We start from the raw sequence: 57671 nt of genomic DNA, 5'->3' as shown, positions 1-57671 counted from the left end.
TGGGCGGTGATGCTGCTGGCCTTGCTGGCCGCGTTCGCGCCGGGTTTATTCACCCATTACAGCCCAACGCAAGGATTGCCCGGCGCGCAACGTTTAGCGCCGCAATCCGCGTATTGGCTCGGGACCGATCAGCTCGGCCGCGATCTGTTTACCCGAATTGTATACGGTGCTTCACAGTCACTGGCCGCCGCCTTTGCCGCGGTGGCGATGGGCCTGATTGGCGGCACCACGCTGGGTGTATTGGCGGGCGCCATGGGCGGACGCACGGAAAACACCCTGATGCGCCTTGTCGATGTGCTGCTTTCCATTCCCTCATTGCTGCTGTCACTCAGCGTGCTGATTCTGCTGGGATTTGGCACAGTGCATGCCGCGCTGGCCGTGGGGATTGCCTCCATCGCCAGTTTTGCCCGGTTGGCGCGTGGTGAAGTGGTGCGTGTGCGTCGCAGCGAGTATGTCGAAGCGGCCTACGGCAGCGGCGGCAGTTTTTGGCAGGTGCTGTGGCGCCACATCTTACCCAACTCGCTGACGGCGGTGATCGCCTTCGCCGCGCTGCAGTTTGGTCAGGCGATTCTGGCGCTCTCTACACTGAGCTTCCTGGGTTACGGCACGCCACCTCCCACGCCGGAATGGGGATTACTGATTGCCGAAGGGCGTAACTACCTGGCCACCGCCTGGTGGCTCACCACCTTCCCCGGCATCGTGGTGGTGGCCGTGGTGCTGGCGGCGAATCGGATTAGCCAACAGATCGCCGGAGGTCACGCATGAGTGTATTACTCGCAATAGAAAACTTATCCCTCAGCTATCAACAGCACGGGCAGTGGCGTGAAGTGGTTCACAACGTGAGCTTCAGCTTGCAGGCCGGTGAAATGGTGGCACTGGTGGGCGAGTCCGGCTCCGGTAAAACCACCACCGCACAGGCGATTATTGGCCTGATGGCCGAAAATGGTCGCCGTGACAGCGGCAAGATCGTGTTAAACGGCACCGACATTGCCGACTGGTCGGCTAAACGCATGGACAGCCTGCGCGGCGTCAGTATCAGCCTGGTGCCGCAGGATCCCGGCAACTCACTCAACCCGGTGAAAACCATCGGCGATCAGGTGGGTGAGATGCTGCAACTGCACCAGAAAATCAGCAAGTCTGAGCGCCAGCAGCGCGTACTGGAACTGCTGGAAAAAGTCGGGTTAAGCCATCCGCAACAGCGACTGACGCAGTATCCGCATCAGCTTTCTGGCGGCATGAAGCAGCGGGTATTGATCGCGATCGCCCTCGCCTTGCGCCCGCAAATTATTATCGCGGATGAGCCGACCAGCGCACTGGATGTCACGGTGCAGAAACGCATTCTGGATCTGCTGGATGTACTGCGCCGTGAATCGGGCACCGCTGTGCTGTTTGTCACGCACGATCTGGCGCTGGCGGCAGAACGCGCCGATCGGCTGCTGGTATTCCGTCACGGCGAGATTCAGGAACAGGGGCCAGCCGCTCAGGTATTTAACGCTCCACAACACCCTTACACGCGCCAGCTGCTACAGGATGCTTCGCCGGACCACACGGCGCTGGCGATTTCACCTGAAGCAAAGTTTTCCACACCGGCGATACAGCTTTCAGCCATCAACAAGCAGTTCTCGCTCGGTAAACAGCAGCAGTTACAGGTCGCCAGACAGGTCAGCCTGACAGTGCCACGCGGCACCACGCACGCACTGGTCGGTGAATCCGGCTCCGGTAAAACCACGCTGGCGCGCATTCTGCTGGGATTTGAACAAGCCGACAGCGGACGCATTGTGATCGACGGCATTGATGCCAGTGCGCTGCACGGTGAAGCGCTTCGTCAGCTCCGACGCAAAATCCAGTTCGTGTATCAGAATCCGTTTGCATCACTGGATCCGCGCCAGACGCTGTTTGCCATTATCGAAGAACCGCTGCGTAATTTCGAAAAAGTCAGTGCCGATGTTCGACGCCAGCGGGTTGAAGCCGTAGCTCAGCGAGTGGCACTGCCGCTGGAATTGCTGACACGTAAACCGCGCGAACTCTCTGGGGGTCAACGTCAGCGCGTGGCGATTGCGCGCGCACTGATTCTGCAACCGGCGATACTGGTGCTGGATGAAGCCACCTCGGCACTGGATGTCACCGTACAGGCGCAAATCCTGCAGTTGCTGCAACAGCTGCAACAGGAGCTGGGGCTGACCTATCTGTTTATCACCCACGACCTCGCCACGGTGCGTCGTATCGCACACAGCGTAACGGTGTTGCGCGCGGGCGAAGTGGTTGAGCAAGGTGACACCGTCACATTATTTAACGCACCGCAGCATACTTATACCCGTGCACTGATTGACGCTATCCCCGCTTTCCGTCCGCTGATTAAGGAGTCTGCATGACGCGTAAACGCATTGGCTTTTTCACCCGCCTGCTGGATGAGGTGTCGGCGCAAGAGCGCTATCGGCTCGCCACCGAACAGATTCAGCACGCCGAACGCTTGGGTTTCGACAGCGCCTGGATCGCTCAGCATCATTTTCATGAGAAAGAAGGCGGATTACCTGCGCCGCTGGTTTTCCTCGCTCACGTCGCCGCGCACACCCGTACGATTCGTCTTGGCACTGGCATTATTACGCTGGCGATGGAAAACGCGCTGCGCGTGGCAGAGGATGCCGCCGTATTGGATCTGCTCAGCAACCAGCGGCTGGAGGTCGGATTAGGATCGGGCGGCACGAAAACTTCTTTCCTGCCCTTTGGTTTAACCATCGATCAGCGCGCCAGCGTGTTTGCCGAGCAGCTGCACACGCTGCTGAGCGCCTGGCGCGGCGATACACTGGCCCATCCGGATAATCATCTCTACCCGCCCGCGCCAACGCTGGCACAGCGCGTGTGGATCGCCACATTCTCGGTTGAAGGTGCTGCGCGAGCCGGCGCCGCTGGCCATGGCTTGATGTTGTCACGTACGCAGCCGCGTCCGCCAGGCCAGCCTGATTTGCCGCTGGAGGCGATACAAAATCCGATGATCGATGCCTATCTGAACGCGCTACCGGACGATATTGCCCCTCGCATACTCGCCTCGCGCACCGCGTTTGTTGCTGATTCAAATGACTATGCGCGTCGCCTCGCGGAGCCAGGATTGCAGCGTCAGGCTGAGCAGTTTCAGGCTGCTGGCCACGTCATCACTGGCCATACGCTGGAAAGCCATGCGCGCCAGCTTGATGCGCACTTTGGCGATGCGCCTGCGGTGTTGGCGTCATTGCGCGCCGACTCCACCTTGCAACGTGTCACCGATATCACCTTCCAGGTGCACTCGATCGATCCGCCACACGCCGACATTCTGCGTTCCATTGAATTAATTGCTGACCATATCGCCCCTGAGCTACGCGCTCAGGAACAGGCTTAACAGGAGAATATGATGTCTCAACCCGTTGATTTACTGGCCGCCCTGGCGGATATCGACCCCGCATCGGAACTCGCGTTAGCACGTAACGAGCGCCACGCTGCCACTCAGCACACGCAAGGGAGTTACAATGTGCTGTTTGGTGAAGATAATGCAGACCTCCCTCTTCAATGGCGGTTTGCCTTAGCCGCGCAGGTCGCCGACTGGCACGGCGCCACCCGTTTACAGGCGCATTTTCAGCAGCAGGTGACGAATAAGGCACATGACGCGCGTTTCGCAGCCGGTCACGCCTTTGCCGAACTGCTTAGCCTGCACCCAGTGGATGCAGCCCCCAAACACCTTCAAAACCTGCAAAGCGCTGGCTGGACGCCGCGTGGCATCGTCACCCTCGCACAGTTAATCGCCTTTGTGAGCTTCCAGAGTCGTTTACTGACCGGCTTACGCCTGCTCAATGGCGAGCAGAGTGATACACAAGCGCACGCCGTAGCAGGCAAGTGGCACGATGCCCCGTTGACGTTGAGCGGTCAAACCGCCCTTACCGCCTTTACCCAACAGGAATTGGGCTGGGAACCCTGGCTGGCAGCTAAACCGCTCAATGAATTCACCGCCGATGAACAGGCTACGCTGAAGAAAAACGGCCACAGCGACTCCGATTATTTCCGCCTGCTGGCACGTCATCTGCCGCTGCTGGAACAGCGCACGCTGACTGACAAAGGCATCTTTTATACCGCTGGCGGATTGCCGCGTGCCGAGCGTGAACTGGCGGCCACGGTGGTCAGTAAAGTGAATGGCTGCATCTTCTGCGCCTCTGTCCATGCACGTAAAGCCAGCCAGTTATCAAAAGACGATGCGGCAGTACAAAAGCTGCTGAACGTTGCGCCGGGCGCAGAGTTGGCACACGGCCAGTCACCACGCTGGGCCGCAATTATTGACCTGGTCGCCACGCTCTCCATTACCCCTGTTGCCTCTAGCCTGCAGCAGGTGCAGACATTACGCGATCACGGCTTAAGTACGCTGGAACTGCTTGATGTGATCCAGTCCGCCGCTTTCTTTGCCTGGGCAAACCGTTTGATGTTGACGCTGGGCGAGCCCTTTTTACCTGAACAAGCACAAGGATGACCATGACCGGGAAAACCCATTCCACGCAGCGTTTTCACATCACCCTGACCGGCAAAGGCGCGCATGCCGCGCGCCCGCATGAGGGCATCGATGTGATTGTGATCGGTAGCCATATTATTTCCGCGCTCTATGCACTGCCGGTCCGACATCGACAATGGGATCTTGGTATTACGCGCATTACTGCTGGTAACAGCTGGAATGTGCTGCCTCAGACGGCAGAAATCGAGGGCATCGTGCGCAGTCAGGATCAGCATACCGATACGCAAATCACCACCCTGATTGCCGGCATTGCCGCCGGTTTTGGCGCGGAAACGCACGTCAACTGGCAGCCACTGTCAGCATCCGAACCGGACGCGCCAGCATGGGCGCGGTGACCATGAGAGCAAGGAGGAAAGCGATGGCGATTTCAGTACCGATTCCCCGTCTGGATCACGTAGGGATCAACGTGGCCGATCAGTTAGATGATGCCAGTGCGCTGTTTCGCCGGTTGGGGTTTCAGCTCACCGAACGCGGCCATCATTCGCTCGGATCCAGTAACCATCTGGCCGTGTTTGGTGATAACTATCTTGAGCTGCTCGGCTTCGAGCCGGGGCGCGCCAGTTTACGTCAGGATGTGTGGCAGTCACCCATTGGCCTGAGCGGGTTGGTGTGGAAGACCGACGATGCCGATGCGGTATGGCGTTATCTTGAGAGCCAGGACATTGATGGCGCTCTGCCCGCCAGTTTTTTCCGTCCGGTACAGTTACCCGATGGCAAAGAGGATCAGGCACGTTTCCGCACGGTGCAGTTACGACCGGCGCTGGTGCCGAATGGGCGCAGTTTCTTTTGCCAGCACGAGACCCCACATGCGGTGTGGCAGGATGTATGGCGTCAGCATCCCAACGGCGTGACCGATATTGTCGAATTTGTGGTGGTGGCGCAGGATCCTGCGGCGGCGGCACAACCTTACAGTCGGCTGTTTGGGGCGAATGCGCTCACCGCCTGCCAGGAAGGTGCCTTCGTATTAAAAGCGGGCGTGGCAACCGTGCGCTTCGCGGCTGCAGGATATGTCACACAGCGTTTCGCCGGATTACCACCTGATTACAACGGCAGTGCACGCATGGCGGCGTTAAGCTTGCGTAGCACTGATCTGCGCAAGGTGAAAGCCAGCTTATTGCTGGGCGATATCCCGTTCCAGGAAGAGGAGTCCGCCCTAATCGTCAGCGCTGAAGTTGCCTTTGGCGTGGCGCTGCGGTTTCAGCAGTCAGCTTGAGTTTTGCGGGCGGCCCATGGGCCGCACCCTTTAAATAGCGCTCTTGAGCTGTGATCGCGGCTTACGTGGTGGCTAACCCTGGTATCAGAAGATCTTTACCCATTGCCCCTTTGTGCCATTTCATCACTTCCCTAAGGTTCTGTTAATCTTTAAACGTCAATATGCCCTCACTAACATGAGGGTATGAATGATATGAAATCGTTTTTGTTTTTCCAGTTTGATGAATGGATTGCCATATTGATGAGTGTTTTTACCATTACAGCCTTTTTTATTATTTGGTTTTTAACCTAACAACATCAATGAATTTTTTCATTGGGCATTTCAACATCCCTCATGCAATTAATCATTACATCGTAGATATTAATAACACCTTTTAAAAGCTTGCTTAATTTATAACGCCAATCAAGTAGCCCCCCATTTAAACGTCAGATTAATAACCTAACTAACTTCACAGATCCTGAAAAAAATTGACACTCTGATTGCATCGGAGTCGCAATGGGTTACTGTTAAATTCTTGTAACAAATGTAACCAAAAGGATCTGTATGAAAACCTCTCTGCGTTTTTTAACAACCTCAGTACTGGCAGGACTCTCCTTCTCTGCGCTTGCGGCTGTACCTGCTGGTTATCCCGCTGAGTATCAGAAAGTCATTGATGCAGCGACAAAAGAGGGAAAAGTGGTGGTGTATTCAACCACTGACACCAAAGCGGCGGGTCCGTTGATCAAAGGCTTTGAGTCACTGTATCCGGGCATCAAAGTTGAATATAACGACATGAACAGCACCGAACTCTATAACCGTTACATCAGTGAGCAGGCTTCGGGGAGCGGAAGTGGTGATGTGGTGTGGAGTTCATCCATGGATACCGCGCTGAAGCTGGCCACGGAATATGCGGCGGAATATGCCTCGCCCGAGCAGAGCAAAATACCAAAATGGGCAGTGTGGCAAAATAAAGCCTACGGCACGACCTACGAACCGGTGGTGTTTATTTACAACAATAAACTCATTCCAAAAGATACCGCGCCTGACTCTCACACCGCACTGGCTAAAATGATTGCAGCCGATCCGGCTAAATTCAAAAATAAAGTGACCACTTACGATATTGAAAAATCAGGATTAGGTTTCATGCTGACGGTTCAGGACAGCAAAGTGGATCCGCAATACAAAGAAAACCTGGCGGGGATGGCGAAAGGGGGTCTGACCGTACAATCTTCAACTGGCACCATGATGGAGCGCGTCTCTTCCGGCGAGAATTTAATTGGCTTTAATATTCTCGGTTCTTATGCCGAAGCCCGAGCGAAGAACGATCCGGCATTGGGCATCGCTTACCCGAAAGATTATATCCTGGTGCTGTCTCGCGTTTCGTTTATCACCGAAGAGGGTGAGCATGAGAACGCGGCTAAATTGTGGCTGGATTACGTGTTGTCAGAAAAGGGACAGAGTATCCTGGCGAATCAGGCGGACATCCCTTCCCTGCGCAATGATATTGAAGGCAAAAATGACATTGACGGTATGACCAAAATGCTGGGCGATGCTCTGAAGCCGATTCCGGTAGATGAATCACTGCTGGAATATCTGGAACCGGCAAAACGCCTGGAATTTATTAAACAGTGGCGTACCGCCGCCGGGAAATAATGCTCCCCACGTTATGCGCCCGTTGCGGCGCATAACATCTCCTTTCGCCTCCGGTGTTTGATAGGGTTGGCATATGAGCAGGTTACTGAAAAAGTGGCAGAGTTTGCCACGTGCATTGATTGTTCTGATCACGGCATTGGTTATTTACGTGCCGCTGATGTTTATTGTGGTGCAGAGTTTTCTCTCCGCGCCGTTCTTCGCCAAAAAGAAAGAGCTGACGCTCGGTTCCTTTGGATTTATTTTCTCCGACCCTGATTTTTACAAAGCGCTGGAGTCGGGCTTTATTCTGGCGTTTGGTCTGGTGATTATTGCTATTCCGCTCGGCGGTATTCTGGCCTTCCTGATGGTCAGAACCAACCTGCCTGGCCGCCGCCTGATTGAGCCATTGATTCTGGTACCGATCTTTGTTTCACCGATGGTGCTGGCCTTTGGCTATGTGGTTGCCGCAGGGCCGGTGGGCTTCTTGTCGCAATGGGCGAATCAACTGTTTGGCGTGGTGCCGTGGAACATCTACTCGATGACCAGCATCGTGGTGATCGCGGGACTCACACATGTGCCGCATGCCTATCTCTATATCTCGTCAGCACTGCGAAGCGTGAGCTCCGATGTGGAGGAAGCCGCGCGCACAGTCGGCGCTTCACCATTGCAGGTCATGACTTCCGTTAGCCTGCCGATGGTGCGCCCTTCGATCCTGTATGCCTGTGTGCTGCTGTTCTTCCTGGGATTAGAGGTGTTCGGCCTGATGCTGGTACTGGGCGATCCCGAAGGCAACATGGTGCTCGCCACCTACCTGTATAAGCTGACCAACAAGCTCGGCACGCCTTCCTACCACCTGATGGCCGCTGTCGCCGTGGTGCTGATCTGTTTTACCGTGCCACTGGTGATGCTACAGCGCTGGCTGATGCGCACCGCCAATCGTTTTGTCACCATGAAAGGCAAAGCATCTCAAGCTCGCGCCCTGCCGCTGGGGAAATGGCGCTGGATTGCCAGTGCGGTGGTGTTGGCCTGGCTGACAATCACCATCGGCGTGCCGCTTCTGGGCGTGGTGATGCGTGCGTTTATCTCGCACTGGGGTGTCGGCGTCTCCTTGTGGGATGAGATTTCCTTCGCGACCTTCCACAGTATCTGGGATCAACCCAATCTGTTGCGTGCCATCGTCAACTCGATGCTGATTGGTGTGATCGGCGGCGCGGTGGCGGTGATCTGTTATCTGTTTGTCGGCATTGCCATGCATCGCAAGCAGGATCAGGTTACGCGCTTCCTTGATTACAGCGTGCTGGTACCGCGCGCCGTGCCGGGTCTGTTAGCCGGTCTGGCGTTTCTTTGGGTGTTCCTGTTCATTCCGATGTGGCTCGATCAGTCACTGAAAAATGGCTGGCTCTCCAGTCTGCCGGTTGCTGACTGGCTGCGCGAAAACTTCATTGTTTGGCTCCGCTCGTTGCGTCAAACCATCTTTAGCGTCTGGCTGGCCTACACCGTGGTATGGATGGCTTATGGCTTGCGCCTGATCTCCTCAACGCTGTTACAGGTCGGCCCAGAACTGGAAGAAGCTGCACGCAGCGTGGGCGCCACCCCTGGGCAGACCACGCGTCACGTGACCGTGCCGCTGTCCCGCCACGGTCTGATTGGCTCCTGGTTGCTGATGTTCCTGATTTTTGAGCGCGAATACTCAACCGGTGTGTATCTGCTATCACCCGGCACCGAAACCATCGGTTCAATGCTGGTCTCACTGTGGTCAGCGGGCGCCATTGATATCGTGGCTGCGCTCTCCCTGATTAATATCGTGCTGGTGGTGATCGGCCTCGGCATCGCTTTACGCTTTGGAGTGAAATTACATGATTGAATTATCGGTAGATAACTTGCATCTGATGTACGGCGATAATCCTGTATTGAAAGGCGTATCGATGCAGTTGAAAAAAGGCGAAGTAGTTTCACTGCTGGGCCCATCAGGCAGCGGCAAAACCACCCTGCTGCGTGCCGTAGCCGGTCTGGAAAAACCGTCTCAGGGGCGTATCAATATCGGCAAGAATGTGGTGTTTGACGGCACGCCAAAAAGCGAGATTCCGGCTGAAGAGCGCAATCTCGGTCTGGTGTTCCAGTCCTACGCACTGTGGCCGCACAAAACCGTATTTGAGAACGTGGCCTACCCGCTAAAGTTGCGCAAAGTGGATAAGGCAGAAATCAATCAACGCGTGCAAGCGGTGCTGGATCAATTAGGGCTCGGGCATCTCGGCAAACGCCATCCGCATCAGCTTTCCGGCGGACAGCAACAGCGCGTGGCGATTGGTCGTGCGCTGGTCTACAACCCGCCGGTGATTCTGCTGGATGAACCGCTCTCTAACCTCGATGCCAAGCTACGTGAAGAGGCGCGCGTGTTCTTGCGCGAGCTGATTATTCGTCTCGGATTGTCTGCCTTAATGGTGACGCATGACCAGAACGAAGCCATGGCGATCTCTGACCGTATTCTGTTGCTGAATAACGGCGTGATTGAACAGCAAGGCACACCTCAAGAGATGTACAGCCAGCCCACAACGCTGTTTGCCGCTGAGTTTATGGGCAGCAACAATCGTCTGCATGGTAAAATCACCCATGTTGAAGGCGGCCGGGCGCGCATTGCTGGGGCAAAATGGGCGCTGTGGGGTAAACCAAGTGGCGATGTGCGGGTTGGACAGGAAGGCACAGCGGTGATTCGTGTCGAACGCATGAATATCGCTGACACCTCTGATGACAACGCACTTGAGCTGCCCTTGCTCACTAGCATGTATTTAGGCGATCGCTGGGAATATCTGTTCCGTACCGAGGGGGATGATTTCGCATTGAGGGCATATGGCAAAGAGTTCCGCGGCAATCAGCGTTTCCGCCTCTCGCTGCCGAAAGAGGATCTGTGGATTTTCGCTAAAGATTGATTGCCAGCAGGCAGGGGCGATTATGGTATAGGCGTCCTTTCGGCTAATGCCGATCAGTTATGCACTTTCGGCCGCCATAAATGGCGGCCCTACGATGTAAGTACATATTTACGTAGGGTGCGCATTCATGGGCACCAGCATAAATACGCATTTATTTGCTTAACTGACCAGCATTAGCATTTAGGTGGCTTTATTGAAATTTTTGGGCTTGTATTATCTATTGGCACGCTTTCGCAGCCGCAACCAAACCATCCAGCCAATCCTGATGACCGTTGATCATCGGATTGGGTTTCGCGCTTGCCAGCTCAACGGCCGGTTTACCGTTTTGCGTTTCCTGGGTCAGGATGCGCACGCGATTGTCAGAGAGATCTTCAATCAGCCAGGCGTGCAGAACATCTAATCGGTCGTCGCTGCCCACTTCACCCGCCCAGCCGTGCCAGGAAACACGGGCCGCTTCGCCGGCTACGGGCGCTACGTACTCGGTAACCTGCGCTTCCACCGGGAAGCCAAAGGTTTCGAAATAGAAGCGTACACCCTGCTCCAGTTCGGGACCTTTATTGTCATAGAAACGCGCATTCGCCGAGTTCTGGTAATAAGACGGCCAGAGTGACGGGGTATTCAGCAGCGGCCAGATATCCTGGGTACTCAAGCCCGCCACAATCACTTCGTTGGAACAGTAGTTGTCGCTAAAGCCCGGTACAAAACCTTCTGGCCAGTTAATCGCGTTCATTTTCATTTCATTCGTCTCAGCGTGGATAAATCGTGGCTGAAGTATCTGACCCTCAGTGAAATAAGACCAATCGCCATTATTTATTTTTAATATACGTTTTCGTGATATCTGGTGGCAGCGTATGATGAGGTATTGCCACGCCATCGCCGGAAGATGATGAAAACCGATATTCGCAACCTCGACCTCAATTTGCTCAAAGCGCTGGATGCCTTACTGGATGAGCGCAGCGTCACCCGCGCGGCGGAGCGTTTAGCCCTGACGCAACCCGCAGTCAGCGGCATGCTAATGCGTCTGAGAGAGTGTTTTGATGATCCGCTGTTCACGCGGGCGCAGCGCGGCGTTGTACCGACATTGCGGGCTTTGGAGTTGGCACAACCCGTGAAGTCGATTCTGGCGGAAGTGTCAGAGCTGTTGCAGCCCAAAGCCTTTGACGCTGCGACCGCCGAAATGACCATTAAAATCGCGGCCACCGATTATGCCCTGCGTGCGGTCATTGTGCCTTTTATGGCCGCGTTAAGGGTGCAGGCACCGGGTATCCGCGTGGCGGTATTGCCCGTTAATAACGAGCAGTTATCTGCGCAGTTTGAAAGGGGTGACATCGATATCGCGTTGATCACGCCAGACAGTGCCCCACCCGATCTGCACGCCCGCTCGCTGTACGATGAAGAGTATTTGTGTCTCATGCGCGAGGACCATCCGCTGTCTGCGCAGACAGGTTTAACGCTCGACAGTTTCTGCGCGCAGGACCACGCCTTAGTTTCCTACGTGGGAGGCAACTTCAAGGGTGTGACGGATGATGCGTTAGCCGCGGTTGGACGTTCGCGACGTGTGACACTTTCAGTGTGCAGTTTTTTAGTTTTACCTGAGATCTTACGCGTTAGTGATTTGATTAGCGTGGTGCCGCGTCGCTTAACGTACGATTTACCCGGTTTGAAGGTCTTGCCTCCTCCATTAGCTATCCAGGGGTTCAACAAAATCGTGGTCTGGCATGAGCGCACGCACCGCGATGCCGGGCACCGCTGGTTGCGTGAATTACTGTTCTCTACGGCGATTTAAGCGGCCGCCTGCTCATTCCCCAGCAGATTCAATATATGGCTGCGGAGTGCCACCAGCTTAGGGTCATCACGCCGACGCGGCCAGTGAAGATCCACCTCAATCACATCCACCACTTTCGCCGGTCGCGGGCTGAACACCACTACGCGATTGGCCATCACCAGCGCCTCTTCAACGTCATGCGTTACCATCAGCGTGGTGAACTGCTGCTCCTGCCAGAGATCAACAATCTCCTGCTGCATCCGCAATCGCGTCAATGAGTCAAGTTTGCCCAGCGGCTCATCCAGAATGAGCAGACGTGGCACATTCACTAACGCGCGAGCCAGTGCTGCTCGCTGGGCCATACCGCCAGACAGCTGATGCGGCCAGGCACGAGCAAAATCCTTCAAGCCGACACGATCCAACATTGCGTTAATCCGCTGCTCTTTAACTGCGCGGCTCTCGCCGCGAATCTGCAATCCCAGACCGACGTTGTCATACACCGTGCGCCACGGATAAAGCGTGGGATCCTGAAACACCACGACGCGCGATGGATCCGGAGCAGTAATGGCTTTCCCCTCTTCCGCCAGCAAGCCACTCGCCGGAGGTTCCAGTCCGGCAAGTAACCGCAGTAAAGTCGATTTTCCGCACCCTGAAGGCCCCAATAGCGCGACAAATTCGCCGGCTTTCACCTGTAAATTGATATTCTCCAGTACCGGTAAGTCACTGCCTTCAAGCGTAAAATGGTGATTCACTTTTTCAATGGCAATATTCACGCCTGACGAGGTCGTGGTCATATTTCGCTCCCGCTTAAATAATACTGAGCCGACAGTTATCAGCAAATAACCATAAGCTGCTCTCTCTCCTCATTGAAATAGCCTTTTCGGCAAACTTATCCGTCATTTTTCATAAAGAAAAACTGCATGACCTCATGCGGGATTGTTATTTGGTGGCGGGATATCGCTAAGCGATAGTGCCCGTGATCTTTAATGACAAGGAAAGCAGAATGGCAATGCAAAAATACTTTCTGAGCCGGCGCGCAATATTACGCGGTCTGGGTTTATTTAGCGCCGGTATAGCGGTGAATCCATTGTTAAGCAGCCATGTTTTCGCCGACGACAAACCGCTTAAAACTATCAAACTGGCGTGGGGACAAACGGCGGTGTGTCAGGCGCCGATTTCCGTTGCCCTGAAGCAGGGTTTCTTCAAGAAATATGGCCTCAACGTTGAACCGGTTAACTTCAGCGGCCCGACCGATGCGCTGCTGCAGGCGATCGCTACCGGGCAAGCCGATGGCGGCATTGGCATGGCGTTGCGCTGGCTGAAACCGCTGGAACAAGGATTTGATGTCGACCTGACCGTTGGCACCCATGGCGGCTGCATGCGCTTATTGACACCACAAAACAGCGGTATCCGCGATGTGAAAGATTTGGTGGGTAAATCTGTCGCGGTCAGCGATCAGGCCAGCCCGATTCGTAACTTCTTCGCTGTGCAGTTGGCGAAACAGGGCATCGATCCGGATAAACAGGTCAACTGGCTGCAATATCCGCCCGATCTGTTTGGCGAGGCGCTGCGCAAAGGCGAAGTACAGGCACTGGCCACCGATGATCCACAAGGTTGGTTGCTGAAGAAACAGCACAACCTGCTGGAAGTCGACAATAACCTGAAAGGTGAATACGCCAGCATGACCTGCTGTGTGCTGGGACTGCGCGGTTCACTGGTGCGCGACGATCCTGCCACCGCACGGGCCATTACTCAGGCGATTGTGGATGCACAGCAGTGGACTGCCGATCATCCCGCCGAAACCGCGAAAATCTTCCAGCCCTATGTGCCGGGATCGGTGCCGGTGGAGGACATCACCGCGATGCTCAAAGAGCACACCCACCACCACCACTCAACCGGTGCCCAACTGCGCAGTGAAGTCGCGACTTATGTTGAAGAGTTAAAGAAGATCAACGTGATTCGCCCGGATACCGATGCGAAGCAATTTGCCGAGCACTATGTGCCGCAACTGCTGCCTGCTGAATCCACCCATCAGCACGCCAGTAACATGGCGCACATGAGCAACATGTCGAGTTAAGGAGAGAGTCATGGCCAGTGAAACCCTCACGATTGCCCAACACCGGGCAGCACCGCGCCGCCTGCAACCTGCCATCTGGGGCGCGCTGTTGCTGTGGTGGGCGTTAGTGGCGCTGATGGTGGCGGTACCCGATAAGCCGCAGGGTTTTGCTGCCCCGCGCTTTGTCGATCAAACCCATGAACTATTTGCCGGGATTGCGTTGTTGCTTACCGTGTTGGCTATAGCATCTGGCGTGTTTCCGCGCCTGACGCTGCTGGCACCGTTGAAGCGCAGCGGGCCGTGGCTGATTGTGCTGGCGCTGCTGATTGGCGTGTGGGAAACCGTGACCGGCAAACTGGCGCTGTTGCCCGCGCCCTTCTTTGCACCGCCGCGCGCACTGGTGGAAGCCTATGCCACTGACTGGCCGCGCCTGCTGGATAGCGTGCTCAATTCTCTGCGTTTGCTGGCCTTTGGTTTTCTCTACGGCAGCGTGGTGGGCTTTATCACCGGCGTGGCGATAGGCTGGTCGCGTGGACTCGGCTATTGGGTGCATCCGATTTTGCGCTTCCTCGGTCCCGTGCCATCCACGGCGTTGTTGCCGCTGTCGCTTTACTTCTTCCCTTCGAGTTTCTCCGCTGCGGTATTTCTGATCGCCCTGGCCACCTGGTTCCCGGTGACCGTGCTGACCTGGTCCGGCGTTTCCAGCGTCGATACCCGTTATTACGATGTAGCGCGCACGCTGGGCGCCAATTCGATGTTCTTAGTCCTGCGAGTGGCGGTACCCGCCGCACTGCCGCATCTGTTTGTCGGCTTATTTATGGGGCTGGGCGCGTCATTTTCAGTGCTGGTAGCCGCGGAGATGATGGGGGTGAAATCGGGCCTGGGTTGGTATCTCCAGTGGGCACAGGGCTGGGCGGCCTACGCCAATATGTATGCCGCGCTGATCGTGATGGCGCTGCTGTTCTCTTCCCTGATCTCCCTGTTATTCCTGGTGCGTGACCGTTTGCTCTCGTGGCAGCGCAGCGCGGTGAAATGGTAACTGCATGGTGATGCGCGTGAAGGCGCACCTTTTAGCAACGTTGCCACATCTGAAGGGTCGCCAATCATGGCGACCCACGCAGGCTACTCCACCAAAGAGGTGAACTATGGTTGCAAAAATTTCCTCGTCAATCACCGAACTTATTGGCAATACGCCGCTGCTGCGGCTCTCGCGTTATGCTCAGCAACAAGAGATTCAGGCCGAACTGATCGCCAAACTGGAGCTGTTTAATCCTAATCACAGCGTCAAGGATCGCATCGCACTCAGCATGATCGAAGCCGCCGAGCGCAACGGCACCATTCAGCCTGGCGACACGCTGGTTGAAACCACCAGCGGCAATACCGGGATTGGATTAGCGGCGATTGCAGCGGCTAAGGGCTACAAATTCCGCGTCTATATCAATGATTTTGTCAGCATCGAACGCACACAGCTGATTCAGGCTTACGGTGCTGAAGTGGTGCCGTTCAGCACCATCGAGGGCTTCAGAGAGTTTTATGAAGCCAGTAACGGCGATTTTGTCGCGGCCACCAAATGGCTGGCGGAGAAGGTCACCGCCGCGGAGCCGGAAGTTCACTTCCTGTTGCAGCTGGAGAACCCTGCCAACCCGGCAGTGCATGTTCAGACCACCGGGCCTGAAATCTGGCGAGACAGCGGCGGCAAGCTGGATATCTTTATTGCGGCAGTGGGAACCGGCGGCACGCTATCCGGCACCGGTCGTTATCTGAAGCAGCAATATCCGAGCTTGCAAGTGATAGCCGTGGAACCCGGCGTGGGTTCACAGCCCAGCGAATTGCGCCCGGAACCGCTGGAGATCACCGGGGTACACGCCTTTAGCAATCAACCGCCCGAACGTATCCCGGCGAATTTAGATCATCGCGTGTATGACGAAGTGATCGCCGTGGAAACCTGGCAAGCCTATGCGGCAGCGCGTCAACTGGCGCTCAGCGAAGGTGTACTGGTGGGCGATTCGTCCGGTGCCGTGTTATGGGCAGCGGAACAGGTGGCAGCGCGACCGGAAAATCACGGTAAACGCATAGTGGTTTTGCTGGCGGATGGCGGCAGTAGTTACCTCAGCACTCAACTCTTTGCTCACCAGGAGCCGGCCGAAAACTTCAAACTGGCGAATGCAATTCAAACTTCGCAGAAGATTGCCTGATTCGCTGAGTTTCCTTGTCGCGATGTCATTTATTGCGCATTCCTGAGCAGCAACACTGCTCGATGAATGCGCGATAAATCATGCCGCTACATCAGTTTGCGCATTATAAAACCGCCCCCTCACACCAACACATTACTGGTGATACCCTTTGCAAACAGCAGCGGATCGGTTTCTGGTCTCAACACGTTTATTGCCTTCAAATCCCGCGCATAAACATCGATTTCTTTGACGAACGCATTGCCCACTGAATAGTGCCCATGGGTATGGGTTTTCAGCACGCTGGCAATTTCTTGTGGCGTGGTATTCAGCGCCTGACCGTTGAACTCGCTGCCAATCGCTTCAGGATGCTGCGCGGCATAAGCGTGCGCTTGCAGGATGGCGTGGGTAATCGCTGCGGCCACCTCTGGCTGTTCGCGAATCAAACTGCCACGCGTACCCACCACACAGCAGCTCAGATTGGCGTATTCATCCATCAAATTAGTGCCGACTTCGCGATAGCCAGGCTTCTGCGCCAGGCGCCACATTATAGGATCTGAGCCGCTGGCGGCCTGAATCTCCCCTTTCTCCAACACCATTGGCAGCAAATCTTGCGGGAATACGCGCCAGTTCACGTCGGTATTGGGATCGACGCCGTGCTTTTTCAGCATCAGTGAAAAGAAGTTCTTATCTGCGCCCGCCATATCGGTGACGCCGATGGTTTTGCCCTTCAACTGCTCCAGCGTAGCGGGACCGTCATTGCGCGCTAATAAGCGCATGCAACCACCGTGCGTACCAGCGGTGAGCTTCACATCAAAGCCCTGCTCCAGCGCTTTTAACCAGCGCAGCGCCATGCCAACTGCCGCTTCGGCTTTCCCAGTGGCAATCGACTCCAGCAATAATTCGGTGGAGTTGCCAAAGTTAACGAACTCCACTTCAAGGTTATGCGCCTTGAAGAAGTTATGCTGATGGGCCACCACAACCGGTGCCAGGCAGATGGCATTGAGGTTTACCGCGAGGCGAATATGCGTGGGTTTCGCCAATGCCCATTTGCCTGCACCGCCCTGCAACAGGTCGCCGGACATCGGCATATTGTGCATGGAATCGTCGGCAAAACTCCGTCCCGGCAACGTTGAAGCCATCATCGCCGCGGCGGAATATCCGAGAAAGCGACGACGCGAAAGTAAATAATTTTCTGGCATGGTTTTACTCCCAAAAATATATGCAGGTAAAAGATTGATCGTTGTAATCATTCATTTCAGGAGTTGGCAGGTTAATCGTTAATTAACAGCGCAACCAGACGCGTAATTATGCCGATTCCGCATGTGTTAAGCGGTTTTATTGCTTTTACAGTCTCGCGCTATCAGGAAACAATCGACCTTATGTTATTCAGAGATTAATAAGGTTTTCTCAATGGCAAATAACACGCCTTTTCTCGCTGAAATATTGCCAGCGCTCACCAAACTATTGGCTGAAGATGCTGAAGAAGTCGATTGCAGCGGTGAATTTCCACGCGCGGCTTTTGCTCATCTACAACAACTGGGATTGTTGCATTTCGCCCTGCCCCTCTCTTCAGGCGGCAGCGGTGGCGATTTAAGGGATTGTCAGACAATCATTCAGGCGGTAGCGCGTGGCGAACCCTCTACTGCGCTAATTCTGATCATGCAGTATCTCAACACGCGGCGGCTGAGTGAGGAATCTAATTGGCCTGTTGATGTACGCGCTACTGTGGCGAGCAGCGTGGTCTCTCAGGGCGCGTTGATCAATGCGCTGCGCGTCGAGCCTGAACTGGGCACGCCAGCGCGTGGCGGTTTGCCCGCAACCCGAGCACGGTGGACCGCCGAGGGCTGGCGCATCAGTGGCGAGAAGATTTACTCCACCGGCAGCCATGGGCTGAGCTGGTTTCTGGTTTGGGCCAGCAGTGATGATGTGGATCCGCTGGTCGGCGGTTATCTGGTGCCCGCCGATGCGCCAGGCATCCAAATCGTCGATGAGTGGGATCATCTGGGAATGCGCGGCACCTGTAGCCATCGTGTGGTGTTTAATGAGGTGCTGATTCCGCTGGATCACGCGGTCAACGTTGCGCCCTGGAGCACGCCGAAACCCGGGCTAAATGAAGAAGAGTCTGTGTGGTTAGCTGTGCTGCTTGGCTCGCTGTATGACGCGATTGCCCAGAGCGCTCGCGACTGGTTTATCGGCTTTTTACAGCAGCGTGTTCCCGCCAATCTCGGTGCTCCACTGGCTTCCTTGCCGCGTTTTCAAGAGTTGGTCGGACGCATTGATACGCTGCTGTTCACGAATAGCACGCTGCTTAATAGCGCCGCTCGCGATCAGATAGCCAGCAGCCATACGGCACAAATCAAACAGGTGGTGACCGAGAATGCGATTCGTGCTGTTGAACTTATGGTGGAGAGTATTGGTAATCATGCGCTAACGCGCCAACATCCGTTACAACGTCACTATCGTAATGTGCTTTGCGGTCGTATCCACACCCCGCAGAGCGACGCCATTTTCACTTCCGTGGGCAAAACCGCCCTGGCTGCTGAGAGAACTACGTAATGGCCGCGTCACTATGACATCCACCCTGCACCCTATAAAATCGCACTAAAATCCTGCATGCTGTCTGTTCTCAGGGCCGCGATATCTCATAGCTATGACTGCCACCAAAACCGGATTTACCCTTGTAGCGCTGGCGATTTTTGCCGCACTCGCTGTGCTGTTTTCACATTGGACAGCGTTTCTTGCGTGGTCATTGCAAACGCAGATCCAACTCCATCGCCTGCTGGTGACGCATCTGCTGCAAATCAATAGCGGGCAATATAGCGCTGGGTTGTGGTTGATCGGCGTGACCTTTATTTATGGCATCTTGCATGCGGTTGGCCCCGGCCATGGCAAATTTATCGTCACCACCTGGCTCACCACCCACCAACCGCCGCGTGGTGTCGCCCTTACCGTGCCGTTTCTTGGTAGCCTGGTGCAGGGTCTCAGCGCCATCGCTTTTGTGTTTATCCTGGCCGTTGGCTTTAACCTGACGACGGGCGATCTCAGCACCAGCCGTTGGTATCTGGAAAAGGCCAGTTCAGTGTTTATTGCCGCGCTGGGCGTGATGATGATGGTGCAAGCGTGGCGAATCCGCAAAACGCATCTGCACCAACATCAGCACCTGCACCTGCACCTGCACCAAAATGAGCATGAGCATGAGCATGAGCATGAGCATGAGCAGCATCATAACTGCTGCGGCCATCATCACGGCATTACTGCAGAATCAGTGGATAACTGGAAGGCGTGGATCGGCATTATTATTGCCACGGGCGTGCGGCCTTGCAGCGGCGCACTCACGGTGCTGCTGTTTGCCAGCGTGATTGGCATCACCCGTTGGGGCATGTTTGCAGTGATGACCATGGCACTCGGCACCGGTATGGCACTGGTCGCGCTGGCCCTGTTTGTCCGCCATTTCCGTCATCGCGCGGGAGAGTTATGGTTGGCTGAAACATCGCCACGCACACAACAAATACTGGGGATGGTACGTATTGCCGGAGGCGCGTTGCTGATCTTATTTGCGATGGTGCTGTTTTTAACCGTGGTGCCGATCAGTGCGAACGGGGATTATATTGCGGCGGGATGTTGAGAATTTATCAAGTCTGATGCGAACAACGCCGGGCCGGCATCCTTGCCGCCCCTGCCGTTAGCTCACGAACGCGAGCGTGAATTCTGGCAGAGCACGCATCGCTGCGTGCCCGGTTGGTTGAAATCAGAAACGGTAAGACGCAGTCACCGAGAAGCTACGAGGTTCGCCGTAAACGATGCCGCCGCTACCGACGTTCTCGTCATACTCTTTGTCGAACAGGTTGTTCAGATTTCCCTGCACGCTCAGGTTTTTGGTCACGTCGTAACGTGCGAACAGATCCACCAGCGCATAGCTGCCCTGACGTGCACGCCAGGTACCATTGCCATCCGGTGCGCCAACGTCTTTATACGTCTTCGACTGCCAGTTCACACCGCCACCCAGCGTCAGCTGATCCAGCATCGGCAGACGATAGCTGGTGAACAGGTTGAACGATGTGCGTGGCAGTTGGGAATTATAGTTCTCACCATCACGATCTTCGGCCACATAGGTGGTGCCGCCGAAGGTCATCTGCCAGTTATCCGTCAGCGCACCGTTCACTTCGAACTCTACGCCGCGGCTGACGACACCACTTTTGCCAACATAGATGGCATTACCCGTGTCCGGATTGGTTGCCCCAGTTGCTTCTGCAACGTTGTCCAGTTCTGAACGGAACACTGAAATGGATGTGGTCAGACGGCTATTAAGCCAGTCAGATTTCACACCGGCTTCATAGTTCTTACCAATGACAGGTGAGAGGTAACCCCCTGTAGCATCTTGATAATCCTGCGGCTGGAATACTGAGGTATAGCTCGCGTAAGCCGACCAGTTATCATAGAAGTCCCAGATCACACCGCCATACGGAGTGGTGTTATTCTTCTCCATCTCAGCATTCAGCGTCTCACGATTCCAGTTGGTATAACGCGCACCCAAAATAACATGCAGCGGATCGGCCAGTGAAATGCGAGTAGCAACATAAGCGGATTTCTGACGCACTAATTGCGTATCCGATGCCGGTTCACGAGGGTTCCAATCGGTTTCCGGGAAGTTGCCATTGAAGTTATTGAAATTGCCCAACTCGGTCGGCGAAATATTCGCCCACGCGCTGTAATACTTATTATCCTGACGGCTGTAATTCACACCCACCATCAGTTCATGTTGGCGACCTAACAATTCATACGGGCCGCTGGCAAACGCATCGACGGCATCAACTTTACGTTTACCGGTGTTGTATCCCGTACCGCCGACAACAGGGTAATTAGCATAAGGTGAAGTGCCGATACCGGTGTTCTTATCGAAGTAGCCATCAATATAGAGTTGCTTACTGTCGAGGAGCATCTCGTTATGAGTACCGTTAAGCGTAATGTTCCAGCCGTTATCGAAGTTCTGCTGCAGGTTAACAAAGACCTTTTTGTTTTCTTTGTTGTTGTAAGCCCACTCTGGCGAAGTGTTATATCCGCGACGCAGATGCGTTTGCGTACCGTCGGTATTCCAACGCGGCGAACCACTCCACATTGGGGAGTCGGTATCGACCTGGGTAAATTCATAGCCCACAGACAGCTTGGTTTTGTCGGTCAGGTCAGCATCCACCACACCGTAGATGAATTTCTTCTCGAAGCCATAGCGTTCAATAAAGCTGTTTTTATCTTCGTAACCTGCCACCACGCGACCACGCACGTTACCTTCAGGTGACAGGGGCGCGGAAAGGTCAGCGACATAACGCTGCTTATCCCAGCTGCCGTAGCTCGCTTCCAGATTTCCGGTGAACTCTTTGCTGTCGGCGTGCTTACGTACCATGTTAATGGAAGCTGACGGGTTGCCTGGGCCGGTCAACAGGCCGGTGGCACCGCGCACCACTTCAACGCGCTCATACAGCGCCATATCGGTTTGCGCATCACCGAGGTTCCAGCGAGAAGCGAAAGCGGTAGGGATGCCATCAACCATGTAATTGTCGATGATAAAACCGCGTGAATAATAATTCGTACGATCCATATCGCTGCTGACGCCTCTAATACCGGTGGTATTGGACAGTACGTCATTCAGGGATTGCAGCTGCTGGTCTTGCATACGCTGCTTGCTGACAATGCTGACCGATTGCGGAATATCACGCGCGGTCAATGCCATTTTGGTACCGGCACGGGTGACCGGGACGCTGTAATCTTTTGCTGCCTGCTCTTGCGCATCGCTGCTGGCGCTGGCATCCACGGTCAAGGTTTGCTCTGTAGTGGTGCTATCTGCGGCCTGGGCAATACCTGACGCCACCATCATTGCCAGCAGAGAGACACGCAATGCACGTTGCGGCGCACGGCCAGATTCCCTGACGCGCTTTTCTTTGAAAGACATAATATTCCTCAATTCACTTATCGTTATTTTGTGTTGGCGGCATGTCTGCTGACGTCTGTTAGATCCAGCCATAAATAACGTGCTGAAAAGGAATATCAGGATGAGGTATTTCCCGACCGCGCCGTCCTGGCGCAAACAGAACGACCGTAAAGATGCCGTTAAGAAAGCAAATGAGAAATATACGCATTAAGATTACTATTGCAAGAAATTGTTACCGGTTTTCCGGCAATTTTACATTTGGATAAATCCTTATTCTTCAATGATTAATAATAAAGGAGGGTTATTTTCGGTAATTATCACGCACGTTAATGGAGCAAGCCTGTGATAAATCACAGGTTCTCGCCGTGAGGGTATTCCGGGGATCACCAGGGCCAGCGCTTTTCCGCCAAATCCACCAGGAGACGTGATGCAGGTGAGAGTTCACTTAATGAGCGGAATTGCCAGCCGAAGGTACGAGGCATCATCACCAGCGGCAGCGGAATTTCAATCAACTCGCCGCCCTCACCTTTTAATAATCGGCGTGAAATGAAACTCAATAACTGGGTTTGCGCCAGTACAGCGCGTATCGGTGACAGCGTATTGCTTTCCATTTGTGCACGCGGCGGCGCATAGCCACCGCTGCGCAAGCGTTGTTCCAGCCACTGACGCGTCGCGACATTATCCGACGGCAATAGCCAGTTGTATTCATCAAGCTGTTCAGGCGTCGGATGTATATTGGCCAGCGGATGATGGCGACTGGCGGCAATCACCACCGGATCCTCAATAAGCGGTCGGGTAATAAACTCGCTGTTTCCCTGTGGCAGAAAACCCAGAATCAAATCGACTTTGTTCTCACGCAGCAGTTTTTGCAGCAGATCATTCATCCCGACAGTCACTTCGAGTCTGGCAGTGGGAGCTTTGTGCAACAGGTCCTTACTCAGCACCGGTAGCATAAATTCCGCCGCCGTTGCCGCCACACCCAACCGGATCACGCCCGCCGTTCCCGCACCCAGCGCCTGTAAATCCTGTCGGGTGACCTGCATCATGTGCACGACTTTTTGAGCACGTTCACAAAGTAGTAGTCCCGCTTCCGTGAGTTGCATCCCACGCCCCACCTTGAGAATTAACCGCGTGGCGTAAAACTTCTCCAGGCGTTGCAGACATTTGGTTAACGCGGGCTGAGTGATACCAAGGGATTGCGCCGCTTTACCCAGATGTCCTGTCTCCTTCACCGCCAGCAGATAATGCAGATCTTTCAGTTCCATTCATTCCCACCAGGAATCAATTGATAAAATTCAGAGAATATAATTTATCACTCTACGCTGCCAGGATGGAATGACATTAACAACAGAGCAACACGCTGTTCGCGTCACCTTGTGGCGCTTAACAAGGGAGTAAAGGATGAAACATTCACTGAAAGCACTGGTCACGATGATCGCTTTGGCCAACAGCGCACTGGTTTTGGCACAAGACACGCTGCCCGTGACGATGCCGACGCAACAGGACAGTCGTTTGAAACAGGTCGCCACTTCGCCACGCGTGTGGAATGGCATTACCGTTAGCCATGACAACCGACTGTTCGCCTCGTTAACGCAATCGGAAGGTGCGGGTTTGCAGCTGGCGGAAGTGATCAACAATCAGCTGAAAGCCTTTCCCGATGACAGCTGGAATCAGTGGAACGCGAACGATCCGGAGCATCATTTCTACCACGTTAATGCGCTGCGAATCGGTCCGGATGGCGATCTGTGGGTGATGGATTCGGGTAATAAGGGCATTGGTACCGGCGATCAGGCCGTGGCCGGTGGCGCCAAGCTGGTCCACATCAGTCTGGCAACCGGCAAAGTTGTGAACAGCTATGTGTTCAAAGCTCCGACACTGCAACCCACCAGTTATCTGGATGATGTGCGTTTTAATGGCGACTTTGCCTATATCACCGATCCGGGGGCGGTGGGATTAGTGGTGCTGAACCTGAAAAGCGGCAAAAGCTGGCGGGTGCTGGATAACCACCCTCTCTCCATTGACCATCAGCCAATTTATGCCGATGGCAAGAAGTTGATTCTGCGTGATGGCCGTGAAAAACGCGTGGGCCTCGATCAGCTCGAAGTCTCGCCGGATGGCAAATGGCTCTATTATCAGGCGATTCCGGGGCCGCTGGCGCGGATTGAAACTCGCTATCTGAACGACAGCGCTCTTTCAGCAGCGGAAGTGGCGAAGCATGCGGAGAAAGTGCGCGAAACCTGGAGCACCGGCGGAACGGCCATTGATGCCGAAGGTAATATCTACGCGTCGGATATCAATACCCGCAGCATTAAACGCATTGCGCCCGATGGCAAAGTGACCACCGTGGTGCAGGATCCACGCCTGGTATGGATTGACGCGATGTGGGTATCCGACGGCGCACTGTGGATGCCGTCCGGACAGATCAATCGCACGCCAGCGACCACCGGCGGCAAACCGTCAACCGTAGAATATCCGGTGAAGCTATACCGTCTGCCATTACCGATTAAACCTTCACCGCTGGATCATCAATAAGCCAGAACGTGCAGTTTAATGCTATTCAGCGCGGTCTTCAGGCCGCGCTGCAATCAACGTTAGTGATATTGATAAACAGGAGGAAATAACACCACGATAAATCATCACCGTACGCTATTTTAAATATATTAAAACTAAGAGGTTACGCACAACTTTCGCGTAAACCTAACCTTGTGCCTGCCGAAATAAAAGCTGGATAATATTGCCAGATTGACGAGGTTGCAGAAGGTTAATTTGAACAATAAATAATCATTCGCTGTTTTTTATTTATTCCGAACACGTTGCGTTTGCTACCCACAAACGTGCTCTATCCCTCTGGACAGGAACTCTCGTCATGCTGCTGATCATCAGTCTGCTTATGATAATCTGCTTTATTAGCTTATTAATGAGCAAAAAGCTTTCCGCTCTGACTGCATTAATCCTCATTCCCACGCTATTCGCATTGTTATCTGGCCATGGCGCGGATATGGGTGCAATGGTAATCAAAGGATTACGCACCGTCGCGCCCACGGGCGTGATGTTGATATTCGCGATGCTCTATTTTATGAGCGTGACGGATGCCGGTATGTTTGATCCAATTATTAAACGTATTGTTTCTGCGGTCGATGGCGATCCGGTAAAGATATTCATCGGCACTGCGCTACTCGGCTTTATTGTCGCCTTAGATGGTGATGGCGCGACGGTATATATGATCGTGCTTTCCGCGTTTATGCCGATATATGAACGCATCGGTTTATCAAAGCTCAGCGTTGCCGCACTGCTATTACAGTGCACCGGGCTGGGCAATATGTTTCCGTGGGGCGGCCCTACGGCGCGCGCGGCAGCGGCCGTGCAGGCGGACGTGGCCACGCTGTTTGTTCCGCTCTTGGTTCCCTTACTGGCCTGCGTAGCGTGGACCTTCATACTGGCGATCATGCTCGGCAGAAGTGAGCGCAAGCGCCTCGGTTTCCAGCAGCATCTCCCGGTGGATCGCGCCGCTGTTCAGTTTGAGGAGAAGCCGTGCGTCGCTTGGCGTTTCTGGTTTAACTGGGCACTGACCATTGCATTGATGACCTTCCTGGTGCTGGATGTGATGCCCATGGCGTACCTGTTTATGCTGGCCACCGCCATCATGTTTGTCGTCAATTATCCGCAACTGAGCCAGCAGCAGGAGCAGATCGGCCGCCATGCGCCTGCCATCCTTGCCGTGGCAGGATTAATTTTCGCCGCTGCGGTGTTTACCGGTATTTTTGCTGAAACCGGTATGGCGAACGCACTGGCGCAGGCCATTGTACAAACCATTCCCGCGGCGCTGGGGCCGTATCTTGCGGTGATTACCGCACTGATCAGTATTCCCGTCACCTGGATGGTATCGAATGATGTGTTCTATTTCGGCATGCTGCCAGTGTTGGTGCAGGCGGCCGGACATTACGGTATCGAACCGATTGAAATGGCACGTGCGGCATTGGTCGGCCAGCCGGTGCATATTCTCAGCCCGCTGGTTGCCTCGACTTATTTATTAGTCGGCATGCTGAAACTCGATTATGCCCAGACCCAACGCTTCACGCTGCGCTGGTCGTTTATTACCTCGATTGTGTTGTTAGTGGTTGCGCTGATTACTGGTTGCTTCCCGTTCTATCGTAGTATGTAAAATATATCCTACTCTCTTATAGCCGCTATTAATCGCGGCTACCTACCCGGTTCACTTGTATAAAACATATACTCATTATCTTATTGTTCGATATAGAAGAACCCTGTTGTAGGATTATTTTCCGGACGATTCTGCATGATGCGTATTATTTTCATTTGCTAAAAATTGACGTAGAATGCGCCCTTTCATCTTCGTTATAAAAGTAATAAGGGTTTTTTCATGAGCGATGCACTCAAAGCATTGAACAATCTTCGTACGCTGCGTGCCCATGCGCGTGATGTTGAGATTGCGGTATTAGACGAAATGCTGGAAAAGTTCGCCGTGGTGGTTGCAGAACGCCGTGAAGAAGCGGCAGCGAATAATGCCGCTCAGCGCGAGAAAGAAGAAAAGCTGGCGTTGTATAAAGAGATGCTGCTGAATGATGGCATCGATATTAGTGAATTGACGAAATTAAACCAGAGCGAAACCAAACCAAAAGCGAAACGTGCGCCGCGTCCGGCGAAATATAAGTTCATCGACGAAAACGGTCATGAAAAATTCTGGACCGGTCAGGGCCGTACGCCATCACCAATCAAATCCGTATTAGATGCGGGCGGTTCGATGGATGAGTTTCTGATTTAAACCATCCGCGCAGTTAGTCGGTGCGCATGAATGCTCACCCTACGAAACACATCGCGAATGGTGGGTCATTGGTGCACATCAATGACCCATGATGGAATAGAATACGGATTGTTGTAGGGTCGCCATTTATGGCGACCGATTTAACCGCTACTTCAACGCCGCACAGGCTGCCGCAATACGTTTTCCGGCCTCGCGCACGCTCTCAATATCCGTGGCAATCGACAGGCGGAAATACGGTGACAAGCCATACGCACTGCCGGCAACGCCGGATACGCCGCTCTCCAGCAGATAATTAAGCACATCCTGTTCGCTTTCCAGCTTACGTCCATCAGCACGCGATTTGCCCAACAGGCCAGCACAGCGACAGAAGATAAAGAACGCCCCTTCTGGATTCAGCACCTCAATGCCTTCAACCGGACTTAGCTGCGCCATAATCGCATCGCGACGATCCTGATAGGCTGCACGTTGCGGTGGCAGAAAATCCAGCCCACCGTTTAACGCCGCCACCGCTGCAGCCTGACTGATGGCGCTGGCACCTGAACTGTTCTGCGACTGCACCACCACCATGGCATCAATCAGCGCTTGCGGACCGGCACCAAAGCCGATACGCCAGCCGGTCATGGCATAGGTTTTCGATACGCCGCCGACCAGCAGAATGCGTTCGGCTAAATCAGGTGCTACCTGCAACAGGCTAACGTGTTCACGTCCATCAAACAGAATGTGTTCATACAGTTCATCCAGCATGATCCACACATTAGGATGGTCACGCAGCACTGCCGCCAGTGCGGTTAGCTCTGCTGCGTTATACACCGCACCGGATGGATTGCCGGGATTGTTCAGTACCAGCCAGCGGGTTTTATCGGTAATAGCCCGTGCCAGTTGCTGCGGTTGCAACTTGTATTCCTGCTCAAGCGGGCACTCCAGCAGCACCGCTTCGCCACCGTTGAAACGTACGCTATCGGGAAACGTCGGCCAGTACGGCACCGGCACAATCACCTCATCGCCGTCATTCAAGGTGGCGGCGAAGGCGTTGAAGATGATCTGTTTCGCACCGTTGGCAATGCAGATCTGCCCCAGCGCATAATCCAGCTGATTTTCACGTGCCAGCTTGGACTGCACCGCTTTACGCAGCGGCGTGGTGCCGTTGGTTGGCGTGTAACGGGTTTCGCCGTTGTTCATGGCTTCAACGGCAGCATCGCGGATGTGCTGCGGCGTATCAAAATCCGGCTCACCGGTGGTGAGATCCAGAATATCCACGCCCTGCTCTTTCAGCTGGCGCGTCAACTGACGCGCCGCCGCATTGGCAGAGAGCGACACAGACTGCACACGCTTCGATAAGGTGACCATGTTCTGCTCCTGAGGGTTTACAGCGCTGGCAAACCGAGATTCTCGCGCAGCGTGGCGAATTCATAATCGTCGCGGAACAGGCCACGGCGACGCAGTTCCGGGATCACCAGTTCAACGAACAGGTCCAGCTGCTCAGACATGATGGCAGGCATGATATTGAAGCCGTCAGCGCCACCCTCTTTCATCCACAGCTCAAAGTCATCGGCGATGTCTTCAGCGGTACCGACAATCACGCGGTGACCACGCGATCCCGCAGCCACAGCCGCCAGCTCACGCAGGGTCAGGTTTTCACGCTTCGCCATATCGGTCATCAGTTTCACGCGGCTCTGGTTGCCTTCACCCAGTGGCACTTCTGGCACAGGACCATCCAGTGGATACTGGCTTAGATCCATGCTGAAACGCAGCGACAGCTGACGCAGACCGTTTTCGATATCCACCAGCGTATTCAGCTCTTTCCACAGCGCTTTGGCTTCTTCACGGGTGCGTCCAACAATCGGCATCACGCCCGGCATGATCACCACGTGATCCGGATTACGACCCGCCGCAATCACCTGGTCTTTCTGCGAGCGGTAGAAGGTTTGCGCTTCTTCCAGGCTGGCGGCAGCGGTGAAGATCACTTCGGCGGTTTCGGCCGCCAGTTTTTGCCCATCCGCGGATGAACCGGCTTCGATGATCACCGGACGTCCCTGCGGAGAACGCGTGATGTTCAGCGGCCCCTGAACCTGGAAGTGCTCGCCTTGGTGATCAATCGACTTAATTTTGTCATTAACGAAGTATTCACCGGTCTCTTTGTTCGGCTGTACTGCACCCGCTTCCCAACCTTCCCATAGCTTGTTGGTCACTTCAAGGAACTCACGCGCACGCGCATAGCGCTCGGCGTGGTTCGGCATATCGTTGCGGCTGAAATTACGCGCTACGTCGGTGGAGAACGAAGTCACCACGTTCCACGCTGCACGACCACGGCTGATGTGATCCAGCGACGAGAAGCTGCGCGCCATGGTGAACGGATCGCTAAAAGTGGTGGAAGCCGTCGCTGCCAGGCCGATACGTTTGGTGTTCACCGCCAGCGCCGACAGCATGGTCAGCGGCTCAAGGCGTGCCATGGTCGAAGGCAGACGGTACATGCTGGTGGCTAACGCATCGCCAACAAAGAACAGGTCAAATTTGCCGGCTTCGGCTTTCTTCGCGATGGTGATCAACCAGTCAATGTCAGTAGGATCACCGAGTTTTTCGGTCAGACGCCAGCCGCTGACGTGTTGTCCGACTGGTTGTACAAAGAGCCCTAAGCGGATGCGTTGAGTTTGTGCAGTAGCCATGAAGTTGTCCTGGTCAATAAAAGAGTAAAAGTTAGAAACGGTTTTCGGTTGCCAGCAGCGCCTGCTCTAACGCATCCGCATGAATGCGGAACGGCAGACGTTCAGCGCTGGCCGCCGGGAATTTAATTTGTTCTGCAATGGTGCGAATCGCCGCCGCGCGCTCGCCGGTCAGCGGGGCCAGCGTCAATGGCATCGCGTACTGACGCAGCAATGCCAGCAGTTCTGCATCAGGCACACCATCGTGTTCAATCAACGATTGAACCAACAGGCTGTAACCCACCTTTTCACCGTGCAGCCAATGATGCAGCTCGGGCTGATGCGTCAAACGGTTATGAATCGCATGAGCAAAGCCAGGCGTGGGCAGTTGATCGCGCACGCTGTTGGCCAGGCCTGCCAGTACGATGTTGGCATCAATCACTTTCACCAACTCCGGCGTGACCTGCTGCTTTTCATTGGCGCTAACGGCTGCTTCACCCAGTTGGCGATAAACATCCAGCGCACGTTGCGCCGTCATCACTTTGAGGTCGAGGGCCAGATCGTGCGGGTTATTGCGCAGATAAGGGGCGAATTCGTAGTATTTCGCCAGCGCATCCACAATACCGGCTTTGAGATAGCGCACATCGCTGCGGGCAATCACTTCACTGTCCACCAGCACCAGCTCAGGCATTTTACCCAGCGGTTGGCTGCGCACGTGGCCGCCCTGCTCGTTATAAATAATTGCCACCGGCGACCAGGCCGCGCAGGTCGCCGCCAAAGTAGCGAAGTTGATCACTTTCAGATCCGGTAACTGACTGCCCACCGCTTTGGCAGCATCCAGCACGCGCCCACCGCCCACGGCAAACAGCAGTTCAGCTTGCTGTTGCTCAACGTTGGTTTTCAGCGTTTCAATGGCGGCATCGGTGCATTCACCGTGCAGATATTCCAACTCCCAGCGGATACCGTTGGCTTCTAAGCTCTGGCTTAATTCCGGATTAACGGCTTGCCAGGCATTGGGAGAGGTGAAGATGCGGATATGTGTGGCATAAGGTTTGATAAATTCACCGGCACGCTTACGCAGGCCAGCTTCATGTGCATAAGCACGCGGAGATTTGATCGCTAACACGTCGTCACCCTGATTAAGAATAAGGCTATAACGAGAAAAGTTATTTTATTTCATGGGGTTAATGCGAAATAGTTATAGCGCTATGTAATTTATGCATACTACGGTAAATCGCGATATAAGCAATGGAAAAGCCGCCATTTCATTTTCACAAATTCGCATTAGCTTAGTCATTTTTCACATATAGAAGCGCAAGGCATTACTGATATTCTGAGTTGCTTAGCACGCTGGGTATTTTGAATCAGCGCTTTAATTTGCACTGTTTCAACCGCTAAGCGCTGCTCAATCTGCATTCTACTTACCGCTTCCAGGCGGTTTTTCCGGGGATAGTTATGTCACTTGAATTTCGTCAGGTTAGAGAAGATGAGGTTGAAACCTATCAGGCGCTGATGCACGCCGCTTATGCGTCAACGCTGGCGCTGGGCATCAAATTTGATGCCGCTACCGCAGATCGTGAAAAGACGCTGCGCCACCTGCAAAGTCACGGCGTTTATGCGCTCTACGCAGAAGGTGTGATGGTTTCCTCAGTCACCGTGCGCTATCCGTGGGGACCGCTGCCAGGGCCATTTGGCCTGCCGCATATTGGCTGGTTCGGTGCCCATCCCGACTATCCCGGTAAACAGTATGGCCGTCAGGTACAGGATCGGCTGGAGCAAGAGATCCTGCTGGGCCAACTGCGCGCCCCTGCGGTTTCACTCGGCACAGCCACCAGCCATCCGTGGTTGATCGAGATGTATAAAAAGCGCGGCTTCCAGCTGATGCACACCACCGATCTCGGCAAAGGCCACATCACCCAATATATGAAGAAAGTGCTGGATGACAGCGCGCATGATGCGTGGATGACACGTCAGGCCGCACAACAAGGAAGCAAAGCATGAGTTTTGATGAGAGCGCATTGGGCCAGCATTTGATTGCCTTCCGCCATGAGTTACACCGTTTTCCTGAACTCTCTAATGAAGAGTTTGAAACCACCGCGCGTATTCGCCAGCAGCTTGAACAGCACCAGATCCGCGTATTGGATTTGCCGCTGAAAACCGGATTGGTAGCGGAAGTCGGTCCAGAAAATGGGCCACTGATCGTGCTGCGTTCCGACATTGATGCACTGCCGATTGAAGAGCAGTCTGATGTGACGTTCCGTTCAGAGCATCCGGGCGTGATGCACGCGTGCGGCCACGACTTTCACAGTTCCGCGGCGTTGGGCGCGGCAATTCTGCTGAAACAGCAGGAAGCAGGCTTAAAGGGCCGCGTGCGTATTTTGTTCCAGGCCGCCGAAGAGACCGGCCAGGGCGCGCCGGATGTGATTGCCACTGGCGCACTGCAGGACGCCGTGACGATTTTCGGCATTCACAACGATCCTTCCCTGCCGCCGGGCGTGATTGGCAGCAAGGCCGGCCCATTGACCGCCGCCGTCGATCGCTTTGACATCAAGATTATCGGCACGGGCAGCCACGCTGCGAAACCGCATCAGGGCAACGATCCGATTGTGATTGCCGCGCAGATTGTTTCTGCGGCGCAAACGCTGATCAGCCGTAATGCGCCTTCCGGCGATAACGCGGTGGTCTCGATCACCCAGATTCACAGTGGCAGCACCTGGAACGTCATTCCGGATAGCGCCTGGCTGGAAGGCACGGTGCGTTCATTCTCGCAGGAGACGCGCGACCGACTGGAGCAGCGCTTCCGCGAGATCGTGCAGGGAATTGGTGCTGCCTTCGCTGCCAACGTTGAGTTCAATTGGCACGCAGGTCCACCTTCAGTGGTGAATGATGCATACTGGGCCGATTTCGCCTTACAGCAGGCAACGGCCAGCGGCTTTGAAACGCGCGTGGTGGAAGCCAGCCCGATTGGGGAAGATTTTGCCTTCTACCAACAGCAGTTGCCGGGTGCCTTTATGATGATTGGTACCGGTGAACCTTATGCGCTGCATCATCCGGCGTTTCGTATTAACGATGATGTGCTGCTACCAACCTCACGCTATCTGGCTAATCTGGCTGTGGCAGCACTGAACAGTGTGGCGCCGCAATGAGTATCACCGCTGCTCTCGCTGAGCTAATCGTCCACAGCCAACCCAATGCCGCTGCACGTGAAGCCGCGCGCGAAGGGGTGAAGGATTTTCTCGCCGTCAGCTGGCCGGTACTGCAAGGTCAGGTTCCGGATAGCGGCTTGCCGGCACTGCGCACGGTGTATAGCGACGGCGGCCCACGTTCTCAGGCATTACTGCTCGGTTATGCCGCTCACGCGCTGGATTACGATGATTTCCACGCCGATTTTCGCGGCCACCCGAGCGTAGTAATTCTGCCTGCGCTGTTTGCCTGGCAGCAGCAACAGGCGGCAGCCATTGATGATTTCCTAGATGCTTACGCCATCGGTGTGGAAATGGCCGGACGGCTTGGGCTCGCCGCTAGCCAGCAGCATTATGCCCTTGGCCATCACAACACTGCGACGCTGGGCACCATTGCCGCAGCGGCCGCACTGGCGCGCTTACTGAAACTGGATGTCAGTGAAACTGCCACGCTAATCGGGATCGCTACCACTCAGGCAAGCGGACTGCGCGCGCAGTTCGGTTCCGCTGTCAAACCGCTCCACGCGGGTTTAGCGGCGGAACGTGCAGTTACGGCAGCACAGCTCACGCTGGCCGGTTTCGATGGCAAACAGGATGGCGTGGTTGAGGCTTTCCTTGCAGCCAGCAGCAACGGCGCAGCTCAACCTGAAAAATTGGTCGCGCATTGGGGCGAGCCGTGGCGCATCGTGACGCCGGGTCTGGAGTACAAACCCTTCCCGACCTGCGCCGGAACGCATAGCGCAGCGGAAGCCGCGCGCATTCTGCGTGATGGCTGGTTAGCCAGCGGCAATTCGCTGGAAGCGCTACTGGATAACATCACCGATATCAGCGTAGCTTTCCCGCCAGGTGGCGATATTGCCGCTTCCGTCACAGCACCCTCCAATGGTATTGAGGCGCGTTTCAGCCTGGAATATGTTATCGCCGCGATGCTAATTTATAACGATCTGCGCCTGGAGGATTTCGCTGAGGGCGATCTCAATCACGCAGTGCTGCCGCTGGCGGCGAAGGTGCGTCGTACGCCCGATGACAGCGCACCGCCGGATGCGATCAATCCCGCGTTGCGTTTTCATCTGGTTACCCTTACCTTGCGCGATGGCACGCTGTTGCAACAGCGTCGTACCCGTCAGCAATCACTGGCCGATGGCGTTGACGTGGAGAGTAAATTGCGCCTGGCGTTAAGTCAGGAATCGGGCGAGCGATGGCAACAGTTGCAGCAGAGCAGCGCATTGCAGACAACCGCTGATCTTGCATCGCTGCAGCAGTTATTACGAATTTAATATTAAGGCACGGCGCGCGGGCCTGAACCTCGCCTCACTGCCCGACTCTTAGCTTAGGCACATGCAATGACCAAAACCCAGCGACTGATGGAACTCGTGCAATTGTTACGTTGTCACCGTTATCCGGTGACTGCGCAGCATCTTGCGGAGCAACTGAGCATTAGCGTGCGCACCGTCTATCGCGACATCATCTGCTTGCAGCAGCAAGGCGTTGAGATTGAAGGCAGCGCGGGCTTAGGTTATTTGTTGAAATCGGATGGGCATCTGCCGCCGCTGATGTTCTCGCGCCATGAACTCGACGCACTGGCGCTGGGGTTGGACTGGGTCAGCCGTCACACCGATGCCGAACTGAAGTCTGCGGCACAACATGCGCTGGCTAAAATCCACGCCGTGTTGCCGGAACATTTATCCCACGCGCTCGACCATCAATCGCTGCTGGTTGCCACACGCGGTGAAGTGCTGTTTGAAACCCACCTGCCTGAAATTCGCCAGGCAATCCATACGCGCAACAAGATAATCTTACGATACAAAGATCTCAAAGAGGCCACTTCCACCCGAGTGATTTGGCCGGTGGTGCTGGGCTATTTCGATCGTGTACGCTTATTGTGCGGCTGGTGCGAGTTGCGCCAGGATTTTCGCAACTTCCGCGTTGATCGTATTGAACAAATTCAGGCGAGTAATGAGGTTTATCCCGGCACGCGTTTTCAATTACTTAAGCGCTGGAAGGATTACCACCAGTTGCGGGAGCAGAATGGTTATCGGGATGTTTAATCCTCGATAAGTTAATAATAAGGATACTAACTATTACTTATGAAAGGATTAAATTCGATTGATAGTTAACAAAGCGAAATTAATCAAAAATAATTTTAAAGAATTACGACCTTTATCGAGGAATTATTCATTCATCTCATTTTAAAAACCCACAACCCGTTGATATTTATTTTTAAAACATCACCACCCCTCCTATTAATTAAGACTTTCTTTATCCACCCTATTTCTTCATTAACTGACAGCCATATTCAAGATCTCCATCACAATTTATAAATGGCACTTGGCATTCCAGTTTTAACCCGCTATTGTTTTTTCATAATCAGAAACTTTTGATGTCAGCAGTCATACAAAAACAAACCATTAGCTTTTCCTTTCCGTTGTATTTTCTCCTGCTACTCCCAGCAAAACGTGCCGTAAAAAAGTTAAAAATCCATACCGTTGTAAATCAAAATAGCGCTCGAATTCCCAATAAGGGGATATCGTTGCGCAGCAGTGCGGTCTTACTGTCTGATAATTAAGTCTATTTCGTTCATGACAATCTTAATAAGGAGGTCTGAAAACAACGTTCACTAACGTCGGATTTATCGTGTCTCTCAGAACCTATCTTAATCGGAGTGCAGAAATGTCCAGAGTCCCTTTTGGTAAGTCGCTTCTCGCCTCAATGCTTTCGGTGGCCTGCTGTTCCTGGAGTGCCCATGCCGCGCCAGACAACAGCGCACCGGCCACCGCCCCCGAGCAGAACAAAGATAAACCTAATATTGTCGTGATATTTGGTGACGATATTGGCTACTGGAACATCAGTACCTACAACCAGGGAATGATGGGGTACAAGACACCGAATATTGACAGCATTGCGGCGGAGGGGGCTAAATTTACGTCTTATTACGCCGAGCAGAGTTCCACCGCAGGACGCTCCTCGTTTATTACCGGGCAAATGCCGTTCCGTACCGGGATGAGTAAAGTGGGGATGCCGGGCGCTCCGCAGGGTCTGCAAAAAGAGGACCCCACCATTGCGTCGATTCTTAAACAACTGGGTTACGCCACCGGACAGTTTGGTAAAAACCACCTCGGCGATCGCGATGAGTTCCTCCCCACCGCACATGGCTTCGATGAATTCTTTGGCAATCTCTATCATCTGAATGCCGAAGAGGAACCTGAGAATCCTGACTATCCAAAAGATCCCGCATTCAAAAAACAATTTGGTCCACGTGGTGTAATTCGATCCACCGCCGACGGCAAAGTCGAAGATACCGGTCCGCTCAATGTGAAACGCATGGAAACGGTCGATGAGGAGACGATGGCAGCCAATAACGATTTTATGGAGCGTCAGGTCAAAGCCAATAAACCCTTCTTTACCTGGTTCAATACCACGCGTATGCATAATAAAACGCATATTAAACCGTCAGATAAGGGTGTGACAGGGCTAGGTGATTATGCCGATGGCATGGTGGAGCATGACAAGATGATTGGCGAGGTGCTGAAGAAGATTAAAGATCTCGGCATCGAAGACAACACTATCGTGCTCTACACCACGGACAATGGCCCGATGATCGCCACCTGGCCTGATTCAGGCATGACGCCGTTCCGCGGTGAAAAAAATACCGGCTGGGAAGGCGGTTTCCGTGTTCCGGCGATGATCAAATGGCCGGGCCACATTAAACCCGGCACGGTAATTAACGATATGTTTGGCAGTAATGACTGGTTCCCAACCCTGGTGGCCGCTGCCGGTGTCAGTGACATCAAACAGCAGTTACTCAAGGGCTACAAAACCAGTGCCATGACCTACAAAGTCCATCTCGATGGCTATAACCAACTCGATTTCCTGCAAGGGAAAGCGCCGGATCAGCGTCATGAGTTCTTCTACTGGAGCGATGACGGTGATCTGCTGGCGATGCGTTACGGTCGCTGGAAAGCTCACTTCATGATTCAGGAACATACCGGGCTGGATCTGTGGAAATATCCGTTCACCAAACTGCGTACACCGTTGATCTTCGATCTGGAGATCGATCCATTAGAGCGCGGTGATGACGGTATGGACTACAACCACTGGTTCTATGATCGTCTGTTCCTGCTGGGCGGTGCTCAGAAATATGCCGCCGATATGCTGGAGAGTTTCAAAGAGTTCCCTCCACGTCAAAAACCCGGTTCCTTCACCGTTTCTGATGTACAGAAATTTATCGACGAAGGCAGCCCGGCCACGAATTAATTTCGCAGACTACAACCGGGCGTATTCGCGCCCGGTTTACGGAGGCATCCATGAAACACAGCACCACGCTGCCGCTGCGCCCGTTGCCCAGCGCCACCCAGTACAGCGGTAAAGGTCCTGTTTACACCCGACGCTTCCACGTGATGGCCAAACCCACCGGCTCACGTTGCAATATCGACTGTAATTACTGCTTTTACCTGCACAAAGAACAGCTGCTGCATCAGGATCACAGCGGCATGAGTGATGAAGTCCTCGAAGCCTTCGTGCGCCAGTACATTGACAGCCAGGATGGCGATCGCGTGGTGTTCTCATGGCAAGGCGGCGAGCCAACGCTGATGGGATTAGGCTGGTTTGAGAAAGTGGTGGCGCTGCAACGTCAGTATCAAAAGCCGGGGCAGCGGATTGAAAACGATCTGCAGACCAACGGCATTTTGATCAACGACCATTGGGCCAAATTTCTCAAAGAGCACCATTTTCTGGTGGGATTATCGATTGATGGGCCACGCGAATTGCACGACCGCTATCGCGTGACCCGCAGTGGCAAACCTACGTTCGACAAGGTCATGGAAGGCGTTGCGGCTTTGAAACGCCACGGCGTACCTTTTAACGCGCTGGTCACAGTTAATCGCACCAATGCGCGCTTCCCGCTGGAGGTTTATCGTTTCCTCACCCGCGAACTCGGTGCCACCTATATCCAGTTCAATCCCTGTGTCGAGCCCGTGGACTTCAAGCAAACCGCTCCACAGTTCTGGCACGATGATTCGATTCCCATTACCGGCACCCGAAGGGCGAAGCCCGGCGATTTGGATTCCATCGTCACCGACTGGTCGGTCGATCCCGAAGATTGGGGAAAATTCCTGATTGCGACCTTCGAAGAGTGGGTGAATAACGACCTGGGCCGTGTGCAGGTCAACCTGTTCGAAACGGCGGTGGCGCAGACCATGGGCATGCCCGGCCAGATTTGTGTCACCTCAGAGTTTTGCGGTAAAGGGCTGGCGATTGAGAAAAACGGCGATATCTACTCGTGCGATCACTACGTCTACCCGGAATATCAACTCGGTAATATCAAACACACCAAACTCGGCAGTATGGCGTTTTCCGAGCGGCAGAAAGGCTTTGGCATGGGGAAACGCGATACCCTTCCCGCCGCCTGCAAACGCTGCCCCTATCTGAAGCTGTGCTGGGGCGAATGCCCTAAAAATCGCATTGTCCGCAGTGAGGAAGGTGAATTAGGACTGAATTACCTCTGTCCTGGTATCAAAGCCTTTTTCGACTTTTCACAGCCGATCCTGGTGGGCATTGCCACGCTGCTGCAGCCTCAACGCACGGAGGCTGAACATGGCGCTGCGCGATAAACTTCTGGCGCTGGAAAGCGACATGAATCAACAGGTACTGGGTCAGCAGGATCTGGTGCGAATGTTGATTATTACTCTGTTATGCGATGGACACGTGCTGCTGGAGGGCTTGCCGGGTCTGGCGAAAACCCGCGCCGTGCGGGAACTGGCACGCCATCTCGACGGGGAGTTCAAACGTATTCAGTTCACGCCGGATCTTCTGCCATCCGACATTACCGGCAGTGAAATCTATCAGCAGAATGCCGTGCGCGAAGAAGATCAGTTTCGTTTCCGTCCGGGCCCGGTGTTTGGCAATGTCATTCTGGCCGATGAGATTAACCGCGCTTCGGCGCGGGTACAGTCGGCGCTGCTGGAAGCGATGGAGGAGCGGCACGTGACGGTGGCCGGAAAAAGCTGGCCGCTGCCCGGCGTATTTATGGTGTTAGCCACGCAAAACCCGGTGGATCAGGAAGGCACCTGGCCCTTACCTGAAGCGCAACTGGATCGCTTTTTAATGAAAGTACTGGTGGATTATCCGTCAAAAGAGAATGAACAGCGCGTGATGCAGTTAGTGCGCGCCGAGCAACAAACAAAATATCAGGGTGTGACCACCCCTCACCATCAACCTGACGCCGCACGTTTGAGCCAGCAGGAGATAGCAACCTGCTGGCAGGCGATCTCAGATGTTTACGTGGCGCCAACTATTGAAAGTTATATTGTTTCACTGGTGGAGATGACGCGCCATCCCGCTCAGGTCAGTGACACCTTTGCCAGTTACGTCGCGCTGGGAGTCAGCCCGCGCGGCACGCTGGCGCTGGATCGTGCCGGTCGGGCCCAGGCCTGGCTGGAAGGGCGCGATGCGGTGCTACCGGTTGATATTCAACGTGTCGCCCCTGCGGTATTACGCCATCGGCTGATGTTGAGCTATCAGGCCAGCGCCGATCGCGTCACTGCCGATGACGTGGTGAAGATGCTGTTGGATGCAGTGGTGGCCTGATGGAGGAATCGCTCACCGTCACGATGCCGGGTTTACTGGCGCTGGCCGCCGATGCACATCAACTGGCTAATCCGCCGGGCCAGTTGCCGCCTGGCGCCATGGCCGGTGAACGCGTGTCACGCCAGCAAGGGCGCGGCCTCAATTTTGACAGTTTACGTCGCTATCAGCCGGGTGATGATGTGCGTCTGATTGACTGGCAGGCCACGGCGCGATTACGCACGCCATGGATTCGACTTTATAACGAAGAGAAAGAGCGCCCGATTTTTATCTTGCTCGATCAGCGACTGGATATGTTTTTTGCCACGCGCGGTCAGATGAAGTCAGTCGCTGCCGCTCATATCGCGGCCCTGCTCGCCTGGCGCTGCTGGCATGATGGCGATCGCCTCGGCTACGCGTTGTTTAATGACGACGAGTTATCACTGCAACGCTGCCGATCTCCTAAACTGGCACTGCAACCTTTACTGGCCGATATCGTGCGCTTTAATCAGGCGCTGCCCACACGCTATCCGCAGGAGCCCTCTTCCTCATTGGCCCTGCACGAAGTGCTGCTGCGCGCACAAAGTCAGATCCCTACCGGCAGCTGGCTGGCGCTGATCAGTGATTTTCACGATCTGGATAAACACAGTGAAGCGCTGATCGCCGCGCTGCGCCGTCGCGCGGAGATCACGGCATTTGTCATGCTGGACGATTTACACTTGCGGCTGCCCGACAGCGGTAAACTGGCGGCGCGCTATCAGGATCAACATGTCGCTTTCGCCCTGACACCCGGTTTGCGCGACCAGATAAAAAATAGCGTCAGCGCGCGCCTGGCGCAGCAGCAAAATCGGCTATCGCGACTCGGCGTGGAGGTCCGGCATATCGTGGTGGGTAATCCGCTGCTGGCGCAATTACTGCGGGGGGATGATCATGCTGGCAAAAGGCTTTAGCGTCCCTGCGCTGCAAAATCCTGATTTACCTCAGTCTATTTCCTGGCTGCCGCTGCCCGTCGGCTGGTGGTGGCTGCTCACGGTGCTGCTGGTGTGTTTACTGGCTTTCCTGCTGGTGCGATCCGCGCGCTGGTATCGCAACCGCTGGCGCAGAGAAGCTCGCGTGGCGATCGACCACACTACCGATGTCGATAGCTGGCTGGAGCTGATCAAACGTATTCATCTGGTGCATCAGCCCCGCACACTCATCAGTCAGCAAATTGATGCCACGACGATTCTTCATGGCGTCACGCTGGATAGCGCGCTGCATCAGCAACTTTGCACCCGATATTGTCAGCAAAACAATGTGTTAAGCGAAGCCGATAATCAGCAGATGCGACAGCAGATGCAACGTTGGCTGGAGGCACTTCCCGATGTCTGAACTGCTAAGCCGCATTGATTTTGCCTGGCCGTGGGCCTGGATTTTGTTGCCGCTACCGCTGATTGGCTATTTTTTACCGCCCGCCAGACCACAGGTTGCGCAGGAAGTCAGAGTGCCTTTCTTGCCGCCGCTCATTGCCGAACTGGAACTGGATAACCCACCTCCCGCTCGGCGCCCACTTCAGACATTGCTGTTCTGGTGCAGTTGGATATTGCTGATCTGTGCACTGGCGCGGCCAGAGCTGTTACTTCCCCCACAGATGAAGACCCAACCGATGCGCAATTTAGTGTTGATTCTGGATGTCTCCGGCTCGATGGAAAAGAACGATGCAGGCAATGGCATCACACGGTTACAGGCTGTGCAGCAATCGGTGCGCAACTTCGTGCAACAGCGAAAAGATGACCGCATCGGCCTGGTGATTTTTGCCAGCAGCGCCTGGCCATTTGCGCCGATTAGCGAAGATAAATCAGCGTTGCTGGCACGGCTGGATCAACTTTCCCCCGGCATGGTGGGCCAGCAGACGGCCATCGGCGATGCACTGGGCGTTGCTGTAAAACTGCTCGATAGCACTCTGGAACAAGATGCCAGCCGCATGGCGATTCTGTTGACGGACGGCAACGACACCGCCTCGCAACTGCCACCGGCGATGGCCGCGAAGCTAGCTGCCGCCCACCATGTACAGGTCGACACCATTGCATTCGGCGACCTGCAGGCCAGCGGCGACGATAAAGTGGACGTGGCGCTGATGCGCCATATCGCGCAGACCACAGGCGGCAGCGCGTTTCAGGCGGCAAACTCTGGTACGGCGCTGCAAAGCGTATGGCAGGCGATCGATGCGCAAACGCCAGCGCAGGTGAAAACGCTGGGCTCAGCCCTGCGCCAGCCACTGTTTGCCTGGCCGCTGGCCCTTGCCATGCTGCTGATGCTATCGATGTCCGTGCTGGGTCACCTGCGGGCGCGTGCCTCATGAACGCGTTCCACGTGCTGCACCCCTGGTGGCTCATCGGGCTGCCGTTGTGCGTGGTGCTGGCCTGGTGGCTGCGTCAGTCAGACAGCCAGTGGACGCGCATCCTGGATAAACCGTTTCATAGGCTGATTATCGGCCAGCGCCCGAAATCCCGTGTATTGCTCCCCTGGCTGCTGGCGCTGGGTTGTGTTGCGCTGGCCGGCCCCAGTTGGATGAAACAGTTGCCTGCCGATCAAATCCCGCAAAGCAATGTGATGGTGATCCTGCAACAAGATCTCAGCATGCTGGCGCAGGATCTGCCGCCAAATCGCCACGAACGTATGCAGCACAAGCTGGCTCTGCTGATGCAGCAACTCCCCGGCAGCCGCTTTGGTTTAGTGGTTTACCGTGCGGGCGCCTGGCTGACTACGCCAATGACCAGCGATCCGGCATTCTTCACCCTGTTTCTGCAGGCCCAGCAGCCCACACTGTTGCCCGATGCGCAAGGTGATGGATTGCAGGCGGCCATGGCGCTGGCTGACAAAAATCTGCCTCCCTCTCCACGATCTATCCTGCTGATCGCCGACAACCTGAGTGCCACAGACGTCACCTGGCTCAGTACCTCGACCTTGCCCATCCAGCTTTGGGTGCCAGGTACGGCACGCGGCGGCGTGTTGCCCGAAGCGCTCGCCCAGCGCGGTATCGATACCCGGCTCAACGTCGCGCGTTTCAAACAACTGCAACAGAGCGGCATGCCAGTCACGCTGGCGACCACCGATGACGACGACTTGCGGGCTGTGCGAAATCACATTCAGCAAAACTTTATCAATCAGCAAAACGATCGTGAAGATCTTCCATGGCTCAACAGCGGCTACTGGCTGATTCCGCTGATGCTGGTGCTGTCATTGTTATGGCGGCGACAGCTGGCGCTGATGTTGATCCTGATACCGCTCGCTACGCTTGCTCCACCCGCCCATGCCACCTTAGTGGATAGTTTTATTAGCCCGGATATGCAAGGACAGCGCGCTTTTGCAAAAGGCGATTACCGCTCCGCAGCCGCGCATTATCAGGATCCTCTCAGGCGCGGTATCGCCTTCTATTACGCCGGAGAATTTGCCTCAGCCAGCGCAGCATTTCGGCTTGTTCCTCCTTCACCTAAATCCTTGCTGTGGACAGGCAACAGCGAGGCGCAACAGAAGCACTGGCAGCAGGCGTTAAATAATTATGATCAGGCTTTAAGCTTGCGACCTGACTGGGCGCTGGCACAGCACAACCGGGCCAGCATCGCCAATATCATCATGCAGCTTCGGCAGAAAGAGCGAGAAAGGCAGGATGAGCAACGCAAAGAGCCGGATGAAACGCCTGACGCAATTAAAGAAGATTTGCAGAAAAATCAGGGCGTCAATCAGCAGGATATGCAGCCCGTGCAGGCGTCACCACAGGTCAATCAGTGGTATCAAAATCTGACGATTTCTCCCAGCGGCCTGCTTGAAAACCTCTATCGTTCGGAGCCGCCATGAGAGCGCTACTGTTGTGCCTGATCATGCTGGCGCTGCCGGTGCGCGCCGCCATGGATGTGACCCGTGAACTGGTGGTGCCGGATCAGCTGGTACCAGGTCAACCGCTGCGCGTTGCCATCACATTCTGGACTGACAGCTGGTTCAATCCGCCTCCTCAATGGCCTGATTTTCCGGTGGAAAATGGCGCGCTGCTGCCGACAAAGATCCCTAATCAGTTAGTGAACCGCAACGAGCAGGGCGTGAGCTGGAGCGGCATACGCATGGAACGTCAGCTGATGGCCTGGGATCAGGGCGCGCTGCGCATCCCGGCGCTGGACGTCACGCTGCAGTCCGCCGGACAAGCGCCGAAAACCGCCACACTTCCCGCCCTGGAAACCACGGTAAACTGGCCCGCCGATGTTGAGCAACCAGACCGTTTTTTGCCCGCCTCCAGCCTCGCCCTGACGCAGAAAATCACCTTATATCGTGCAGTGAATGACAACACGCTGCATGTTGGCGATGTGATCGAACGACAGATCACGTTAGGTGCACATGATGTCATCGCGGCGCAAATCCCTGCGGTTCTCATCGATTTACCCGGTTCGACCACGCAGAAACTCGACGACGTAAACACTCCGCTGGTCGAAGGTCGCGATGAAATCGTCGGCACGCAGCGCGTCGAACGCCTGCGCTATTTACCTGATACTCCCGGCACGCTGGTTCTGCCCGCGATAAAACTCCGCTGGTGGAACACTACGCAACACCAGTGGCAGTGGGCCGAATTACCAGGTGCGCGTTATACCCTCCAGCCCGCGCGCGCCGCTGGCGCTGAACAGACGTTGCAATCAACGCGCGCAATGCCCTGGTGGCAGGTTGCGATGATCGTTGTCCTGATCATGGGATTCGCCGCCGCACTGTGGTTCACGCGCCCTCTGCTGTGGCGCGCGTTATGTTATGCCATTCGCGCCTGGCAACGCCTGTGGCATGTCACCGTCCTGCCTTCTTTGCTCCCTCAATCCAGGAGAAAGTCATGAACGTAAAATGTCTGTTAGCTGCACTGCTGTTGTGGCTGCCCGTCGCGCAGGCTGATGATCTCTCAGCATGGCGGGATAGCGCAGCAAAACGCGCCATCGTGCAGTGGGTTCAGGGCGCTACGCTCTCCGGCGGCAATGCTTTTATTCCAGAAAATCAGCGTTATGTGGTGTTCGATAATGACGGCACCTTGTGGCCAGAAGCGCCGCTGACCTTTCAACTGCAATTTGCGCTGGATGAAGTGAAGCGTCTCGCCCCTTCCCATCCGCAATGGCAGCATGATCCTTTAGTACAAGCCGTGCTGGCCGATGACAAAGCGGCATTGCTCAAGGCCGGAAAAAAGGGGCTAATACATCTGCTTGAACTGACGCACGCCAATATGACCACCGATGAATTTACGCAACGCGTGCAGCAGTGGGTCGACACTCAGCGTCATTCCCGTTTCGGCTGCCGCTACGATGCGCTGGGTTACCAGCCTATGCGCCAGTTGCTGGATTACCTGCGTAAAAATGGTTTTAAGACATGGATTGTTTCCGGCGGCGGTATCGATTTTATGCGAGTGCTGGCTGAGAAAATGTACGGCATACCAGCGGAAAACGTGATTGGCTCATTTTCACTGGCTGAATTTAGCCTGAGTGATAATGGCACTCAGTTGCGGAAAACAATGAACGGCGCCTTTTATGATGACGAGGCGGCAAAACCGGTGGCCATCCATCTGTTCCTGGGCCATCGGCCGGTGGCTGCATTCGGCAACAGCGATGGAGATGTGCCGATGCTGCAATACACCTCCTCCAACCCCAATGCGAAAACCTTCGGCTTATTGGTGCATCACACTGATGCGCAGCGGGAATATGCTTACGACGCGCATCCTCCGGCCAGCGGTAAGCTGATCTCCGGACTGACACTCGCTCCACGCTATGGCTGGACTATAGTGGATATGCAGCGCGACTGGCTGAGCGTTTTTGACCCGACCTTGTGTAAGCCTGAATAACGTCTAATGGAGGCATGATGATGTGGAAAATTGGTTCTTGTTCACTGCTGGTAATGATCTCGTTTCTTGCAGTGGCGAAATCCCCTTACAGCAACCTGTCCTATGCGTTGCGCGAGCAGCAGATCATTACTGACCTGCGCGCTCACTGCCATCTGGCGCAGGATATTCCCAACGAACGCATTAAGCAGGTATTTCTTAACAGCGCGGACAATCATGATGCCATCGTGAACGCGGCGGATGCGCTGAAAAAGAAAAATCAGGCGGGTTATCATCAGCACATCGAACAGGTGAGTTGCCCGAAACTGGCGATGTTTGCGCCCGCTAAACCTTAGTTTGTTGAGTAGTGATGCGCGATTCCTGCAACGTCACCGCGCAATACCATTGCGCCCGGCTTGCTTGGCACGATATAGCGCCGCGTCGGCCGCAGCAATGAGATCCCTGGCTGGCGTATGGCCCGTTGAAACAGCGATGCCCATGCTGACGGTGACCACTGAACTCACGTCTGACGCAGCATGCGGGATCGCAGTGGCAATCAACCTGGCTTTAATGCGTTCCGCCACCGTCATGGCCTGTGACATTGCCGCTTCGGGAAGTAGCAATACAAACTCTTCACCGCCGTAACGCGCCACCAAATCTTCAGGTGTGCGTACAGAGAGATTAAGCACGTCGGCAATCTGGCTCAAACAACTGTCGCCGGCCTGATGACCATAGTGATCGTTAAAGCGTTTGAAGTAATCGACATCCAGCATGATCACAGCAAGAGGCTTTTGTTGAGACAGCATTAATGCCAGGTAATCATCGAGTACTCGTCGATTGGCTACCCCCGTTAAGGCATCCTGGTGTGCCAACATTTCCAGACGCGATATCAGCAACTGGTTGTCACTGTGGCGCTGCCAGGCCAACGTAAACCATCGTTGCAGCAGCAGACTGCCGGAGATCAGGATCAGACAAAAGAACAGCCAGATCAGTAAGAAATGGGTATTAATCCCCTGGTTTAGATGCAGACTTGCCAGCAATAGCGCCCCTAAAATCGGCACAATAAACAGGAATAATGTGAGGGGGAAAACATACAGCGCAGCCATCGCGGACAGCATCAACATCACGCTAAACGGATAAGCAAACGGTAATTGCCACTCGGCAACGAACTGATAAGCACAGACTGACCAGAGCACGCCTTGCCAGCACAACAAAATGGCGAGAATGAGTTTGCTGGTGGCCAGGGGTAATCGTCGTCTTTTTACGATCAGAATTGCTACCAGTGCCAGGACAATAATGCACAGCATGGAGCCGTCCACTGCCCATAGCGTGTGATGACTGGCCGGGAGATTTTGGTCGTAGCCTGGAAACAAGCTATTGCGTAGCAGGATAATGATGGCAAAACCGATGTTAATAAATCCCAGCCAGAGCAAATTCAGCGACAAGGCGTGAGCAACCATCTCGTCGCGTGTGTGCCAATCCTGTTTATCCCAATCGTCTTTCCTGCGTTGCAATGGAACCATGGTGTTATTCCTGACGACCTTGTGCCCATTAAGTGTATGTCAGAAATAAGATAACGCGTGCCATCCCAAAGGATTAGAGTAAACCGCTATACAATACCGGTCCCGTTGGTAATCCCGTCGGCGAACCGCCTTGTGGTTCCAGACTGATAGCGATGGTGCTCCCTGACGCCAGCGTTTTATTGTCCAGCTCAATCCGGGTGGGCGCATTGTTAGCCAGCAAGCCTAATGATATGGGCTGCTTGCCAGCAGGAATCAGCCAGAGTTGCAGGCTATTTGCAGCGTTGAGAGCGACAGGTTTGAGCGGAGTGAGTTGTAATAACTGACTGTCGCTGCTGCGGCTCACGACCCATTGCCCCTGCTGCTGCGCATCGCCAAGAATGATCAGCGGCGCAAACTCATCCGGTCGATGGTTGTAATATGACACCAGCGTGAATGCCGCAAGTCCCGCTGCAACCAGCCAACCGACGTAAGGATTGGCACGCTTCACCGGCGTTTTGGCGGGCAGACTTAAGGTGATTTTTTTCCAGACGCGTTCAGGCGGTGTTTGAGGCCGCAAATGCGTATCTAAGCCGGTTAACATCGTCTGCCAGCTGGCAACTTTCGCAGCGAGTTCAGGCTCCTGCTGTAGCCGCCGTTCAAAGCGCAAACGGGCATTGCCGCGCAGTGTTCCCAATGCATATTCGGCCGCGAGCGCGTCATCATGTTGCTTGTTGTTATTCATAGGCCCACGCACTCCCGAAGATGCTCCATCGCACGACGGATCCAACTTTTCACTGACCCTACCGGCTGCTGTAACCAGGCTGCAATATCGCTATGCGACATCCCCTGATAGTAAGCCAGCGTCACACTTTGCCGCTGCTCACTGCTGAGGTGCTGCAAGCAATGTTGTAAACGGGCCGCCTGCGAATCATCGAACGGCTGCTCTGTATTATCAGTATCCGTTTCCTGAGTACTGTCACTGTATTCCTCTGACGCCAGCGCTTCACGTGCCTGCCCACTGCGCAACCAGTCGATACAGCGGTTACGCACAATATGCGTCATCCATGTCATGGGCGCGCTGAGTGCGGCATCATAGCTGTCGGCTCGGTTCCAGATGGTGAGGAAGCAATCATGCAGCACTTCTTCCGCCCATGCTGGCTGACGCAAGGTGCGCAATGCAACTGCAAATAAATGCGGAGAAGTGAGTCGATACAGTTGTTCAAATGACGGGCGATCGCCTTGCGCAATCGCCCGCAATAATTTCACCTGCTGTTGAGCCAAAACGTTATCCATGTTTTTCCCGGAAGGCATTGAAATGCCTTCCGAGTATAGACAATTACTTAGGCATCAGGACGGTATCGATAACATCGATCACACCATTTTTCTGGTTCACATCATAAGTACTGATATTGGCCACATTGCCCATACCATCCTTCAGCTGAATATTGTGAGGACCGTTGCTCATAATCCATAAAGGCTGCCCGTTAACGGTTTTCAGTTCCGCGTGACCGCCACCTTGTTTGATTTTCATCTCCAGCGCTTTCATGTCGTATTTACCAGCCACGACATGATAGGTGAGGATGCTCGTTAGCTTGGCTTTGTTTTCTGGTTTCACCAGATTATCCACGGTACCCGCAGGCAATTTTGCGAACGCGGCATTGGTTGGTGCGAAGACGGTGAAGGGACCTTTGCCCTGCAGCGTGTCGACTAATCCCGCCGCTTTTACTGCTGCTACCAAAGTGGTGTGATCTTTAGAGTTGAGGGCATTTTCAATGATGTTTTTCTGCGGGTACATGGCGGCACCGCCGACCATAACAGAATCAGAATTCATGGCTGCGAAGGTGGTGGCAGTGAACATTAACGCACCTGAGATGACTGCAGTGGTGATTAGCTTTTTCATCATAAATCCTCGTTGTAGGGGAGCGAAGGAGTTGCTCACAACGGGATATACGTAAGGAGGGTCACAACTGGATGCAGGGTGGAGAAAATATTTTTAAAAAAAATCACAAGACGGCCAAAACAGCCGTCATGTGTGCAGTCATCTGCGGTTAAATCTGGTCTTCTGGCTCGAGCGCGTCCTGAATCGCATCCGCCAGGTTGGAGATCTCATTGGCAACCGCCTGAAGATCCCACGACGCTTTTGAACCGCTGGCAGAGGTTGAGGCACTGACGGATTCCTTCGCCACAGCTAAAGCGGCCGCCACAGCTATGGTCCGCTTATATTGTTCCGGCGTCATACCCATTGGGGGTGGTGCAAAGTAGTCATTGACCATTTCATCTCTCCGTTTACAGCGTTCAATAAAAATAAATCCTGCGTGCATTATCAGGAAATTGAGCGCGAGTGCGACTAAAAGTTCACGCCGGGCGTGTGGCCCTCGCTGTCGCTGAGTCAAAACGTCCCCTTTTATCATAGAAGAAACCTACACCGGGGACGCGACGAACTTATGTCGTTGTGAGTCATGCAAATGGTGCACATTTGCTGACTTGATAGGCGGAACAGCCAGACAGGAAGTGATGGTTGTGGGGGGAATAATAGAAGCATCGATAATGTCGGATGTGTTCATTTCAGCACATAAAAATCCTAAGTTATATTAAGTTAAGACGCTTATCGGCACTGGCAAGTGATTAGCACTATATGAATTTCATCAAAAATCTGACCGGTTTAATTTCGAGCACTTTACTCCAGACGTTTTCGAGATCAACAATACCTGCCAATGCCAGCAGGACAAGAACGATGATAGCCAACAGAGCCGTCAAGACAATAGTCAGCCTGAAGATATTATTTTGAACCCTGGATTGGTGTTTACTCAAGGACAATTCTTTTTCATAATCCACAATAGTGTTGATCGACTTGCCTTGTATATAGAAAAGCCCCTCAAACTCACTCAAATCATCGGTTATAACCAATGAATCCAGTAGCAACCTGAGCTTGACTTTATATTCCTCCTGCCGAATGTGCTTATACCATAATCGGCCATGAATAATACTCAGAATATCATGCTCGCTAAAGCCATTAGTTTGACGACTTGGTCTAAGTTTAATGTGCTCACTGAGCATTATTTTCAAAATGGCGCAACGATCGTGACTGAGGCTTAGAGTATTGGAGGTCACCAGTGAAATAACCCCACCCTTCCCCTTGGATATCATGCTTTTTAAAAACAACACCTTAGTATATTTATCCAGTACAAAAGCCATTATACTATAATATACCGCCGAACTATTTTTCCTATAATGAATGATTTCACATTTCATTTTTACAATGGTTGGTAAATCAGCTTCGACCATCTTGTTCTCTTTTGTCTCAAGCAAAAGTACATGTTGGATTGTTTTCATGTGGTCATACTGATTCCCTGATAGAAGATAACGAGTGTCCTCAGTGTCGCTGAAGTAGACGGAAAAGTAGTTGTAAGGAGATTCAGTTTGGCTGTTAATATCTTTAATGAACAGAGGTATAAATTTCTTCCAAAGTTTGACCTCAAGGCTATTATATTTATTACGCAACATAAAACCATCCTTAGGAATTATCTGATTTTAATAGGTTTATGGTTCGGTACTTTAGCTCCGTTCAACACCTTTGACAGAACAAAAATAAACCTTTTTCATAGACACCTTCTTCAACCCCAACACTTTGAAATATATGGATATACCCCCCACCTGCATTATGGTGATATTTTCACCAAAATCATCAAAGTGTTAAAGAATGTTCTCTCAGCTAATCACTCTGGAACTGATCCATCAAAATTCTGCCATTCTATAGTAAATTGAATAACCAAATGCCTAAGATTGCCACTTAAAGCCAATGTAATAACATTACAATAAATGTGCGAAATACTTACCACCAATCCTATAACACATTGAAAATCAATAAAAAATATAACTAAACATCGATAGTGGTCAATTGTAATTAGTTGATTCGCATCAATATTTGAATAAAAAATATTAAAAATCATCACTAATGTTTGATTAAGCCCAGCGGTGTACTACGATTAAATCGAAATGTTTCATTTCACTTCCCATTTCGCCATTAACTACCAGTCATTAGTACTAAACAACTCCAATCTTGCTGACCTTTTAGTCATTTAATTCAATCCTTTAGATATTAATCTTCAAGGACACTCATGAAATCGAAGCCTTTAATTTTGGATGTGTCGACAGCCCCTTCGTTGACTTCATTATCATTTATTCAAGCGGAAGATGACATAAGCTCAATGTCTTGTTGTACATATAAACCCACCCGATACGACATGCAATAAAAATCACACTCAATGATTAGCCAGATTAAGTTGCAAATGAAATCAATAGGCCAGAGGTTTTTATGAAATCACTGCTTAAAAAATTATTTCTTTCAAGTGTCATCGCACTTCCAATAAGTATATATGAGCACCTCCCGTATGCCAGGCAGTTGTGGGGTGATGACATTAAGGCGATTGCAGTTATATATTCGGCCTTGCTGCGTCAGCCTGGGCTGTCGCGGGCCCTAATGATTTCCGCTGGCGCACGCCTCATTACCTTTACGAACCCGCAGTTCGATACTTTTTTCAGGTTTAGTGCGCCCCGGTCTGACCTGTCATGTCATTACTTACAACTACCCGCGCAATCGCAGGAGACTTACTGATCTTGAATGTTTAAACGCTGCACCGTTTCTGGCGGTGCTTTGATATACGGCTTATTGTGTGCCAGAACTGCCCATATGGTTCTGGCCATTTTGTTGGCCAGTGCGACTGATGCAACGTTTACTGTCCGTCTCTTGAGAAGATTGGTTACCCACGCCCCCGGTTCGTTAGCATTTTGAATAACGCTGTGCGCACCGTTAATCAGTAGTTTACGCAGGTATTTATCACCTCGCTTGCTGATGCCCTTCAGTACCACTTTGCCGCCTGTACCGGTTTGTCTTGGAACCAGACCTATCCAGGCCGCAAACTCCCGTCCTGAGCGAAATGCACCGGCGCTTCCCATTGCTGCAATGGCCGCTGTTGCTGTCAGAAAACCAACGCCGGGAATATCGCTGATCGCTCTTACACCGGGATCATCTTTGCTTAGCGATTTGATTCGTCGCTCCAGTGCAGAGATACGATGCTCAAGGCGTTCAATTTCCGCGAGCTGTTCACGCAGAGTTTCAATGAGTTCAGCAGGTAATCTCTCCTCCAGACGCACCAGGATGTCAGGCATGCTGCTGAAAAGGCTCGCTCTGCCTTTGCGCATAACTTCACCATACTCAGCCAACAATCCGTGCAGTTCATGGACCTGCATCTGCCTTGATTTAACGAGGAGAAATCGCACTCTGTGAAGTGCCAGCATCGCCTGCTGCGCTTCCGTTTTCACCGCAACAGCTTTACCCGGCTGCTGAGCAGCGCGCCAGATTGCTTCAGCGTCTGCCATATCATTTTTGTTACGTATATTGAACACTTTCACATAGGTAGGCGCCGGGCATCAGCTTGACCTGATGTCCCAGAAGACTCAGTTGCCGGGCCCAGTGATGAGCGCCTCCGCTGGCCTCCATACCGACTAAACGGGGCTTCCGGTTCTGAAAGAAGCTCAAAAACGAGGTGCGTTTAACCGCCTTGTTGATCACTTCTCCGGTTTCAGTATCCACATAGTGAAGCTGAATAACGTTTTTGGCGATGTCAGCGCCAACGACCATGCTGTTCATGTTCAGTCACTCACTTACAGACGTTTAATGAAATTATGGGCGTGTAAGGTCGAATGGATTGCGACACGGGCTACAAGGCTGGAAGCTATCTAACGAGATAAAGGAGCAGACAAAGTTAGAGAGGTAACTACCTGTTCAAAATAACATTTCATAACCAGTGATGAGGTCAATTTGTTGTTGTAGAGTCATTGCATAACTGCTTTGAGCTAACAGTGGACGTTCGCTTCAGCTCAATTCTTTGGTTTATGTGCTAACAAACTTCAGCATGCCCTCAGACAACTTAATGACTGATGCTGTGATGAAATAATTAAGGCAGTTCATGTTCTTTAACTTTCTTTTGTAAAAACCTGATAACTTCACAAAGCAATCACGTTTACTCCTCAATGCTCCAAAAAATTAATATCGGTAAACAAAAGTTAAGCGCTGAAGCAGACTGCATCAGCGCTGTTACACATTATTTTTTAACGACTTCAGGTAATTTCCAGCTGCCATCCATTACCGATTCTTTCGGCTGATACATCCTGAACAGCAGATAGAAATTTTTCTCAGGGGCGGGTAGCCAGTTTGCGTCAGGTTCAGTGGGTTTGGAATGAGACAGGATGATATTTATTTTACCGTCTTTGCCTTTAATCAGGCCGGGTGTGTCAGAACCTACTTTGAACCGGTTAAGGGTGTTAGTTACCAGCATTTTATTGCTGGCGTCATACATCGTAATAGACCAGAACGCATTAACCGGTGGCTCAGAATCCAGCGTCAGCGTATAGCTGCTGGCGCCCGTAAGAGCATGACCTTCACTGTCATTGTAACGGATAGGATAAACAGCCTCTTTTTCCCCCTGTCCACCCAGATAAGGCCCTGCGACCAGCGCGCGCAACGGGTAGTTATAGCCAAAGTCATCAAGTCCTTTCACATAGCTCCAGCCCTGGCGTACTTCCGAGGTGCTGACCAGCGTGGATACAGCTACGTTTGGCGCATCCATCACGCCACGTTTAACGCCTTCAATGATGGGCGGTGGGATATTATCCGTATTAAATCCTTTCTCCGTCAGACCGAAGCGGCTGAACTGACCGAACATCCCCGTGTCCTGTGGCTTCACCGGGTTTGATTTCATGGCGAAGGCGAGCTGGCGGAAGAAATCCAGCCCGTCGTTTTTCAGGGCTGGCATCGGAGGCAGCGTGTCGTGATAGACCTTGCCGCTGGCCGACTCAAGATGGAAAGCCTTCTGTAATGCACGAATGGGCGCCATGTCTTCCCCTTCACTCACTCGCATGCGTCCCCATAACCAGATCTTGTTTGTTGACACCTTCAGTACGGTCGCATCGGCGGGAAGAGCCCCGGTCCATCCCGGAGGGACAAACACAAACTTACCTGCTCCGGTGCCGGTCGTGCGCCGGCCGATATAGTGCTCCAGCTCCTGCCACATATTGAATACGTCCACGACATAGTAGCGATCGTGCACATCCGGCACCGTCAGAACATAAGGCTCATCGAGCTGAACCACGGCGCTCATGTAAAGCGTATCGTTATTCGCCGTCGGCATATCTTTTGCCGCAGGCGTGGCCAGCTCAGTTGCCCAGCCAATCTGGTTAAGCGGCGCGCGGTAACTGGTTGGCGGTTTGGGCGATGGGACATCGGTGTATTCCCTGACTATCTGTTCCATGCGCACAATCGGATAGCCCCATCCCCATGCCGCTACAGCTGAGCTGTATCCGTCGACCTCCATACCTTTTTTGAAAACTTCCGGAGACCCCTGAAGCGTCAGGACAGGATCCTGATAGGCAGGCTCGGTCGCCTGCGCTGTGACGGATATCAGGGAGCTGGCGATACCGGCCAGTACCAGCGTGGTTAAGATTAGCTTTCTGCTTTTCATACCGAGATCATCCTTTAGTGAACGTATAAAGCGGTTAACAGAGGCTTTCAATCCATAAACTGCAGGTTAAGCCCGAAAAAAATCTGCCATCGCGGCTGGCCCGGGCCCCGATCTGCGACGCTGCCCTGTGGCTCAACAAACACGTTATAGACGGTCTTACCTTGTTTAATAATCTGGCCCACGCCGAGGCCCAGTGGCACGCCGTAGCTGTCATTCTGGAAGTTGTAATTCCAGATAGGCGCTGAACGCAGGTAGGTGCCACCACCCAGCTGGTAGAAAACAAACGGCTGGAATGCACCAATGTTCACGTCGCTGCGGTCACTCTCTCCGGCAAAACTGTGCTGCCACGAGGCCAGATAGCCGTACTGAATGGTTGGATTGCTGGCGTCAAACAGCACGTTCACCAGTCCGGCAGACCACTTTTCGCTGCCAAGTGAATGATCTGATGCCGTCGGAGCCGTGATCTGTGGTCCGAAACCAAAGCTCACCGCCGGATTGCCGGTATCGAACAGATAAGCGGTGAAAAGGTTAAGGTCGCCAAGACCGGTCTGATGCGCACCGGAAGGGGGGGAGGGATAAGTGTTCAGAGGCAAAGAGGCGCGGAGGATCCAGTTTGTTTCGCCCAGGGAAAAGGGTTTCGCATAGCGTAACCAGAACTGATTGGCGTTTTTATCACTCTCGCTGACATCACCAATGTAGTAGTTCTGCATATTAAAGGCGGTCATGTTGGCGAGCGGATTGTTCGCCTGCGCCGAATCCTGGCCAGCCGCATAAAGCGGTCCTGACATCAGGAGGAGCAGAGATACAGATAATTGTGTCTTAACGTTCATTATGTGTTCCTCTGTTGCAGAGAAAGACTGAGACCGCGTTACAGCTGGCGGGAAGCTTGATAACGATGAATGCGATAATGAGTGTGAAATCTGAAAGCCATCACGGCTGGCTTATTTTCAGATTGAGTATAGTCATAACTCAAATTTTCATGCTGTTTCAGAACATTGCTCAAATCTGAAATTCTTCCTAGACTCACCTCCAGAGACAAAACACGCCTGCCGGATCCGGTAAATCTGTTCGGGTTCTGTCACGGTCAGCCGCTTAAACTTCCCTGCGTTTTTACGGAGCCGTCATGACTGATATATCCAGAAGAACGTTTTACCGCCTGATGCTGGGTACCGCTGCAGGCCTGGCCGCTTTCAGGCATCTCCCGGTTGCTCATGCCGGTCCGTTAAATATCCCGATCAGCAGGGGCGCAGGGGACAAAGGTGAAACTCAGGGAGGCATGCCGCCTGCCGGCGCGGTCTGCTCCGTTTCTGATTTTGCCTATCAGCTTAAATATCAGCGTGCCTTTGAAGCCGTGCTGTGGAATATGCCCGCCGTGGCTATATACAGCTTCAGGCGTGCGGCTTTCAGCGACCTCGGGATGAAGGACAATGACATTGTGGCCTATTCCCGCACCGCCACACCTTTGCTGGAAGCCATCACGGCCAACAGTACGACACCCTATATCACAGCGTTCACTGACCTTCAGAAAGGGCCGGTAGTGCTTGAAGTCCCTGCCTCGGGGGAAGAAGGCAGCCTGTACGGGCAGATTGTTGATGCCTGGCAGTTCACCATTGCTGACGTCGGTCCCGCCGGTATGGACAAAGGAAAAAGCGCCAAATATCTTCTCACGCCGCCGGGCTATGAGGGCGCCATCCCGCAAGGTTATCTGCACGTGCCGTCACCCAACTACCGCATTGCCTTTGCTTTTCGCTCGGTACCTGCCGCGGGTAAATCTGCGGACGATGCATATCAGTATTCGAAAAAGCTGCGCATGTATTATCTCAGCGAAGCCGGCAGCCCGCCGGCGCAAAAATTTGTCGATCCCAGTGACAGGGTTTACCCCACGCTACCTTTTTACGATGAGCGCCATTTTGAAGACATGCATGCCGTGCTGAGTGTGGAGCCAGTCCGCGAGCAGGATAAGGTGATGATGGGTATGCTGACCTCTCTCGGCATCGAAAAGGGTAAACCTTACAACCCGGATGATGTGACGAAGGCGGCGATGCGTCAGGCCGCTGTCGACGCATGGTTTTTCATGCAGCAATGGTACGACAATTTTCCCCAGGACAAGCTCTACTGGCCTGACAGGCATTACGCTTCTCTGCTGCAGGCGGATAAGAACAACCGGTTCACGTTTACCTATGAAGACCGGATTGATCTCATCAATCGTGCAGCGGAATATTTCTGGTGCACTTATATGCCTGAACAACTCTCTGCTTCACCCGCCACGCAGTACCTGATGGCGCTGGCCGATGCTGACGGGGCCCCGCTGCGGCCCGGTGAGAATTATAAACTCGACGTTCCCGCCCAGATGCCGGTGAAACAGTTCTGGGCGCTGACCGTGTATAACCGTGACACTATGTCGTTTATTTACAGTGAAAGCGGTAGAACTACGCTCTCATCCTACGACCTCGACAGGATGCAAAAGAATGGTGATGGCGGCGTGACCCTTTATATCGGGCCTCATGCGCCAGCAGGTCTGGAAAATAACTGGATCCCGACTTCTGGCAAGCGACCCCTGCCGGCAATGCGTTTTTATGGCGGGACAGATGCACTGAACGACAAGACCTTCAAGATGAGCGATTTTCAGCACATAGGTTAAATAGTTGAGCTAATCAATTTAAGCAGAAATATGCATAGTTGAAGACGTGTGGATACGTTGTAATGAGTAAACTAGTTAATTGAAGCGATAAAAATCATGTGTGGTTTGTATCCATCAGGTCAACTCACAGCACTAAGCGGACTGTCACTCCACTCAGAATAAAATGTTACCTACTCCATGTGGTGGGAGGTGCTCATACCATTACCTTTGGCGCTGAAGGGGGCGGAGATTCTGCGCAGGCAAATAACCCTTTGGCCAATATGACCGCCTTCAATATGCAGAACTACTATATCGGTGATGTGAGCGGCAGCGATAAAGATGCCAATCAATTCTGGTTCCGTTATGCCCAACCTTTCTCTCTGGGTGAAAGAAAATGGCTGTTGCGAGCCTCTCTACCGATTAATACCTGGTCTTCTGTCCCCACCGGGGGACACCAGACAGGTTTAGGCGATCTCAACCTGTTTACCGCATGGTTAATCGATACGGGAAATCCGGCTGTCAGTTTTGGTTTTGGTCCACAATTGACCGCACCAACCGCGACACAGGACGAGTCAGGCAGTGAAAAATGGTCTGCTGGTTTAGTGAACGTACTTTTCGACGCCAGTTCACCCCAATTCCAGTACGGCTATTTGGCCTCCTGGCAGCATAGCTTTGCGGGAGAGAGCAATCGCAGCGATGTTAACGTCGCGGCTTTTCAGCCTTTCTGATCCTACCCGCGAATAGTGGACACGAGACTAAGTGAGTAAACTCTCAACCAGAGGTGACTCACATGACAAAAACAGTATCAACCAGCAAAAAGCCCCGTAAACAGCATTCCCCTGAATTTCGCAG

Annotated in this window: 51 protein-coding genes and 1 pseudogene (1 of these 52 running past the window's edge); 34 read left to right on the top strand and 18 right to left on the bottom strand. The window is 53.5% G+C overall.

The window, feature by feature from the left end:
- The 9 genes from LBW88_RS14960 to LBW88_RS14920 all read left to right on the top strand — a co-directional run.
- A protein-coding gene (locus LBW88_RS14960; RefSeq protein ID WP_224933302.1) for an ABC transporter permease crosses the window boundary here: on the top strand, nucleotides 1-765 show its 3' portion. The gene continues 93 nt to the left of window position 1, outside the view; only the last 765 of its 858 coding nucleotides appear in the window; its start codon lies beyond the left edge, outside the window; it ends in the stop codon at nucleotides 763-765.
- Nucleotides 762-2372: a dipeptide ABC transporter ATP-binding protein gene (locus tag LBW88_RS14955; protein WP_224933303.1), complete on the top strand. Its 1611-nt coding sequence runs from the start codon at nucleotides 762-764 to the stop codon at nucleotides 2370-2372. Before LBW88_RS14960 ends, LBW88_RS14955 begins: the two co-directional genes overlap by 4 nt.
- Complete coding sequence (locus LBW88_RS14950; protein ID WP_224933304.1) at nucleotides 2369-3373, top strand: putative FMN-dependent luciferase-like monooxygenase; 1005 nt, start codon at nucleotides 2369-2371, stop codon at nucleotides 3371-3373. The genes LBW88_RS14955 and LBW88_RS14950 overlap by 4 nt, the downstream gene beginning before the upstream one ends.
- Before the next feature lie 12 nt (nucleotides 3374-3385).
- Entirely contained in the window at nucleotides 3386-4489 is a 1104-nt protein-coding gene (locus tag LBW88_RS14945; protein ID WP_224933305.1) for an alkylhydroperoxidase domain protein, read from the top strand.
- A gap of 2 nt (nucleotides 4490-4491) precedes the next feature.
- The gene (locus LBW88_RS14940) at nucleotides 4492-4863 is read left to right on the top strand and encodes a peptidase dimerization domain-containing protein (RefSeq protein ID WP_224933306.1); all 372 of its coding nucleotides are present in this window, start codon (nucleotides 4492-4494) and stop codon (nucleotides 4861-4863) included.
- Nucleotides 4864-4886: 23 nt separating this feature from the next.
- Complete coding sequence (locus LBW88_RS14935) at nucleotides 4887-5741, top strand: VOC family protein (RefSeq protein WP_224933307.1); 855 nt, start codon at nucleotides 4887-4889, stop codon at nucleotides 5739-5741.
- Nucleotides 5742-6284: 543 nt separating this feature from the next.
- Nucleotides 6285-7373, top strand: coding sequence for an ABC transporter substrate-binding protein (locus LBW88_RS14930; RefSeq protein ID WP_224933308.1), 1089 nt, complete (start codon nucleotides 6285-6287; stop codon nucleotides 7371-7373).
- A 73-nt stretch (nucleotides 7374-7446) separates the two neighbouring features.
- Nucleotides 7447-9216 (top strand): ABC transporter permease, encoded by a 1770-nt coding sequence (locus tag LBW88_RS14925; RefSeq protein ID WP_224933309.1) that lies wholly within the window; start codon nucleotides 7447-7449, stop codon nucleotides 9214-9216.
- Nucleotides 9209-10279, top strand: a complete 1071-nt coding sequence (locus tag LBW88_RS14920; protein ID WP_224933310.1) for an ABC transporter ATP-binding protein — start codon at nucleotides 9209-9211, stop codon at nucleotides 10277-10279. The genes LBW88_RS14925 and LBW88_RS14920 overlap by 8 nt, the downstream gene beginning before the upstream one ends.
- Nucleotides 10280-10496: 217 nt before the next feature.
- Here the strand turns inward: LBW88_RS14920 and LBW88_RS14915 are convergent, their stop codons facing one another.
- Complete coding sequence (locus LBW88_RS14915; protein WP_224933311.1) at nucleotides 10497-11009, bottom strand: SRPBCC domain-containing protein; 513 nt, start codon at nucleotides 11007-11009, stop codon at nucleotides 10497-10499.
- Nucleotides 11010-11165: 156 nt separating this feature from the next.
- On the opposite strand from LBW88_RS14915, the gene LBW88_RS14910 reads away from it, so the two are divergent.
- Nucleotides 11166-12065, top strand: coding sequence for a LysR family transcriptional regulator (locus LBW88_RS14910; RefSeq protein ID WP_224933312.1), 900 nt, complete (start codon nucleotides 11166-11168; stop codon nucleotides 12063-12065).
- Here the strand turns inward: LBW88_RS14910 and LBW88_RS14905 are convergent.
- Complete coding sequence (locus tag LBW88_RS14905; protein ID WP_224933313.1) at nucleotides 12062-12838, bottom strand: ABC transporter ATP-binding protein; 777 nt, start codon at nucleotides 12836-12838, stop codon at nucleotides 12062-12064. The two genes, LBW88_RS14910 and LBW88_RS14905, sit on opposite strands and share 4 nt — an antisense overlap.
- A gap of 209 nt (nucleotides 12839-13047) precedes the next feature.
- Here LBW88_RS14905 and LBW88_RS14900 point away from each other — a divergent pair, with 209 nt between their 5' ends.
- From LBW88_RS14900 to LBW88_RS14890, 3 genes are all read left to right on the top strand, one after another.
- The gene (locus LBW88_RS14900; RefSeq protein ID WP_224933314.1) at nucleotides 13048-14121 is read left to right on the top strand and encodes an ABC transporter substrate-binding protein; all 1074 of its coding nucleotides are present in this window, start codon (nucleotides 13048-13050) and stop codon (nucleotides 14119-14121) included.
- A gap of 10 nt (nucleotides 14122-14131) precedes the next feature.
- Nucleotides 14132-15139, top strand: coding sequence for an ABC transporter permease (locus LBW88_RS14895; RefSeq protein ID WP_224933315.1), 1008 nt, complete (start codon nucleotides 14132-14134; stop codon nucleotides 15137-15139).
- Nucleotides 15140-15245: 106 nt separating this feature from the next.
- A complete protein-coding gene (locus LBW88_RS14890; protein ID WP_224933316.1) occupies nucleotides 15246-16295 on the top strand; it encodes a PLP-dependent cysteine synthase family protein in 1050 nt (349 codons plus the stop codon).
- Between the two features lie 119 nt (nucleotides 16296-16414).
- Here the strand turns inward: LBW88_RS14890 and LBW88_RS14885 are convergent, their stop codons facing one another.
- A complete protein-coding gene (locus tag LBW88_RS14885) occupies nucleotides 16415-17473 on the bottom strand; it encodes an ABC transporter substrate-binding protein (RefSeq protein WP_224933317.1) in 1059 nt (352 codons plus the stop codon).
- Between the two features lie 211 nt (nucleotides 17474-17684).
- Here LBW88_RS14885 and LBW88_RS14880 point away from each other — a divergent pair, with 211 nt between their 5' ends.
- Together LBW88_RS14880 and LBW88_RS14875 are read left to right on the top strand one after the other, a co-directional pair.
- Nucleotides 17685-18830: an acyl-CoA dehydrogenase family protein gene (locus tag LBW88_RS14880; protein WP_224933318.1), complete on the top strand. Its 1146-nt coding sequence runs from the start codon at nucleotides 17685-17687 to the stop codon at nucleotides 18828-18830.
- 94 nt (nucleotides 18831-18924) lie between these two features.
- Nucleotides 18925-19899 carry a nickel/cobalt transporter gene (locus LBW88_RS14875; RefSeq protein WP_224933319.1) on the top strand — a complete coding sequence of 325 codons (975 nt, stop codon included), beginning with the start codon at nucleotides 18925-18927 and terminating at the stop codon, nucleotides 19897-19899.
- Nucleotides 19900-20022: 123 nt separating this feature from the next.
- Here the strand turns inward: LBW88_RS14875 and fhuE are convergent, their stop codons facing one another.
- Together fhuE and LBW88_RS14865 are read right to left on the bottom strand one after the other, a co-directional pair.
- Nucleotides 20023-22218, bottom strand: coding sequence for a ferric-rhodotorulic acid/ferric-coprogen receptor FhuE (gene fhuE / locus LBW88_RS14870; protein WP_224933320.1), 2196 nt, complete (start codon nucleotides 22216-22218; stop codon nucleotides 20023-20025).
- Between the two features lie 362 nt (nucleotides 22219-22580).
- Nucleotides 22581-23462 carry a LysR family transcriptional regulator gene (locus LBW88_RS14865; protein WP_224933321.1) on the bottom strand — a complete coding sequence of 294 codons (882 nt, stop codon included), beginning with the start codon at nucleotides 23460-23462 and terminating at the stop codon, nucleotides 22581-22583.
- 136 nt (nucleotides 23463-23598) lie between these two features.
- On the opposite strand from LBW88_RS14865, the gene LBW88_RS14860 reads away from it, so the two are divergent.
- The 3 genes from LBW88_RS14860 (at nucleotide 23599) to LBW88_RS14850 (ending at nucleotide 26980) form a co-directional block, all read left to right on the top strand.
- On the top strand, nucleotides 23599-24729 hold the full coding sequence (locus tag LBW88_RS14860) for a major royal jelly family protein (protein ID WP_224933322.1): 1131 nt from the start codon (nucleotides 23599-23601) through the stop codon (nucleotides 24727-24729).
- Nucleotides 24730-25063: 334 nt separating this feature from the next.
- Nucleotides 25064-26359, top strand: a complete 1296-nt coding sequence (locus LBW88_RS14855) for a CitMHS family transporter (protein WP_224933323.1) — start codon at nucleotides 25064-25066, stop codon at nucleotides 26357-26359.
- A gap of 219 nt (nucleotides 26360-26578) precedes the next feature.
- The gene (locus tag LBW88_RS14850) at nucleotides 26579-26980 is read left to right on the top strand and encodes an H-NS family nucleoid-associated regulatory protein (protein ID WP_224933324.1); all 402 of its coding nucleotides are present in this window, start codon (nucleotides 26579-26581) and stop codon (nucleotides 26978-26980) included.
- A gap of 147 nt (nucleotides 26981-27127) precedes the next feature.
- Here the strand turns inward: LBW88_RS14850 and LBW88_RS14845 are convergent, their stop codons facing one another.
- From LBW88_RS14845 to LBW88_RS14835, 3 genes are read right to left on the bottom strand one after another with little or no spacing between them, the layout of a single operon-like run.
- The gene (locus LBW88_RS14845; protein ID WP_224933325.1) at nucleotides 27128-28327 is read right to left on the bottom strand and encodes an aminotransferase class I/II-fold pyridoxal phosphate-dependent enzyme; all 1200 of its coding nucleotides are present in this window, start codon (nucleotides 28325-28327) and stop codon (nucleotides 27128-27130) included.
- Nucleotides 28328-28344: 17 nt separating this feature from the next.
- Nucleotides 28345-29643, bottom strand: coding sequence for an LLM class flavin-dependent oxidoreductase (locus LBW88_RS14840; RefSeq protein ID WP_224933326.1), 1299 nt, complete (start codon nucleotides 29641-29643; stop codon nucleotides 28345-28347).
- A 31-nt stretch (nucleotides 29644-29674) separates the two neighbouring features.
- Nucleotides 29675-30745 carry an iron-containing alcohol dehydrogenase family protein gene (locus LBW88_RS14835; protein ID WP_224933327.1) on the bottom strand — a complete coding sequence of 357 codons (1071 nt, stop codon included), beginning with the start codon at nucleotides 30743-30745 and terminating at the stop codon, nucleotides 29675-29677.
- 329 nt (nucleotides 30746-31074) lie between these two features.
- On the opposite strand from LBW88_RS14835, the gene LBW88_RS14830 reads away from it, so the two are divergent.
- The 14 genes from LBW88_RS14830 (at nucleotide 31075) to LBW88_RS14765 (ending at nucleotide 45533) form a co-directional block, all read left to right on the top strand.
- A complete protein-coding gene (locus tag LBW88_RS14830) occupies nucleotides 31075-31620 on the top strand; it encodes a GNAT family N-acetyltransferase (protein WP_224933328.1) in 546 nt (181 codons plus the stop codon).
- Nucleotides 31617-32765, top strand: coding sequence for an amidohydrolase (locus LBW88_RS14825; protein ID WP_224933329.1), 1149 nt, complete (start codon nucleotides 31617-31619; stop codon nucleotides 32763-32765). The genes LBW88_RS14830 and LBW88_RS14825 overlap by 4 nt, the downstream gene beginning before the upstream one ends.
- Nucleotides 32762-34078, top strand: a complete 1317-nt coding sequence (locus tag LBW88_RS14820; RefSeq protein WP_224933330.1) for an MmgE/PrpD family protein — start codon at nucleotides 32762-32764, stop codon at nucleotides 34076-34078. The genes LBW88_RS14825 and LBW88_RS14820 overlap by 4 nt, the downstream gene beginning before the upstream one ends.
- A gap of 66 nt (nucleotides 34079-34144) precedes the next feature.
- The gene (locus tag LBW88_RS14815) at nucleotides 34145-34849 is read left to right on the top strand and encodes a helix-turn-helix transcriptional regulator (protein ID WP_224933331.1); all 705 of its coding nucleotides are present in this window, start codon (nucleotides 34145-34147) and stop codon (nucleotides 34847-34849) included.
- 622 nt (nucleotides 34850-35471) lie between these two features.
- Nucleotides 35472-37055, top strand: a complete 1584-nt coding sequence (locus LBW88_RS14810) for an arylsulfatase (protein ID WP_224933332.1) — start codon at nucleotides 35472-35474, stop codon at nucleotides 37053-37055.
- Between the two features lie 50 nt (nucleotides 37056-37105).
- Nucleotides 37106-38410 carry an anaerobic sulfatase maturase gene (locus LBW88_RS14805; RefSeq protein WP_224933333.1) on the top strand — a complete coding sequence of 435 codons (1305 nt, stop codon included), beginning with the start codon at nucleotides 37106-37108 and terminating at the stop codon, nucleotides 38408-38410.
- A complete protein-coding gene (locus LBW88_RS14800; protein ID WP_224933334.1) occupies nucleotides 38394-39386 on the top strand; it encodes an AAA family ATPase in 993 nt (330 codons plus the stop codon). Before LBW88_RS14805 ends, LBW88_RS14800 begins: the two co-directional genes overlap by 17 nt.
- Nucleotides 39386-40312, top strand: coding sequence for a DUF58 domain-containing protein (locus LBW88_RS14795; protein WP_224933335.1), 927 nt, complete (start codon nucleotides 39386-39388; stop codon nucleotides 40310-40312). The genes LBW88_RS14800 and LBW88_RS14795 overlap by 1 nt, the downstream gene beginning before the upstream one ends.
- Nucleotides 40293-40733, top strand: coding sequence for a DUF4381 family protein (locus LBW88_RS14790; RefSeq protein ID WP_224933336.1), 441 nt, complete (start codon nucleotides 40293-40295; stop codon nucleotides 40731-40733). Before LBW88_RS14795 ends, LBW88_RS14790 begins: the two co-directional genes overlap by 20 nt.
- A complete protein-coding gene (locus LBW88_RS14785; protein ID WP_224933337.1) occupies nucleotides 40726-41703 on the top strand; it encodes a VWA domain-containing protein in 978 nt (325 codons plus the stop codon). The genes LBW88_RS14790 and LBW88_RS14785 overlap by 8 nt, the downstream gene beginning before the upstream one ends.
- Nucleotides 41700-43199, top strand: a complete 1500-nt coding sequence (locus LBW88_RS14780) for a VWA domain-containing protein (RefSeq protein ID WP_224933338.1) — start codon at nucleotides 41700-41702, stop codon at nucleotides 43197-43199. The genes LBW88_RS14785 and LBW88_RS14780 overlap by 4 nt, the downstream gene beginning before the upstream one ends.
- The gene (locus LBW88_RS14775) at nucleotides 43196-44212 is read left to right on the top strand and encodes an oxygen tolerance domain protein (RefSeq protein WP_224933339.1); all 1017 of its coding nucleotides are present in this window, start codon (nucleotides 43196-43198) and stop codon (nucleotides 44210-44212) included. The genes LBW88_RS14780 and LBW88_RS14775 overlap by 4 nt, the downstream gene beginning before the upstream one ends.
- Nucleotides 44209-45201 carry an HAD family hydrolase gene (locus LBW88_RS14770; protein ID WP_224933340.1) on the top strand — a complete coding sequence of 331 codons (993 nt, stop codon included), beginning with the start codon at nucleotides 44209-44211 and terminating at the stop codon, nucleotides 45199-45201. The genes LBW88_RS14775 and LBW88_RS14770 overlap by 4 nt, the downstream gene beginning before the upstream one ends.
- 17 nt (nucleotides 45202-45218) lie before the next feature.
- On the top strand, nucleotides 45219-45533 hold the full coding sequence (locus tag LBW88_RS14765; RefSeq protein WP_224933341.1) for a YicS family protein: 315 nt from the start codon (nucleotides 45219-45221) through the stop codon (nucleotides 45531-45533).
- A gap of 33 nt (nucleotides 45534-45566) precedes the next feature.
- Here LBW88_RS14765 and LBW88_RS14760 read toward each other — a convergent pair whose 3' ends face one another.
- From LBW88_RS14760 to LBW88_RS14715, 10 genes and pseudogenes are all read right to left on the bottom strand, one after another.
- On the bottom strand, nucleotides 45567-46637 hold the full coding sequence (locus LBW88_RS14760; protein ID WP_414004091.1) for a membrane-associated sensor domain-containing protein: 1071 nt from the start codon (nucleotides 46635-46637) through the stop codon (nucleotides 45567-45569).
- Nucleotides 46638-46773: 136 nt separating this feature from the next.
- Nucleotides 46774-47421 (bottom strand): anti-sigma factor domain-containing protein, encoded by a 648-nt coding sequence (locus LBW88_RS14755; protein WP_224933343.1) that lies wholly within the window; start codon nucleotides 47419-47421, stop codon nucleotides 46774-46776.
- Nucleotides 47418-47972, bottom strand: a complete 555-nt coding sequence (locus LBW88_RS14750) for an RNA polymerase sigma factor (RefSeq protein WP_224933344.1) — start codon at nucleotides 47970-47972, stop codon at nucleotides 47418-47420. The genes LBW88_RS14755 and LBW88_RS14750 overlap by 4 nt, the downstream gene beginning before the upstream one ends.
- Nucleotides 47973-48015: 43 nt before the next feature.
- Nucleotides 48016-48579: a fasciclin domain-containing protein gene (locus LBW88_RS14745; RefSeq protein ID WP_034827547.1), complete on the bottom strand. Its 564-nt coding sequence runs from the start codon at nucleotides 48577-48579 to the stop codon at nucleotides 48016-48018.
- Nucleotides 48580-48727: 148 nt separating this feature from the next.
- Nucleotides 48728-48922: a hypothetical protein gene (locus tag LBW88_RS14740; protein ID WP_224933357.1), complete on the bottom strand. Its 195-nt coding sequence runs from the start codon at nucleotides 48920-48922 to the stop codon at nucleotides 48728-48730.
- Nucleotides 48913-48957, bottom strand: coding sequence for a hypothetical protein (locus LBW88_RS26640; protein ID WP_353604888.1), 45 nt, complete (start codon nucleotides 48955-48957; stop codon nucleotides 48913-48915). Before LBW88_RS26640 ends, LBW88_RS14740 begins: the two co-directional genes overlap by 10 nt.
- Nucleotides 48958-49310: 353 nt before the next feature.
- Nucleotides 49311-50183, bottom strand: coding sequence for a hypothetical protein (locus LBW88_RS14730; protein WP_224933345.1), 873 nt, complete (start codon nucleotides 50181-50183; stop codon nucleotides 49311-49313).
- 1104 nt (nucleotides 50184-51287) lie between these two features.
- Nucleotides 51288-52329, bottom strand: a pseudogene (locus LBW88_RS14725) (IS110 family transposase).
- Nucleotides 52330-52783: 454 nt separating this feature from the next.
- Nucleotides 52784-54199 carry a DUF1254 domain-containing protein gene (locus tag LBW88_RS14720; protein WP_224933346.1) on the bottom strand — a complete coding sequence of 472 codons (1416 nt, stop codon included), beginning with the start codon at nucleotides 54197-54199 and terminating at the stop codon, nucleotides 52784-52786.
- Between the two features lie 47 nt (nucleotides 54200-54246).
- Nucleotides 54247-55029, bottom strand: a complete 783-nt coding sequence (locus LBW88_RS14715; RefSeq protein WP_224933347.1) for a hypothetical protein — start codon at nucleotides 55027-55029, stop codon at nucleotides 54247-54249.
- A 293-nt stretch (nucleotides 55030-55322) separates the two neighbouring features.
- Between LBW88_RS14715 and LBW88_RS14710 the strand changes: the two genes are divergently transcribed.
- Together LBW88_RS14710 and LBW88_RS14705 are read left to right on the top strand one after the other, a co-directional pair.
- Nucleotides 55323-56840, top strand: a complete 1518-nt coding sequence (locus tag LBW88_RS14710; protein ID WP_224933348.1) for a DUF1254 domain-containing protein — start codon at nucleotides 55323-55325, stop codon at nucleotides 56838-56840.
- Between the two features lie 251 nt (nucleotides 56841-57091).
- Nucleotides 57092-57547, top strand: coding sequence for a hypothetical protein (locus LBW88_RS14705; protein WP_224933349.1), 456 nt, complete (start codon nucleotides 57092-57094; stop codon nucleotides 57545-57547).
- Nucleotides 57548-57671 lie beyond the last annotated feature (124 nt).

It is taken from the genome of Pantoea sp. alder81, from assembly GCF_020179835.1.
Classification (GTDB): Bacteria; Pseudomonadota; Gammaproteobacteria; order Enterobacterales; family Enterobacteriaceae; genus Pantoea.
This window is presented reverse-complemented; position numbering and strand designations above follow the sequence as displayed.

Coding starts and splice junctions, on each gene's coding strand:
- LBW88_RS14860 (WP_224933322.1), top strand. CDS start 23,599: ATGAAACATTCACTGAAAGCACTGGTCACGATGATCGCTTTGGCCAAC.
- LBW88_RS14910 (WP_224933312.1), top strand. CDS start 11,166: ATGAAAACCGATATTCGCAACCTCGACCTCAATTTGCTCAAAGCGCTG.
- LBW88_RS14890 (WP_224933316.1), top strand. CDS start 15,246: ATGGTTGCAAAAATTTCCTCGTCAATCACCGAACTTATTGGCAATACG.
- LBW88_RS14855 (WP_224933323.1), top strand. CDS start 25,064: ATGCTGCTGATCATCAGTCTGCTTATGATAATCTGCTTTATTAGCTTA.
- LBW88_RS14850 (WP_224933324.1), top strand. CDS start 26,579: ATGAGCGATGCACTCAAAGCATTGAACAATCTTCGTACGCTGCGTGCC.
- LBW88_RS14945 (WP_224933305.1), top strand. CDS start 3,386: ATGTCTCAACCCGTTGATTTACTGGCCGCCCTGGCGGATATCGACCCC.
- LBW88_RS14715 (WP_224933347.1), bottom strand. CDS start 55,029: ATGAACGTTAAGACACAATTATCTGTATCTCTGCTCCTCCTGATGTCA.
- LBW88_RS14820 (WP_224933330.1), top strand. CDS start 32,762: ATGAGTATCACCGCTGCTCTCGCTGAGCTAATCGTCCACAGCCAACCC.
- LBW88_RS14875 (WP_224933319.1), top strand. CDS start 18,925: ATGACTGCCACCAAAACCGGATTTACCCTTGTAGCGCTGGCGATTTTT.
- LBW88_RS14770 (WP_224933340.1), top strand. CDS start 44,209: ATGAACGTAAAATGTCTGTTAGCTGCACTGCTGTTGTGGCTGCCCGTC.
- LBW88_RS14785 (WP_224933337.1), top strand. CDS start 40,726: ATGTCTGAACTGCTAAGCCGCATTGATTTTGCCTGGCCGTGGGCCTGG.
- LBW88_RS14935 (WP_224933307.1), top strand. CDS start 4,887: ATGGCGATTTCAGTACCGATTCCCCGTCTGGATCACGTAGGGATCAAC.
- LBW88_RS14950 (WP_224933304.1), top strand. CDS start 2,369: ATGACGCGTAAACGCATTGGCTTTTTCACCCGCCTGCTGGATGAGGTG.
- LBW88_RS14810 (WP_224933332.1), top strand. CDS start 35,472: ATGTCCAGAGTCCCTTTTGGTAAGTCGCTTCTCGCCTCAATGCTTTCG.
- LBW88_RS14865 (WP_224933321.1), bottom strand. CDS start 23,462: ATGGAACTGAAAGATCTGCATTATCTGCTGGCGGTGAAGGAGACAGGA.
- LBW88_RS14880 (WP_224933318.1), top strand. CDS start 17,685: ATGGCAAATAACACGCCTTTTCTCGCTGAAATATTGCCAGCGCTCACC.
- LBW88_RS14840 (WP_224933326.1), bottom strand. CDS start 29,643: ATGGCTACTGCACAAACTCAACGCATCCGCTTAGGGCTCTTTGTACAA.
- LBW88_RS14930 (WP_224933308.1), top strand. CDS start 6,285: ATGAAAACCTCTCTGCGTTTTTTAACAACCTCAGTACTGGCAGGACTC.
- LBW88_RS14710 (WP_224933348.1), top strand. CDS start 55,323: ATGACTGATATATCCAGAAGAACGTTTTACCGCCTGATGCTGGGTACC.
- LBW88_RS14765 (WP_224933341.1), top strand. CDS start 45,219: ATGATGTGGAAAATTGGTTCTTGTTCACTGCTGGTAATGATCTCGTTT.
- LBW88_RS14805 (WP_224933333.1), top strand. CDS start 37,106: ATGAAACACAGCACCACGCTGCCGCTGCGCCCGTTGCCCAGCGCCACC.
- LBW88_RS14830 (WP_224933328.1), top strand. CDS start 31,075: ATGTCACTTGAATTTCGTCAGGTTAGAGAAGATGAGGTTGAAACCTAT.
- LBW88_RS14780 (WP_224933338.1), top strand. CDS start 41,700: ATGAACGCGTTCCACGTGCTGCACCCCTGGTGGCTCATCGGGCTGCCG.
- LBW88_RS14925 (WP_224933309.1), top strand. CDS start 7,447: ATGAGCAGGTTACTGAAAAAGTGGCAGAGTTTGCCACGTGCATTGATT.
- LBW88_RS14745 (WP_034827547.1), bottom strand. CDS start 48,579: ATGAAAAAGCTAATCACCACTGCAGTCATCTCAGGTGCGTTAATGTTC.
- LBW88_RS14730 (WP_224933345.1), bottom strand. CDS start 50,183: ATGTTGCGTAATAAATATAATAGCCTTGAGGTCAAACTTTGGAAGAAA.
- LBW88_RS14905 (WP_224933313.1), bottom strand. CDS start 12,838: ATGACCACGACCTCGTCAGGCGTGAATATTGCCATTGAAAAAGTGAAT.
- LBW88_RS14915 (WP_224933311.1), bottom strand. CDS start 11,009: ATGAACGCGATTAACTGGCCAGAAGGTTTTGTACCGGGCTTTAGCGAC.
- LBW88_RS14755 (WP_224933343.1), bottom strand. CDS start 47,421: ATGAATAACAACAAGCAACATGATGACGCGCTCGCGGCCGAATATGCA.
- LBW88_RS14940 (WP_224933306.1), top strand. CDS start 4,492: ATGACCGGGAAAACCCATTCCACGCAGCGTTTTCACATCACCCTGACC.
- LBW88_RS14790 (WP_224933336.1), top strand. CDS start 40,293: ATGCTGGCAAAAGGCTTTAGCGTCCCTGCGCTGCAAAATCCTGATTTA.
- LBW88_RS14825 (WP_224933329.1), top strand. CDS start 31,617: ATGAGTTTTGATGAGAGCGCATTGGGCCAGCATTTGATTGCCTTCCGC.
- LBW88_RS14775 (WP_224933339.1), top strand. CDS start 43,196: ATGAGAGCGCTACTGTTGTGCCTGATCATGCTGGCGCTGCCGGTGCGC.
- fhuE (WP_224933320.1), bottom strand. CDS start 22,218: ATGTCTTTCAAAGAAAAGCGCGTCAGGGAATCTGGCCGTGCGCCGCAA.
- LBW88_RS14900 (WP_224933314.1), top strand. CDS start 13,048: ATGGCAATGCAAAAATACTTTCTGAGCCGGCGCGCAATATTACGCGGT.
- LBW88_RS14955 (WP_224933303.1), top strand. CDS start 762: ATGAGTGTATTACTCGCAATAGAAAACTTATCCCTCAGCTATCAACAG.
- LBW88_RS14760 (WP_414004091.1), bottom strand. CDS start 46,637: ATGGTTGCTCACGCCTTGTCGCTGAATTTGCTCTGGCTGGGATTTATT.
- LBW88_RS14720 (WP_224933346.1), bottom strand. CDS start 54,199: ATGAAAAGCAGAAAGCTAATCTTAACCACGCTGGTACTGGCCGGTATC.
- LBW88_RS14920 (WP_224933310.1), top strand. CDS start 9,209: ATGATTGAATTATCGGTAGATAACTTGCATCTGATGTACGGCGATAAT.
- LBW88_RS14740 (WP_224933357.1), bottom strand. CDS start 48,922: ATGGGTATGACGCCGGAACAATATAAGCGGACCATAGCTGTGGCGGCC.
- LBW88_RS14795 (WP_224933335.1), top strand. CDS start 39,386: ATGGAGGAATCGCTCACCGTCACGATGCCGGGTTTACTGGCGCTGGCC.
- LBW88_RS14750 (WP_224933344.1), bottom strand. CDS start 47,972: ATGGATAACGTTTTGGCTCAACAGCAGGTGAAATTATTGCGGGCGATT.
- LBW88_RS14815 (WP_224933331.1), top strand. CDS start 34,145: ATGACCAAAACCCAGCGACTGATGGAACTCGTGCAATTGTTACGTTGT.
- LBW88_RS14800 (WP_224933334.1), top strand. CDS start 38,394: ATGGCGCTGCGCGATAAACTTCTGGCGCTGGAAAGCGACATGAATCAA.
- LBW88_RS14885 (WP_224933317.1), bottom strand. CDS start 17,473: ATGCCAGAAAATTATTTACTTTCGCGTCGTCGCTTTCTCGGATATTCC.
- LBW88_RS14845 (WP_224933325.1), bottom strand. CDS start 28,327: ATGGTCACCTTATCGAAGCGTGTGCAGTCTGTGTCGCTCTCTGCCAAT.
- LBW88_RS14895 (WP_224933315.1), top strand. CDS start 14,132: ATGGCCAGTGAAACCCTCACGATTGCCCAACACCGGGCAGCACCGCGC.